Origin of the sequence: Aliivibrio logei, from assembly GCF_001691055.1 — a bacterium.
GTDB classification, from domain to species: domain Bacteria; phylum Pseudomonadota; class Gammaproteobacteria; order Enterobacterales; family Vibrionaceae; genus Aliivibrio; species Aliivibrio salmonicida.
Map to the genome: position 1 here is coordinate 115,343 of NZ_MAJU01000029.1, position 57,671 is coordinate 173,013.

Below are 57,671 nucleotides of genomic sequence, written 5' to 3' on the forward strand. Positions count from 1 at the left end.
TTCGATGTGAAATAGAATGAGGCTGATGAGACTGACAGTGATGAACTTGAGCAAACCACTGTTCATAAGGAGTAAACATGGCTTTTGCTCGCTCACCACGAGTACGGCCTAAATTAAGCTCACCAATTAAGAAATAAGCCATTACACCAATAACGGGAAGGATATAAATAACCATTAACCAAGCAAGAGAGACGCCTACAGGCCTTGGTTTAAAGACGACACGAATCGTTACCCCGGCGACTAAAAGCCAATACAAGATAAAGCTAACGATAGTGAGTGCTTGGTAGAACTTATCCATTCGTGATTTCATATATATAGAGAGAATATGTATTAATATCAGGACTTGAGGCAAAAGAGTAGGTAAAGGGGATAAAAATTCGAAATAAGAGAGGTTTGATTGTTTTGTAAACAGGTTATAACAAAAATAGAGAGTTTTGTTATAAAAATAAAAAGCAGCGCTTTCAATTTTATTCTTAAACTGGTTTACTTGCCACTATTCTAATAATTTTAATACATACGGTATGTAAAATATAATTTACAACCTGTAATTTCTCAAGCACAGATGGAATAAACATGGATAGTAATGCTTCAAGAGGTCAGTTTACCTCAAAATTAGGTTTTATTATGGCAGCTGCAGGTTCAGCTGTTGGTTTAGGTAATGTATGGGGTTTTCCTACAAAAGCTGCCAGTAACGGTGGCGCTGCTTTTTTATTAATGTACCTTTTAATGGTTTTCCTATTGGCTTTCCCTATGTTAGTCGCAGAGCTAACTATTGGTCGTCATGGGCAATCTAACCCTATTGCTTCTCTAAAGAAAATTTGGACTAAAAATAAGCTCGCCGCTGGAGTGTTTGGTTTTATTGCCATGCTGGCCGCTTCTATGATTTTAAGTTTTTATTCTATTCTTGCTGGTTGGTTAATGGGCTTTGCTGCTGCTCCTATTTTAGAAATCATAGGCCTACAAAGTGTTGCTGATTGGTTAGTGAATTTTGGTGACAGTCGTAATGTGGTATTAACGATTCTATTTTCTGTATTTACTATTTATGTTGTTCAGAAAGGTGTTGCTGATGGTATTGAAAAGTGGTCAACACGTTTAATGCCAATGCTATTTATATTATTCGGGATCATGATTGCTTATATCTTTACTCAAGATGGTGCAATGGAAGGCCTTAAAATGTATCTAGTGCCTGACTTCTCTCACATCAATAGTGATTTGTTAGTCGATGCTATGGGGCAGGCCTTTTTCTCTCTATCATTAGGTGTTGGCTCAATGATGGTATACGGTTCATATTTAAAGAAAGATGTGAATATTCCTAAAACGGCAGCTCAAGTAGCGGCTATTGATACCGGTGTTGCTTTTGCCGCAGGTCTTCTTATCCTTCCTGCGATGTTTGTTGCTAAAAATAATGGCGTTGAGATATTTAATGAAGCGGGTCAATTGATCAGCTCTGGTGACCTTGTCTTTGCTGTGTTACCTGCGATGTTTGAAACGATGGGGGGAATGGGTGTTGTTTTAGGTACGGCTTTCTTTGTACTCATGGTAATTGCTGCATTAACGTCTTCGATCTCACTGCTTGAAGTTCCTGTTTCTTGTGCGCAAGAGGAGTTAAAAACGGACAGAACAAAAGCAACGTGGCTTATTGGCGGAGCGATTCTTGTTCTAAGCTTATTTATTGTTTTTAATTTTGGCACATTGTTTGGATTGATTGCCGACATCTCTACGGTTTATATGCAACCGCTGCTAGGGGTTGTTTGGGCTATCATTGTTGGTTGGATTTGGAACCGTAATAAGGTATTAGAAGAGATCAAACAGGGTAACCCTGAGATTGCACAAGGACTATTCTGGAAAATTTGGCCTTGGTATGTGCGAGTAGTATGTCCTGTCGCTATTCTTGTTGTATTTATGGTTTCTATTCTTTAAATATAAAAAGTAAAAATAAAAACGCCGCATTTAAATAAATGCGGCGTTTTTTATGTGTTTATTATCTTTCAACAAGAGCCATTGAGCTTAAATTATTCAATTTCACCATCAATGTAATACCATTTGCCATTTTCTTTAAGAAAACGAGAGTGCTCTTTTAGTTGATGAAGTTGATTGTTTTCTGAGTATGTTGCTTTAAAAGAAACGAAACCCTCATAAGGACTCATTGTTGATAAGTGACTTGATAGTACTTTTAGCTTTCGCCACTCTAATTCTGTGGATTCGAGAATACCGTCTCTAAATTCTTCTGCATGACAAGAGGGATGGTAGGTATCAATAATGTACTGAACAAGTTGTTTAACATGAGCTGAGTAACGTGAACGCATTAGTAGTTCGGGTGTTTTTGCTCGTTCATGTTGATTATGAATAGGTTCACAACAAACTGAATAATTTTTTTTAGTGCCACAAGGGCAATGGTTGCTTTTAGACATTATTACACTCGTTTAGTGGGCTAAATCATCAACCCATTCAGCGGATTCATTATAACAAGCTGAGAATTCTTGTTCAGTGATATGCAGATCAGAACAACATTTAGCGACAATGTCCCAATCGGCTTTTTCGTAGCTCTCTATCGCAAGGATAAGAGATCCAAGAGGGCCTTTTCTTAATGTTAGGGCGTGTTTTATTTCATCTGAAATAGGGAGATGTTGGATCAATACTTCTAAGGGTTGATCTAACAATGGCTCTAATAACGAAAATAAACCGACTAAAAAGGCTTGGCTTGGTTCTAAGTTGATTTTTGTTTTATTAACGATCAATTCGCACAATTTAGCGCGATGGATCGACAATGTATAAAGAGATTGAGGCTTATGTTGGGTTGCATGAGCGACAGCAACCAAAGATACGAATTGACGTAATTTGGTTTCACCAAGATATACTAAAGCTTGCTTGAATGACGTGATAGGCTTGTCTATTACTGATGATGAGTTGACAAATCTCAGCAATTTATAAGATAACGAAACATCTTGAGCAATGTGTTTTTCAACCGCCACAAAATTAACAGTAGGAGCAGATATTTCTTGGTACAACTGTATTATTGACAGTTGATTGGGTTGAATCGCACGTTGTTGCAACATTTCAGGTTTACTAAAGAAATATCCCTGAAAATACGTAAAACCAGCTTCTTTTGCTTGCTCGAACTCTTCGTATGTTTCTACTTTTTCAGCCAAAAATACAATGTTGTATTTGGCACAGTGGCGTATAAATAGTTTTGCTTTTAGAACCGGAGTTACACGCATATCAAACTTTATGATGTCGATATAAGGTAAAAAAGGTGTCCATTGAGGGCTTGGCTCAAAATCGTCTAAAGCAAGCTTATACCCTCGTTCGGATAGCGTTTTAATCGCTTCAAGCAATTCGGGGGTAGGAATGCAATCTTCAAGAATTTCAATAACGAGGTTGCTAGCATTAAATAACGTAGGTACTAAGTTTAATAAACTTTGCTGTGGAAAGTTTACAAAACCTAATTTGTCATTGGTCGCATTACAATGGGAACTTAAAAAATGGTCTGATAATAGACGACTCGTTGCTTCTTCAGCTTCTACTGCAGGAAATGTATTTTTAGGCCCGTCTCTAAATAAGAGTTCATACCCAATCGTGTTCTTTTTTAGGTCTAAAATAGGTTGACGAGCAACGTATGAATACATGAGTTCTTTTCTCTACAGCATACTGGAACAATGAGTTTTAATGATAATCGTATTTACACAAAAAAACTATGTCTCAATAATGATTAAGCACCAAATGAACGCTTATAACTGTGAGTTATTTAAAGCTTTTATTTAAAAGTGTAAATGTATTGTCTTTATAGGTAAGTATTGAGCCTTGTGTGTACCAATCTCCAAGCACAATTCTTGTCATTTGATTATCATTTACTGTGAAAACATGAGTGTCTGGACGATGAGTATGACCATGAATTAATAGGTTGACGCCTTCTTCATGCATGACTCTTTCGACTTCACTTTGGGTGACATCCATTATTGATAATGTTTTATGCTGTTTTTTTTCTTTTATTTTATCTTGTACATTTTTGACAATACGCTGGCGAATAAATAACGGGATACGATTGAAAACCCACTGTAGCCACGGTTGATGAACTTTAGCTCTGAATTCTTGATATTTAACGTCGTCAATGCAAAGCGTGTCACCATGCATGATCAGCACTTTTTTTCCATCAACATCAATTACGGTATGATCGGCAAGTAAGGTGATGCCGGTTTCTTTACAGAATCGTTTATTTAATAAAAAGTCACGGTTTCCTTGGATGAAAAAACAATGGACACCTTGGTTGGTTAATGTCGTAAAGGCATTTTTAATTAATGAACTAAATGAAGAGTTATCATCATCACCAATCCAAAATTCGAAGAGATCACCTAAGACATACAGCTCTTTAGCGTGTACGGCTTCATTCTCCATAAAATCAAGAAAGCAGGTTGTGATTTCAGGGCGAGTAGGGCAGAGGTGCAGATCGGAGATAAATAGGATAGTCATAAGTCACATTGTAGTAGATAAAATGCCAGCGATTAACGCTGGCATAAAAAGAACAATTATTCTGTAATTGTTGTACCAGTGATGAATACTTCTTCAACAGGTACATCTTGGTGTACGTAACCGTAGTTACCAGTTGCAACACCTTTGATTTTGTTTACTACGTCCATGCCGTCAACAACTTCAGCAAATACACAGTAACCCCAACCATCTACAGACTCTGATTTAAAGTCTAAGAATTTGTTGTCATTAACGTTGATGAAGAACTGAGAACTTGCAGAATGCGGTTCCATAGTACGAGCCATCGCTAATGTGCCTACTTTATTGTTTAGGCCATTGTTTGCTTCATTTTTGATTGTTGCGCGGCTTGTTTTTTCTTCAAGACCAGCAGTCATGCCGCCGCCTTGAACCATAAAGCCATCAATTACACGGTGGAAAAGTGTGTTGTCGTAGAAACCATCTTGACAGTATTGTAGGAAGTTAGCACAAGTTACTGGTGCTTTGTCTTCATGAAGTTTAACTGTAATGTCACCAAAAGAAGTGTGAAGGATGATCATGGAATTACCTTTGTAATTGTATTTAAATAGAATTTTATTTTACCTAAGATTAAGTCGGATCTACAGGGAATTTTCTTGCTATCATTACTTATTATAGGTTTAATAGCCTTTATATATCCTTAAAACAAATAACGAGTAAAAAAAGAACATGTTGAAAATATATAATTCCCTAACACGCCAAAAAGAAGAATTTAAACCAATTACCGAAGGTAAAGTCGGTATGTATGTGTGTGGGGTTACGATTTACGATTTGTGTCATATTGGCCATGGTCGTACTTTTGTATCTTTTGATGTGATTTCTCGTTACTTACGTTTTTTAGGCTACGATCTTACATTTGTTCGTAACATCACTGATATTGACGATAAAATCATTAAACGTGCTGCTGAAAACAACGAAAGCTGTGAAGCACTAACTGAACGTTTGATCGCAGAAATGCATGCGGATTTTGATGCTTTGAAAATGAAACGTCCAGACGTTGAACCACGAGCGACTGAATACATTACGGAAATTGTAGAATTAGTTGAGCGCTTAATTGAACGTGGCTTTGCATACGTTGCTTCAAATGGCGATGTAATGTTTGAAGTAAAGAAATTTGATGAATATGGTCGTCTTTCTCGTCAAGATCTTGAACAGCTTCAAGCGGGCTCTCGTGTGACTCTTGAAGAAACAAGTGTTAAGCGCAGTGGAATGGATTTTGTTTTATGGAAAATGTCTAAACCAGGTGAGCCTACATGGGAATCCCCTTGGGGTCCCGGTCGTCCCGGTTGGCACATTGAATGTTCTGCGATGAACTCTTCTATTCTAGGTAATCATTTTGATATACATGGTGGGGGTTCTGATCTTATGTTCCCACATCATGAGAATGAAATTGCTCAATCATGTTGTGCGCATGACGCTAAGTACGTAAATACTTGGATGCACAGTGGTATGGTGATGATTGATCGTGAAAAGATGTCTAAGTCATTAGGCAACTTCTTTACTATCCGTGACGTATTAGCGCATTACGATTCAGAAACGGTTCGTTACTTTTTAATGTCTGGTCATTACCGTAGTCAATTGAACTACAGCGAAGAGAATTTAAATCAAGCTCGTTCTTCATTAGAGCGTCTATATACTTCGTTACGTGGCCTTGATTTAACGGTGACACCTGCGGGTGGTGAAACGTTTGTTACTCGTTTCTCTACGGCAATGAATGATGATTTCAATACACCAGAAGCTTATTCAGTGTTGTTTGAAATGGCGCGTGAAGTAAACCGTTTAAAAACCGAAAATATCGAAGCCGCATCGAAACTTGGTGCATTAATGCGTGAATTGGCTGAGGTATTAGGTTTATTGTCACAAGAACCAGAAGCTTTCTTACAAGGTGATAGCGGCAGTGATAATGAAGTGGCTGAAATAGAAGCATTGATCAAAGCGCGTAACGATGCTCGTGCAGCAAAAGATTGGTCAGCAGCCGATGCCGCTCGTGATGCCATCGCAGCGTTAAATATTGTATTAGAAGATGGCCCAGAAGGAACAACTTGGCGTCGTAAATAATATAAACCGTTTTATGTAAAGGGCTGGTCTTTCCAGCCTTTTTTATTACCAAATTTTTAAACTTTAATAGAGGACACATTTGTGGCTCAAATGTACTTTTATTACTCGGCAATGAATGCGGGTAAATCAACAACACTTCTTCAATCGTCTTTTAATTACCAAGAACGAGGAATGAATCCTGCGATTTTTACTGCGGCTATTGATGATCGTTATGGTGTAGGAAAAGTGAGTTCTCGTATTGGCTTAGATGCCGATGCGCATTTATTTAATACCGATATGGATATGTTTGAAACGATTAAAACACTTCATGAAGCAAAAAAAATACATTGTGTATTAATCGATGAGTGCCAGTTTTTAACGAAAGAACAAGTTTACCAATTAACAGAAGTCGTCGATAAATTGCATATCCCAGCATTATGTTATGGGTTACGTACTGACTTTTTAGGTGAGCTATTTGAAGGCAGTAAATATTTATTATCATGGGCTGATAAATTGGTTGAGTTAAAAACCATTTGTCATTGTGGTCGTAAAGCGAACATGGTTATTCGTACTGATGAGCATGGTGTTGCTATTGCTGATGGTGATCAAGTTGCTATTGGTGGTAATGAATTATATGTATCCGTTTGCCGAAGCCATTATAAAGAAGCACTAGGTAAGTAATTATACTTAGTTCTAATTGATAAAAAGTAAGGCCAAATTCAAAGTCATGAATTTGGCCTTTTTTATATTGATTATAATAAGTTGGTATTAGTTACAAGCAGAGATACCTACTTCTTTCCATACTCCCCAATCACCAGAGGTCGATGGATCATCACCTTGAGTCCACCATTTCGCTTCCCATACTTTACCTGAGTTAGAAACTTGGTCACCACCATTATAAACAACGGATGCATCCCATGCATTATCACAAGTTACAGGCGGGTCTCCTGCATCTTTTAGCACAGTAACACTTACTGTTGCTGTATTTGATGCTTGTCCGTCATTTGCTGTGACAGAGAATGATAGTGGAGTATCTACCGTATAAGAATCAGCAATAAAGGTGACTGTAGACCCTGTAACCGTTGCATCGATTCCTGATGGAACTGCCCACGTAAACGTTAGAGGGTCACTTTCTGCATCAGTAGAAGAAGAGGCATCTAGCGTTACTAGATCCCCTTTATTAACCGAACTTGGTGCAATAATTACGGCTACTGGTGGGGTATTAACCGGCTCAGTTCCTTTAACCGTTACGACTACAGAGACTGAATCAGAAGCTGTTGCGCCTTTATCATCCGTTACCGTTAAGGTGAATTGAAGAGTTTCCGATTGAATAAAACCATCAGTTACAAAACTAGCATTAACCGTATTGTGATTACTTAACGCTACCGCTGGTCCAGATATTTGAGTCCAAGCATAAGATGCGATTGTTCCATCACTGTCTGATGATAATGAACCATCAAGTTGAGCTGTTGCTGGAGTGGTTACCGCAATATCGACACCAGCATTAGCAATTGGTTTTTTATTCGCAGGAGGGGTTACCGTTCCACCAGCAAGGCCTTCTTGCATTGCATTAAGAATATCACCGTTATCAGCATCTATCTCCCATGCGAATAAACCCCCTAAACCTAAAGAGCGAACGTATTCCCCTTTTGCTAATACAGATTGTTTATTATCATAGGTAATTAGATCGCCATTACTTGGGTCATAAGCAAAAGCTGCTTGTGCGGCATCATCGTAACCTACTTCTACGCCTGCTTTATTTACGTAATTAGTGACGACATCTTTGTAATCAATAACGCCAGCTTCCCAAGAACCCGCAACTTTACCATTACCAACGCCTGTCATTGGGTTTGTTGGATCAGTCATGCTTTCACGTGTCACGCCAGTCCAACCACGAGCATACATACCAGCACCAACAACCAGTTTCTTAGCATCAACACCTTGCGCTAGCAGTAAATCGATAGCATTAGAAATGGTATAAGCTGGGCCTTTTCTAGGTTCGCCTTTATCGTCTAATCCTGTGCCATCACATTCACCTTGTGACATATGTGAGCCACAGTAAACCGCAGTTTGATGTCCAACGACGTTATTCCAGCCACCGAAGAAATCATAAGTCATGGCAAAAATGTAGTCCATGTATTGAGAGGCTGCTGCATAATCAACATCTTCAATTTTATCGTAACCAGCACCAATCGCAGACGTTAGTTCATAAGTTTTTCCTGTTTCAGCACTTAACTCATCAAGCATAGCTCTCAGCTCTTGCATTAAAGCAACATAAGCTGGGCCGTCATTTACAGGGTCACCACCGGTCGAACTTGCACCGTCACCACCTGGGAATTCCCAGTCAATATCAACGCCGTCGTAGAATTTCCATGTTTTAAGGAATTTCTTAACCGAAGTGACGAAAATGTCACGTTTAGATTTATCAACAAAGTCATAGAAAGGGTCTGATAAAGTCCAACCGCCAATAGAAGGAACAATTTTCAGGTCTGGATAGCGTTGTTTAAGAGCCATCATTTGACCATAGGTTCCTTTATATGGCGTGCTATGTACATGACCGGATTGTGGCTGCGGCATTTGAACGGCTGCCCATGGGTCATGGATAACAACTTCATAATCAGGAGTGCCAGCACACGCACGATTTAGAGCCGCTAAACTGTTTCCGTTTTCGATTTCACCTAAAGAGGGATTAGGACCACAAATAGGAATAAAGCCATAAAGAATATGAGTTAGATTTTGTGCCGGTATTTGGTCTACGGCAAATTTACGACCGTAAACGCCCCATTCAACAAAGTAAGCACCAGAGACCATACCTTCAGGGGTTGTGTAATTACCATTTGCAGGATCGATGTTCATTGGTAATGGATCTAAATGACTGCCATCAGTATCTGCGACAACAATGTCTTTTGGCGCACTTGTACTACATTCTTCTACTGCACCTGTGCCGTTACACAGCTGAACCGTCATTGAGTATTGGCCGCCTTGTCTGACTTGAAGGACGGTAGAGGCTTTTTGAGAGGCAGTAGCAGAGATAGATTCTTCATGGACGATTTGTCCATTCAATAAGACTTTCCATGTTTCAGCGGATTCACCTGACCAGCGATCCCAAGTAACAGGAACTTCAGCAAACTCTTTAACGGTAACGAGATTTTTATAAGAAGTGGCCGCTTGGTCTACATCGATGATTGAAAAATCCGTTTCCATCCAAGAAATAATGGCTTGGCCAGGAACGGCTGCATACGTAGGGGCAGAGAGGGCAAGAGTGATTGCCGCAGTGCAAAACCCAAGTTTAGTTTTAAACATAAAGTAACATCCTTGATTAAATTATCCACAAATGGATACAAATATCTGCTGTAAAGAACAGCATTACCCCCAGTGTTACTGAAGTTTTTGATAGTTCAATTCGACTTTCTGAGTTTTGCAGCAAACTAAAACAATATTGAAAGTTGTATGAAATGGGGCCGAATGAATTTCATAGTGACGCGAATTTTTATATATCGAATATTGATTTATAAAATATAGAGTGGTATTCGCGTAGTAACTAAAGCTAATAAAAGCTAATTTTATTCTTTTTTATGTGGCTATATGTTTACTTTTTGTGTGGTTAATTGGAGTTAAACTCTAATTTTTTATTAAAAAACAGTTGAATAGATAATTAATGCTCGCTTATTTAGTTTTTGTATATCAAGTAATCAATTGCTCTTCCTTTATTGGAGTTTTATTCTGCTAATTGTGATGATATTAAAAGTTATCGGGCATTTTGTGACAAAAATGTGGCAAATTACTTCGATGATTGATAATGTTGCCCACGATTCTTCGAAGGATTTTATGTTTTTTAGACGTATTTAACGTTTTTTAGAACATTAAAATGATTGGCAAATCGCTTTGTCCGAAGATTGTCATGGATGCAAAAAAATGTATTGGAGTTAATGCATGTATAAAAATAAAATTACACAAGCAATTTTGCTTGGTGGCCTGTCACTGACACTTATTGGCTGTGGAGATAAAACCGCAGAGCAACCAGTAAAAGAAACAAAACCTGCTGAAAAAGCAGTATCAACTGATTCTGTTTATGCCGACGTTCAAGAATTGACTCGTGGTAATGGAACAGAAGTAGCAACTCTTGATCCTCATAAATCTCAAGGTGTACCTGAGTCTCACGTTATTCGTGATTTACTTGAAGGTCTTGTTAATCAAGATGCGGCAGGTAATACCATTCCTGGAGTCGCAGAGAGTTGGGAAACGACCGATAATAAAAAATTCACTTTCCATTTACGTAAAGACGCTAAGTGGTCAAATGGTGCTCCTGTCACTGCGGATGATTTTGTATACAGCTTCCAACGTGCAGTTGATCCAGCAACGGCTTCTCCATACTCTTGGTATATGGAATATACTAAGATGGCGAATGCAAAAGACATCGTTGCAGGTAAAAAAGACAAAAGTGAGCTAGGTGTTAAAGCGATTGATGCAAATACATTAGAAGTTCAACTTGATACTGCCGTTCCTTATTTTGTGATGATGATGGGGCATACAACAATGATGCCTGTTCATAAAGCCACAATCGAAGAGTTTGGTGACCAGTGGACCAAACCGGGTAATTTCGTTGGTAACGGTGCATTTGTTGTAAATAAATGGGTTGTGAACGAACGTTTAGAATTAACTCGTAACGAGCAATATTGGGATAATGCCGATACAAAACTGACGAAAGTGACGTTCTTACCGATTGAAAATCAAGTCTCAGAAATGAACCGTTTTCTTTCTGGTGAACTCGACTTTACTAATGAATTACCGGTTGAACACTTTAAGCGCTTGAAAAAAGAAGAGCCAGAATCAGTGTCGGTAGTGGGTAGTCTATGTACTTACTATTATTCATTTAATACGAAAAAAGCACCCTTTGATGATGTTCGAGTTCGTAAAGCGATTTCTTACGCGATTGACCGCCCAATTATATCTGACATTATTTTAGGTCAAGGCCAAAAACCTGCGTATTTCCTAACACCAGAGATCACCGCAGGCTTTAATCCTGAGCTACCAGCTTACGGTAAAATGACTCAAGATGAACGTAATGCTGAAGCAAAACGTCTATTAGCTGAAGCTGGATTTGGTCCAGAAAATCCACTTAAATTTACTCTTCTATACAATACGTCAGAAAACCATAAGAAAATTGCAGTCGCTGCAGGTTCTATGTGGAAGAAGACTCTTGGCTTAGAAGTTGTTTTAGAAAACCAAGAATGGAAAACCTATCTAGATTCAAAAGACCAAGGTCAATTTGAAGTAGCGCGTGCTGGCTGGTGTGGTGATTACAATGAAGCCTCTGCCTTCTTAACATTAATGGTTAGTAAGAATACAACTGGCGGTCAACATTACGGAAGTGCTGAGTATGATGCGTTAATTGAAAAAGCATTGGCTTCAACGTCTGAAGAAGAACGCACTGCAATTTATCTAGAAGCTGAAAAATTACTAGCGAAAGATATGCCAATTGCTCCTATCTATCAGTATGTAAAATCTCGTCTATTATCTCCACAAGTAGGTGGCTTCCCTGTTGAAAATGCGGAAGAAAAAATCTACTCGAAAGACCTATACATAAAAGCTAAATAAATTTAGCAAATAAAAACTATAAGTATAAGCCACTGCATACAGTAAATGTATGTAGTGGTTAGATCCATCTTTTAATTATTTTTGTCACAGACACTGGAAGTATGAATTATGTTTCAATTCATTATCAAACGGATACTTGAAGCAATTCCAACAATGTTGGTATTGATCACTATCTCATTTTTTTTAATGAGATTTGCTCCCGGCAACCCATTTTCTACAGAACGTCCACTTCCTCCAGAAGTAATGGCGAACATCAACGCCAAATATGGTTTGGACAAGCCCGTCTTTGAGCAATATACAACTTATCTTGGTAATATTATTCAAGGTGATTTTGGTCCATCATTTAAATATCAAGATTACACCGTAAATGAACTGGTTGAGGCAGCATTGCCTGTATCGGCTAAGATCGGCTTTTTTGCTTTTATTTTTACGGTGGTGTTTGGTGTATCAATTGGTACTTTAGCGGCATTGAAGCAAAATACTTGGCTTGATTACAGTATTATGTCCACCGCGATGATTGGGGTGGTGATGCCTTCCTTTGTATTAGCCCCCGCACTAATTTATTTATTCTCTATTGAACTCGGTTGGTTCCCAGCAGGGGGGTGGCATGATGGTTCGTTTAAATACATGTTATTGCCTATTCTCGGTATGTCATTCTTATATATAGCGACGTTTGCTCGTATTACTCGCGGCAGTATGATTGAAACATTAAACAGTAATTTTATCCGTACCGCTCGTGCGAAAGGATTGAGCTACCGTTACATTGTGTTAAAGCATGCACTTAAACCAGCATTGCTTCCCGTGGTTTCTTATATGGGACCTGCATTTGTCGGTATTATTACAGGCTCAGTGGTTATTGAAACTATTTTTGGTTTGCCGGGTATTGGTAAGTTGTTTGTGAATGCTGCGTTTAACCGTGATTATTCACTAGTAATGGGGATCACTATTTTGATTGGTTTCCTATTCATTCTGTTCAACGCCATCGTTGATGTATTACTAGCAATAATTGACCCGAAAATTCGTTATTAACAGGGGAACGGACGCATGTTAACGAAAAAAGAAAATTTAGAAGCGATCGCCAATTTCTCTGAAAACCTAGAAATTGAAGGTCGTAGTTTATGGCAGGATGCCCGTTTACGCTTTATGAGAAATAAAGCTGCAATGATCAGCCTATGTGTATTAACCGTAATGACACTTTCCGTTGTCTTTTTACCGATGTTTAGCCAGTACGCTTATGATGATACGGATTGGTATGCATTGCACGAAGCACCAAGCCTTACGCATCTTTTTGGCACCGATAGTTTAGGGCGTGACCTTTTTGTTCGTACCTTGGTTGGTGGTCGAATCTCCTTGATGGTGGGTATTTTAGGGGCACTGGTAGCGGTAGTTATCGGTACGCTTTATGGCGCAACCTCTGGTTTTGTCGGTGGTAAAGTTGACCGAGTTATGATGCGTTTTATTGAGATCCTATACGCGGTTCCATTCATGTTCTTAGTTATTGTACTAGTGACGTTTTTTGGTCGAAATATTATCCTGATCTTTGTTGCGATCGGTGCCATTGCTTGGCTTGATATGGCACGTATAGTTCGTGGACAAACATTGAGTTTACGAAGTAAAGAGTTCATTGAAGCGGCACATGTTTGTGGTGTGAGTAAGTGGGGAATTATTACTCGTCATATCGTGCCTAATGTACTGGGTATTGTTGCGGTATATTCAACGTTACTTATCCCAAGCATGATCTTAACTGAATCATTCCTATCTTTCCTTGGCTTAGGGGTACAAGAGCCAATGACGAGTTGGGGGGCTTTACTCCAAGAAGGCTCTCAAACCATGGAAGTGGCTATTTGGCAGCTCATTTTCCCTGCGTTATTTATGGTTGTTACCTTGTTCTGTTTTAACTATGTAGGTGATGGTTTACGTGATGCGTTGGATCCAAAAGACAGATAATCCTCTGTATGGACAGCTAATTATTTAACGGATTTAAGCAGGAAAGAATTATGAGTTTATTAGATGTAAAAGATCTGCGTGTCGAGTTTACAACTCAAGATGGCAATGTCACCGCAGTAAATGATTTAAATTTTTCACTAGAGCAAGGTGAGACATTAGGCATTGTTGGCGAATCTGGTTCGGGTAAATCTCAAACTGTTTTCGCATTAATGGGTCTATTAGCAAAAAACGGTATTATTACGGGCAGTGCTAAATTTGAAGGTAAAGAAGTCTTAAATTTACCAGAACATGAATTGAATAAAATTCGTGCAGAACAAATGGCAATGATTTTCCAAGACCCGATGACATCATTAAATCCTTACATGAAAGTCAGTGCCCAGCTAATGGAAGTATTAATGCTTCACAAAGGCATGGGAAAAGCAGAGGCATTTGAAGAATCAGTTCGAATGTTAGAAGCGGTTAAAATCCCTGAAGCTCGTAAGCGTATAACGATGTACCCACATGAGTTCTCAGGCGGTATGCGTCAACGAGTAATGATTGCAATGGCCTTATTATGCCGACCAAAATTATTGATTGCAGATGAGCCAACAACGGCTTTGGATGTCACGATTCAAGCTCAAATCATGCAGTTGTTGAATGAGTTGAAAAGTGAATTTAATACGGCAATTATCATGATTACTCATGACTTAGGTGTTGTTGCTGGTTCTTGTGACAAAGTATTAGTGATGTATGCTGGGCGTACGATGGAGTACGGTACCGTTAATGAAATATTTTACGAACCAAGTCATCCATATGCGGAAGGCTTGCTAAAAGCGATCCCTCGTTTAGATCAAGTTGGCGATATACTACCAACGATTCCTGGTAATCCACCTAACTTACTGCGTTTACCTACTGGCTGCCCTTATCAAGAGCGCTGCCATCGTGTTATGGACCGTTGTAAGCAAGAAGCGCCGATTCTTCTGCCATTTGGTGATGGTCGCTTACGTGCTTGTTTTTCTGATCAGGGGACGTGGTAATGTCAGCAGATAAAAAACTTCTTTTGGAAGTTAAAAACTTAAAAGTTCATTTTAGTATTGCATCTAAATCAGTGTGGCCATGGGCAAAACCAGCCAACTTAAAAGCGGTTGATGGGGTGAATGTTCGTTTGTATGAAGGTGAGACTCTAGGTGTTGTTGGTGAGTCTGGTTGTGGTAAATCTACTTTTGCTCGAGCGATTATTGGCTTAGTTGAAGCTACCGAGGGTGAAGTTCTTTGGCTTGGTCAAGACTTGACGAAGTTGGATGATGAGCCTTTACGCCAAAAACGAAAAGAGATTCAAATGATCTTCCAGGATCCGCTGGCGTCTTTGAATCCTAGAATGACTGTTGGCGATATCATTGCTGAACCTCTGCAAACGTTTTATCCTAAACTTACGAAAGAAGAGGTGAAGGATCGAGTAAAAGAGATGATGATGAAGGTTGGTTTGTTACCAAACGTCATTAACCGTTATCCACATGAATTCTCTGGTGGTCAATGTCAGCGCATCGGAATTGCACGAGCCTTGATACTTAAACCAAAAATGATCATCTGTGATGAGCCAGTATCGGCGCTTGATGTTTCTATTCAAGCTCAAGTTGTTAACTTACTTAGAGAGTTACAAAAAGAATTAGGTTTAAGCTTAGTTTTTATTGCTCATGACCTTTCTGTGGTTAAGCACATTTCTGATCGTGTACTTGTTATGTATTTAGGTAACGAAGTTGAGTTAGGTGAATCTGATGCCTTGTTTAGCGATCCTAAACACCCGTACACAAAAGCATTAATGTCAGCGGTACCAATTCCAGATCCTAAACTTGAAAGAGCAAAGGTGATTGATATGCTAGAAGGGGATCTTCCTTCTCCAATCAATCCGCCATCAGGGTGTGTGTTTAGAACGCGTTGCCCACAAGCAACGGAAATATGTGCACAAACAAAACCTGAGCTTAAAGGTACTGATGTTCATGCTGTCTCTTGTTTAGCGGTAACTAGCTAAGTTTTCTATATAAAGTAATTCAGCCTGTGACAGGCTTAAGCGCGATAATTTTTTATATCGCGCTTTTTTTATACCTAAAATCCAAATGTTTAAATTTCGTTAAATATTATTAGCAAACTGTCGATAAAGAAAGGTAAGTATTTTAATTAGCTATTCTAGTTAAAAAATAAATAGATTTTAATGAACTCATATATAGAAGGATATTGTATGCAGTCACTTTCTCTTCAGTGGAAAATAACCATCGCGGCAGCCATTGGGCTTATTACCCTTGCTTCTTCGCTCATTAGTTTTTCCATTTACTCCTCGATTGAAAATCAAGTGGTTGTTCAAAAGCAGACGTCAGATTCTGTTATTAAGCAAACTCAAACGCTATTAATGGCAGAAGCAAAAAATCAATCAAAACAAATTCAAACTTACTTAGATGAAGCGATTTATCGAGCTGAAATGCTTGCTGAAAGTGCGCTGTTTTTTCAACAAAGTGCAGAAGATACCTTTATGGACAGTGGTGACTTACGTCAGTCTTTAAGTGACATGATGAAGAGACCAGTACAGAAATACCCTAATATTTATGGTGCATACAGCGTATATCAACCAGATATGTTAGATGGGGAAGATTTTAATTATCATGATGCAGGTTATGCGAGTTCAAATAAAATAGGGCGCTTTGCTCCTTATTGGTTTAAATCAGCAACCAAAGAAGCTGAAATGCGTGTCTTTACAGAAAAAGAGCTGAGTAACACAGAAAGAGATGGAAGCGGAGATGCGTCGAATTACTGGTTTACGTGTAGTTTAAAAGAAAGCCGTTTGTGCATTATTGATCCTTATTATTATGAAAATGATGGGGTTACTACACTTATCAGTTCTATTACCACTCCTTTGATAAAAGAAGGACAAACAATAGGAATTATTGGTATTGACCTTGATATAGGTCGTCTTTCTGACCTAGTCACTCAAGCTGATAACGCTATTTTCAATGGTGATGGTGCGATTTATGTCGTCAATGGAAAAGGCAAACTCATATTATCAGATCAGAAAAACACCTCTTTTGGTCAATTTTTAGATTCTCATAATAATACATTATCAATGGTACCTTCGTGGGTCTCTGCTGGAAACTCACAATTAATATGGTCTGATAATAAAGATAAGTTGTTTGTGTTCGTGCCTATTAATTTAAAAACACAGCGTTGGGGAGTCATTATTGAAGTCGATAGAGAAACGGTGTTTGCAGATGTCAATAAATTAGACCGTTTACTTATTGAACATGGGAATGAATCTTTATTAATGCAAGGAATGGTTGGTTTAGTCTTAACCGTTTTAGTGTTAACTGCTTTATGGTTTGCCACGAAACAGATTGTAAAACCTATTTCATTAGTGGCTTTACGTTTAAAAGATATCGCTTCTGGTGAAGGGGATTTAACCCAACGCTTGGCTGTACAAAGTAAAGATGAAGTAGGGCAATTGGCACATTGGTTTAATGCTTTTTTAGAAAAACTTCAATTAACAATTAAAGATGTGGCTCAAAGCAGTGATGAATTATCGAATGTAGCTGCGCGATCAAGTTCTATTGCGAGCCAATCTAAAGAAGGCAGCGATGTTCAATTTCGAGAAGTCGATATGGTTGCTACTGCGGTGGAAGAGTTAACACAAACGGCGAGCTTAGTGGTTGATCATTCAACACTCGCCGCTGATGCTGCAAAGCAAGCAGAATCAGCGTCTAATGAAGGAAAAGAATTAATATTGACGACTGAGTCCGTTATTCAATCTTTAGTCAGTAATATGGAAAAAGCGGTCCCTGTTGCTCAGGAATTAGAGTGTAATAGCACAAATATAACCGCCATATTATCGGTTATTGAGGGAATATCTGAACAGACTAACTTACTTGCATTGAATGCGGCGATTGAAGCGGCGAGAGCGGGTGAGCAAGGAAGAGGATTTGCTGTTGTGGCTGATGAAGTTCGTCAGTTAGCAAGACGTACCGGAGATTCTGTGGATGAAATTCGCACCGTGATTGAGAAGTTACAATCAGGAACTAAATCGGTTGTAACTGCAATCACAGAGGGGAATACAATTGCACTGGATGGCGCATCGACGATTAAATTGTCGGTAGAAAGTCTGCAACAAATCAGTGCGGCTGTTGTGACAATACAGGACATGAACATGCAAATTGTGAGAGCCGCAGAAGAGCAGCAAGCCGTTTCTAATGAAGTGAATCAAAGTGTCAGTAATATCCGAGATTCAAGCCATAAGATGTTAGAACAAGCCAATTCTGGTGAAGCGGTAGGTTTAGAGCTTTCATCGTTATCAACGCAACAAAAACAATTGATGTCCCAATTTAAAGTTTAACTGTCGAAACGGTGTAAATAAAAAACGCCCATGGGATGAAACCTATGGGCGTTATTATTTAATCCGTACAATTCATTGTAATTGTATTGATTATATGACTGTTTATTCTTCGTCTTCGTCTGATTCTACGAACCAATAACCTGTGTTGACAAATTGCAGCAGGTTAGCCACTGAGTGTGGATCTTGCAGTAAGTTCTCAATATCAAGTAGTGTAAATTCTGATGATTCACATAAAGCAATCACATCCTTTTTTACTGTTAGTGGGAACACATAGCTCTCACCATCAATATAAAGTGTCATGTTGTCTTCACATGCTTCTTCTTCATGATAGAAAGCACGAACACCGGCCACTTTAATCAGAGCTTGACCTGATTGTAGATAAGCCAATAACTCTTCTGTTGTCCACTTCTCAGTATCAGGCAAAATGTTCAAGTGATGGCGAGAGTTACTTAAATACTCTCCCATAAATTGCTTAAGGCTCTGTTCATCCGACAACGCATTTAGCATCATGGCTTTTAAATCTTCAAAACTTTGTGTGGTGATCTCTGTGCCATGTGTTTGCGCTTTAAGATCTGGATTATGGTAATGCACATCATTTTTTTCATTTTCAATAATGAAATCCGCAAAATTACTCACTAGCTCTTGTTCTTTTGGAGAGCGGAAGCCGGCAGAGTAACTCATTGATGGTTCTAGTGCATAGCCATCGTGTGGAAAGCCTGGTGGAATATAAAGAATATCACCCGGTTCTAAGATTTGATCAATGATCGGATCAAAACCTGTAATTTGCTTTAATGCACCATGACGATGTTCTTCTTCGTATTCGCCGATATCACCCACACGCCAATGACGCTTACCTTGGCCTTGAATAATAAAAACATCATATTGATCAATGTGCGGGCCTACGCCACCATCGGGTACTGAATAGCTGATCATTACATCATCAAATAACCAATTTGGCATTTGTTTAAATGGTTTAAACAACTCAGCTGCACCTTCATGCCAATGGTTAGCGGCTTGAACGATAATAGACCAGTTAGTTTCGCCCAGTGTATCAAATAGTTCTTCAGTTAATGGGCCGTGTTCTGCTTTCCATTCGCCATTTAAGTTAGAAACAAAGCGTGAGTCCACTTCGTTTTCTAGTGTTAAACCTGCTAATTCTTCAGGTGTGACTGGATCTTGAAAGTTCTCAAAACCACCTTTGATGATGACGGGTTTTTTCTGCCAATATTCCGAGAGAAATTCTTGTAGTGAAAAGCTTAATTGATACATTATTTATTCCAATAAAAATGCCCGTCGTCGGGCATTTTGTATAAATTTAGGGATGAGCGACGATCAGTATCTAACGTTATCGTGGTATTGGCTTAGGATAGCAACCATTTTTTCCATTGTCTCTTTTGAAGGAGGATTAACACCATCAAGCGGATATTTTAAACCCATGGCTTCCCATTTATGAGCACCAAGTTGGTGGTATGGAAGTAATTCTACTTTCTCTATGTTATCCATATCTTTAATGAAATCACCTAGCATGTGTGCTGATTCTTCATCATCAGTGTAGCCAGGAACAATTACGTAACGGATCCATGTTTTTTTACCGATCTTATGCAGGTAGCGAGCAAAGTCCAATGTTCGTCTATTTGATACACCAATAAAATCGTGGTGGATTTCATCTTTCATGTGCTTAATATCAAGCATAACAAGATCAGAAGCAGCAAGAACTTCATCAACGACATCAGTATGCTTACGAATATAGCCATTGGTATCTAAACACGTGTGCATGCCTTCGGCTTGTGCTGCTTGAAAGAAATCACGTACGAATTCTGGTTGAAGCATGGCTTCACCACCAGAACAGGTAATGCCGCCACCTGACGCTTTCATAAAGTGACGGTAGCTTTTGGCTTCTTCGATTAATTCAGTCACAGAGACTTCTTTGCCTTCATGGGTATCCCAAGTATCGCGATTATGGCAATACATACAACGCATTAAGCAGCCTTGTAAAAAAATGATAAAGCGAATACCAGGACCATCAACGGTACCACAAGATTCAAAAGAGTGAATACGACCTACAGACATGACGACATTTCTCCGAACTATAATTATGAGGTCATTTTATTACACTTTCGGATAATTAAGTAGGGCAAACCACAGAGAAATTAGGGGATTTAAGAGGGGATTTGTGGAAATAAAAAAGCCCCACCAAATGGCAGGGCTTAAATATGACTTACTTAGTACTGAATTATAGAGTCGCAGTGAAAGTACGAGCGATTACATCAGCTTGTTGCTCTGTCGTTAGAGAGTTAAAACGCACAGCATAACCCGATACACGGATAGTCAGTTGTGGGTAGTTCTCTGGGTGCTTAACTGCGTCTTCTAGAGTTTCACGGTTAAGAACGTTAACGTTAAGGTGTTGACCACCTTCTACGTTAGCTTCATGGTGGAAGTAACCATCCATTAGGCCAGCAAGGTTAGAACGACGGTTGTCATCGTCTTTACCTAGTGCGTTAGGTACGATAGAGAATGTGTAAGAGATACCATCTTGAGCATCAGCAAACGGTAGTTTACCTACTGATGTAAGTGATGCTACAGCACCTTTCTCATCACGGCCGTGCATTGGGTTAGCACCAGGAGCAAAAGGAGCACCTGCTTGACGACCATCTGGTGTGTTACCAGTTTTCTTACCGTATACAACGTTAGATGTAATAGTAAGGATAGATTGAGTAGGGATAGCATTACGGTACATAGTAAGCTTGCGGATTTTACCCATGAACGTAGAAACTAGTTCACATGCGATATCATCAACGCGAGCGTCGTTGTTACCAAATTTAGGGTAATCACCTTCGATATCGAAATCGATAGCAATGCCGTTTTCGTCACGAATTGGTTTAACTGTTGCGTATTTGATTGCAGATAGTGAATCGGCTGCAACAGATAGACCAGCAATACCACACGCCATTGTACGACGAACGTCACGGTCATGAAGAGCCATTAGAGACGCTTCGTAGCTGTATTTGTCGTGCATGTAGTGGATAGAGTTCAATGCTGTAACGTATTGAGTTGCTAACCAATCCATGAAGTGATCTAGGCGATCCATTACTTTAGCGTAATCAAGAACTTCATCTGTCATTGGTGCTTCTTTAGGACCAATTTGGATTTTCAGTTTCTCATCAACGCCGCCGTTGATAGAGTAAAGCATTGTTTTCGCAAGGTTAGCACGAGCACCGAAGAACTGCATTTGCTTACCAACGATCATTGGAGATACACAACAAGCGATTGCGTAATCATCAGAACCTAGGTCAGGACGCATTAGGTCATCATTTTCGTACTGGATAGAAGATGTATCGATAGATACCTTCGCACAGAAACGTTTGAAGCCTACAGGCAGTTGCTCAGACCAAAGAACAGTGATGTTTGGCTCTGGAGAAGGACCCATTGTGTATAGGCTGTTTAGGAAACGGAAGTTAGTACGTGTAACTAGTGTACGACCGTCAAGACCCATACCACCCATAGATTCTGTTGCCCAGATTGGGTCACCAGAGAACAATTCATCGTATTCAGGAGTACGTAGGAAACGAACCATACGTAGCTTCATTACGAAGTGATCGATCATTTCTTGAGCTAGTTCTTCCGTTAGAAGACCTGCTTCGATATCACGTTGGATGTAGATGTCTAGGAAAGTCGAAGTACGACCTAGAGACATTGCAGCACCGTTTTGAGATTTAACAGCAGCTAGGTAACCGAAGTAAGTCCACTGAATTGCTTCTTGAGCAGTTGTAGCAGGACCTGAGATATCACAGCCGTATTTAGCTGCCATCACTTTGATTTGACCTAGAGCGCGGTGTTGCTCAGCAATTTCTTCACGAAGTTGCATTGTTGCTGTTAGGTCTTCGCCTTTTTCAAAACGTTCTTGTAAAGATGCGAATTGAGCCAGTTTGTCTGTGATAAGGAAATCAATACCGTAAAGTGCAACACGACGGTAATCACCAATGATACGACCACGGCCGTAAGCATCAGGAAGACCTGTTAGAACACCTGATTTACGACAGTTTAGAATGTCTTTAGTGTAGATATCGAAAACACCAGCATTGTGTGTTTTGCGGTATTCAGAATAGATTTTTGAAACCATAGGATCAAGAACGCGATCGTATGCTTTACAAGAACCTTCTACCATACGTACACCACCATTAGGGATGATTGCACGTTTTAGAGGAGCATCAGTTTGAAGACCAACGATTGTTTCTAGGTCTTGGTTGATGTAGCCCGCATCGTGAGATGTGATGGTAGAGATAAGAGAAGTATCAAAATCAACAGGCGCATGAGTTGCGTTTTCCTGCTTGATGCCTTCCATTACTTTAGCCCAAAGCTTGTTAGTTGCTTCAGTACCTTCAGAAACTAAGAATTCTTCATCACCTTCATAAGGTGCATAGTTCTTTTGGATGAAATCGCGAACGTTAACTTCGTTTTGCCACTCACCGTCTGCAAAACCTGTCCAAGCTTTAGCAAATTGCTCTGCCATGATATACCTACCTTTTTAGTAGAAAAAATACGTACTATTTTCAGTGGTGTAATGAATAGACCACAACCCGTATGGGCAAATAGTACACTCTATATTTAATAACAATATGGATGGTTATAAAAACGAGTCTATAAGCATTCATATTGCGACTAACGTTTCGATTTTTCAATCATAGCTTAAACTTTTTTTGTAAACCTTAAACTAAATCAATAAATCTTCAATTTTTTTAATAAAGTTTGGGTAGCGGTTGACGCTACCCAAGAAGTATTATACTGACGCTTACTTATTAAAGTAAAGAAGGGATGCCGTACTGGGTTTCAAGCATTCCTATAACATCTATTGTGATGAAATAAACAACAATCACAATAGACTCAGTCATTGATCTCTGTATTAAGAATTAATGACGAGCGTCTGGTTTTAAATAAATATTCCAATAAGTAATACCGACTAAAAGTCCGCCACCAAGAATATTACCAATGGTGACTGGAATTAAATTATTTACTACAAAATTACTTATTGTCAAATCAGCAAATGCTGATGGGTCAACATTGATTACTGTCCAGAACTCAGGACTAGCAAAAGCATGAATTGCGATGCCTAGTGGAACCATAAACATGTTTGCAATACTGTGCTCAAAGCCTGCCGCAACAAACATTGCAACTGGTAATAGCATCACAAGTACTTTATCAGAGTTACTACGACAAGAGAAAGTCATCCAAGTCGCTAAACAAACCATCAGATTACACAATGTACCTAAAGCAACGGCTTGGCCAAAAGTATGATGAATTTTATGTTGGGCTACCTTCATCGCTGTAAGGCCCCATTGTCCATTATCCAGTAAATGCATTTTAGCAAACCAAATCATTGCAACAAAAAACATAGCACCAATGAAGTTACCAAAATACACAATGCACCAGTTTTTTAATAATTGGCTCGTTGTGATTTTATTACTTGCTCTTGCAACCGTTGTTAATACAGATGATGTAAATAATTCACCACCACAAATAACAACAAGAATAAGTCCTAAGCTAAAGGCAAGACCGCCAACCAGTTTAACCATGCCCCAAGGTGCATCGCCAGCACCCGTTGTTACGGTAATATAGAATACAAAGGCGATAGAAATAAATACACCAGCAGTTATTGCAAGGTAAAAAGATTGGAAAGGGGCTTTAGTGGCTTTATAAGTACCAACATCTTCGGCTTTTTTAGCCATATCTGGTGGAACGATAGCATCGAATTGGTTGTATTCTTTTTTCACGAGCAGATGTCCTTTGTAATGATATGAAATATAAAACCATTTAGTTTTAGGGTCTGTTTATCATTATACGAATATAATTTATTTGTGACATAAATTTTGAGCATGGAGAAATCGTTAATCAATTAACGTTAGCGAGGTCACAGTATGCTTTTATATGTCGTCACAAATCACGATACATTTATTACCTGAATTGCAAAAATAGGTAATGATTTGTCTTGTATTTAACTAACGATTGAAGCTTATCAGATATGTTTCAAAGGTGATTGATCTCGATCATTTTATGTTATTTAGTGAAATAAAATGACAGTTTCCTGTGTTTTTTTCTGTGATTAGATAAAAAGCTGTAATTTAATTTCATTAAAATCAAATTATAGTAATCGATTTGAAGGTTCTAATTTTTATAATTAAGTGTTTCACGTGTCATATTTAGTTGATGATTTGTTGCTACTTTGGTTGCTCGGTGTTATGTTTTGTTTGTATTAAAGATCTCAATATAATAACAATACTGACAAATTAGGAGTTATGGCGCATGAAGGATGTTGTCGCGCTAGAAGTGAAAGATTTACATAAGCACTTTGGGCAAAATGAAGTATTAAAAGGGATATCACTGGAAGCCAACAAAGGTGACGTCATCTCTATTATTGGCTCATCTGGCTCAGGTAAAAGTACCTTCCTACGTTGTATTAATTTATTAGAAACACCGACCAAAGGCGAAATTTGGGTTAATGGTGAATTGATTGAGATGAAGAATAACCGCCTTGGTGAATCCATCCCAGTTAACGAAAAACAAGTCCAACGAATTCGCTCACGCCTCGCTATGGTATTTCAAGGATTTAACCTTTGGTCTCATATGACGGTTTTACAAAATGTAATAGAGGCACCAATACATGTTCTTGGTGTACCAAAAGCAGAAGCGATTGAGAAAGCAGAACAAATTTTAAAGCAAGTTGGGTTATATGAGCGTCGCGATTATTACCCAGGACATCTATCTGGTGGCCAACAACAACGTGCAGCCATTGCTCGAGCACTCGCCGTTGATCCTGAAGTCATGTTATTTGATGAACCAACCTCAGCCTTAGATCCTGAATTGGTTGGTGAGGTTTTAGGCGTAATGCGTGACTTGGCAGAAGAAGGACGAACCATGTTAGTTGTCACTCATGAAATGGCTTTTGCTCGTGATGTATCAAATCATGTCATGTTTTTACATCAAGGTTTGGTCGAAGAGCAGGGGGATCCAAAGAAACTCTTTACTGAACCAGAATCCGAACGATTACAGCAATTTATTTCGTCAATATACTGATTGGTTTATTGATGTTTTAAGCAATACCGAAATAACGCAGTGTATTAAATCAATAAAAATGAAGTTAGTTACAGGAGCAAGGAAATGAAGAAGTGGTTATTAGCAGCAATTGTTGCATCTACAGCCGTTACTGGCGCAGCTCAAGCAAAAGAATGGAAGCAAATTCGATTTGGTATTGAAGGGGCATATCCTCCATTTAGTTGGACTGAACCATCAGGTGAACTGAAAGGGTTTGATGTCGATATCGCTAACGCACTATGTAAAGAGATGGAAGCTCGTTGTAAGATCGTTGCTCAAGATTGGGATGGTATTATCCCATCACTATTGGCTCGTAAATATGATGCGATTATTGCAGCAATGTCTATTACAGAAGAGCGCAAGAAAAAAATCGATTTCACTGAGAAATACGCACTGATCCCGAATAAATTTGTTGCTAAAAAAGGCACAGAATTAGTCATGACTAAAGAAGGTCTAAAAGGGGTAACCGTTGGTGTTCAACGCGCGACAACACACGATAAATATTTGACAGACAACTTTGGTTCTGGTGTTGAGCTTAAGCGTTATGGCTCATTTGATGAAGCATATCTAGATCTTAAAGCGGGTCGTATTGATACTGTTCTTGGTGATGCATCAGCATTAGAAGAAGGGTTACTAAACAAACCTGGCGGTAAAGAATACGAATTTGTTGGTCCTTCGCTAACGGATCCAAAATGGTTTGGTGATGGGTTTGGTATCGCAACTCGCAAACAAGATAAAGATTTAACAAAACAATTGAATGCCGCAATTGATTCACTTCGTGAAAAAGGTGTTTATCAAGAAATTGCAGCAAAATACTTCAACTATGATGTATATGGTGAATAAGTACAAAAAGTACTAATTCATATGAAAGAGGCCGTAATCTATAGCCTCTTTCAATTTTCTAATAGTTAAAGCGAAAGCTTGGAAGCAGTATGTTAGATTTGCAAGGATATGAGTCCTCGATTTTAGATGGGGCATTAGTTACGTTACAAGTCGCACTGCTATCACTCATTTTAGCCGTGTTTTTAGGGATGTTAGGTGCGTTAGCTAAATTAGCGCCGTATCGCTGGGCTCGATCTATTGCGACAGTCTACACTACCGTTGTTCGTGGTATTCCTGATCTTGTCTTAATGATGTTGCTATTTTTTGGCGGACAGATGCTATTGAATAATGGCCTGTATGAGTCAAATGAATGGATCAACGAATGGATGACAAGTTCAGACCCAAATCATGAATGGGTTGCCTACCTTCCTGATTATATAGAAATTAGTCCATTTATTGCTGGTGTTCTCACGATAGGTTTCATTTTTGGTGCTTATATGGCAGAGACGTTTCGTGGGGCGATTATGGCTGTTGACCGAGGCGAAATGGAAGCAGCCAAAGCCTATGGTATGAGTGGTCCAATGGCCTTCCGTCGTATTTTGTTTCCACAGATGATTAGGCATGCGTTACCGGGTTTTGGTAATAACTGGTTAGTGTTATTAAAAACGACTGCTTTAGTTTCAATCATTGGATTAGAAGACATGGTTCGTGTTAGTTCTATGGCAGCTGGTACAACCAAAATGCCGTTTACTTTTTATATGACCGTTGCTTGTATTTTCTTATTATTCACTGCCGTGTCGACTGGTGCTTTAAAACTGGTTGAGCGTAAATTTAGTATTCATACGAGGTAAGCATGGATTTTTCAATTATTATTGAGAGCCTACCCGTTTATTTGGATGGCCTTTGGACTACTGTTTGGTTAGTCGCTTTATCTCTTATTATTGGGTTGTGCATTGCCGTCCCTACCGCGATTGCTAGAAACAGCAATAATCCATTAATTTGGGTTCCTGCGTGGGCCTATATTTATTTCTTTCGCGGTACACCATTACTGATCCAACTGTATTTGATTTATTACGGAATGGATCAATTTTATCCCGTGAAAGACACAGTATGGGAACATGCTTCATTTTGTGCTTTGGTTGCTTTTGCATTAAATACAGGCGCTTATACTTCGGAGATCGTTCGAGGCTCTATTAATGGCTTACCTCAAGGTGAAATTGAAGCGGCAAAAGCGTATGGCATGAGTCAATTTCAAACTTATAAACGCATTATTTTACCGAGTGCATTACGCAGAGCGTTGCCTGCATACAGTAATGAAGTAATTTTCATGTTACATGGTTCTGCGATTGCGGGCATTGTAACTTTGATGGATTTGACTGGCGCAGCACGATTAGTGAATTCTCGTTACTACGCACCTTTTGAATCATATATTGCGGCAGGTTTGTTTTACATGTGTCTAACGTTCATTATTATTTTTGTATTTAAACAGTTAGAGACACGAATGCTTAGATTTATGAGACCACTAAGTTAATTGTATTTTAAGTTATAATCAAAAAGAGCACAGAACTGTGCTCTTTTTGTTTTAATGTAGTATAGCCAGATTATACTCTTTGAGGAGGTCGTTATGGGCTTATCACTTTTATTGGTAAGGCTAGTGAAATTCGTACTGATTTGTGCATTATTTTTGAGTGTTTTTGATTTCATTGAATATGGTGAAATTATTTGGTACCAACGCTGGTTATAGTCGTAATGATAAGAAAAGAGCACTTTTTATGTGCTCTTTTTTGATCCTATAACCACTGATTAGCATTAACGCTATACCGCGACATCTAAGTATAGATTCACACCGGTAAGCTCACTGATCTCTTCTAAATAGTTTTTTAAATGAGGAGGGAAGTCCAATCCTTTTACTACTGTCAGATTACGCAGGAATGGGAAAAAATTGATGTCATCCCAAGTGATCTTATTTCCTTTCTCTGAAGGTAAAGTGATGAAGTTAACATCAACCAATAAAGGTGTTAATTCATTAATAAACTTATCGCTTTGGGCAAAAGCATCGTCAAAACTCATCCCAATAAACGCTTCTTTTTTGTCCGTAAACCAAGTAACGGCTTCAGGACGTTCGAACTCTGGTAAATCAAATTTAGTCCAACGAGGAAAGGTCAATTTATTAAATAAAGGACGAACGTTACTTAACCATTCTGAAATATCATCAGCACAAGTACCTTGTTCAATGACCGGGTAATGGTCGTTTTCGTCGAGGTATTTTGCAATATCAAGGCTTTCAGCCATGTAGGTGCCGTCGTCTTTCTCTAAAATAGGTACCATATTTGCTCCTACCATTTCGATACGCGTATCGACATCATCATTTTGAAGGTAAGTAAATTCAACAGGAAGATTTTTTATTCCTGCGACCATTTTTGCTTTCATGCAAAACGGACAGTGATCAAAGATGAATAATTTCATTGTATTTCCTCAATAATACTCGTTTAAATAAGCGATGGTTCTATAACCAAAATCATTAAATAGGGATCGAATGAATATTTTGGGCTAGCTTATTTTTACTCGTAACAGCAACGCAATAAAAAAGCTCCCCCTTAAAAAGGTGAGAGCTTAATACTATTTAAAAGTAGACCAGATTGGTGCGTGGTCAGACGGTTTTTCAATTGCACGTAATTCGTAGTCAATACCCGCTTCAGTACACTTACCTGCTAATGAGGGGGTAGCCATTACAACATCAATACGAAGGCCACGATTATCAACAAAGCCTTTTGAACGATAATCAAACCAAGAGAATTGATCGGTTACTTCAGGATGAAGATTGCGGAAAGTATCTTCAAATCCCCAATCTTTTAGCGCTTGTAGCCATTCACGCTCTTCAGGTTGGAAAGAACATTTCCCAGTTCTCAACCAACGTTTTGCGTTGGGCTCGCCAATACCGATATCTGCATCTATTGGGCTAATATTAATATCACCCATAATGATCAATTCTTCATCATTAGTATGATGAGTATTCAGATGAATCATTAAATCTTTATAAAATTGACGTTTATATGGAAATTTAGTTTCGTGCTTAATGCTATCACCTTGTGGGAAATAGCCATTCATCACGGTTACTTTTGAGCCATCATCGCGTTCATGTGTTGTCATGATCATGCGTTTTTGATGCTCTTCAGTATCGGTATCAAACCCATATTGAACAGAAATTGGTTCTTTTTTACAAAGCATTGCCACGCCGTAGTGCGCTTTTTGGCCGTGGAAATACACGTTATAACCCATGGCTTCAACGGCTTCGACTGGAAACATGTCGTTATGTACTTTGATCTCTTGAAGACCAATAACATCAGGGTTGTGTTTATCAATGATAGCTTGTAATTGATGAAGACGAGCACGAAGGCCATTTATATTGAAGCTAATTACTTTCATAGTGGTTAAAGTCCTTGTTTTTCTTATGATCCTAGTTGAGCGAGGATCTTTTAATACAATGATATTACCACTAATTTACGATAAAGTTTAATTCATTAACCGGGCTGTCGGTTGGCAAGTTTCACAACGCCATGTGCATTTTTGTTGCCCTAATCCTGCTTTGATCCACGCCATTGTTACACTTGTGGAAGGAGAACAAAACGCTTCTTTATTACATAAACTGCATGTTTTCCATTGTGAAGGTTGTTCTTGATTTTTTTGTACTTCTGCAATGTGCATTTCAATGGTCTCTATGTATACCAACGGCATTAATTGGCTTGAGAATCTAATTAATGGGGCGGTAATATGAAATATATTATTAACTGTATATTTATACAGTTCTTTTGGCAAGGCTAAAAAGAGGAGAATATGATTTATTTTCTTAACAGGCACAAAAAAAGCCAATTCATTTCTGAATTGGCTTTTCGATCTCTTACGAGATAAATAATGGTGGGGGGGGACGGATTCGAACCATCGAAGCTTACGCGGCAGATTTACAGTCTGCTCCCTTTGGCCACTCGGGAACCCCCCCAACGGGGATTTTTATACTTAACTGACTCGTTTCCCAACGGAGCAATCAAGTTATCTTAATCGTTAATTCAAACAATCAAGAAGAATAATGGTGGGGGGGGACGGATTCGAACCATCGAAGCTTACGCGGCAGATTTACAGTCTGCTCCCTTTGGCCACTCGGGAACCCCCCCAACGGGGATTTTTATACTTAATTAACTCGTTTCCCAACGGAGTAATCAAGTTATCTTAATCGTTAATTCAAACAATCAAGAAGAATAATGGTGGAGGGGGACGGATTCGAACCATCGAAGCTTACGCGGCAGATTTACAGTCTGCTCCCTTTGGCCACTCGGGAACCCCTCCAACGGGGATTTTTATACTTAATTAACTCGTTTCCCAACGGAGTAATCAAGTTATCCTAATCGTTAATTCAAACAATTAAGAAAAATATGGTGGGGGGGGACGGATTCGAACCATCGAAGCTTACGCGGCAGATTTACAGTCTGCTCCCTTTGGCCACTCGGGAACCCCCCCAACGAGAGATTTTTATACTTAACAAGAGTTTTCCCAACGACCTTGCCAAGTTCGGAGCGAATAATAGCAAACTTCGTTTTTCTGTAAAGCACTTTTATGTGTTTTTTGATTTGAATGCTGACTTTTTCGTCATAAAGGGTTAAAAATCACCATTTATGAACTAAATGAGTGAATAGTAGATAGATTGAAGTGATTGTTTTTACAGTTTATTGCGTCATCTTTACATTCATTGACGAACAAATGCCTTTTCACTTGGTAAACTATGTTCACTAACTGAATTCCATAATTAAAATAAGTCACAGTATGAATCAAACAAAGTCTATCGCCCTTGCCGTTTTATTAGCATGTACTTTTTCTACATCTTCTTATGCTAAAAGACCAACCAGTAATGAATCTGTTGCTGTTGTTGCTGAAGAAGTAGCAACTCATGAGATATCTCAGTCTTTATCGTTAATTGGAAAGCTTGAAGCCGCAGAATCCGTCATTATTTCACCTGAAGTTTCAGGAAAAGTCGATCGTATTGCGATTAAGGCCAATCAAACGGTGAAAAAAGGTCAGCTATTGATTCAGTTAAATGATGATAAAGCAAAAGCGGTAATAAAAGAGGCTCAAGCGTATTTACATGATGAACAACGTAAATTAAAAGAGTTTCAGCGTTTGTCGAAAAAGAATGCGATTACTCAAACTGAGATTGATGGGCAAAAAGCCAGTGTAAATATTGCACAGGCACGTTTAGAAGCCGCAAATGCTGAATTACGTGACTTACATATCTCAGCGCCTTTTGCTGGAACGGTTGGTTTTATTGATTTTAGCTTAGGTAAAATGGTCAGTGTTGGTAGTGAATTACTTACATTGGACAACCTTTCTTTAATGCAATTGGATTTACAAGTGCCTGAGCGTTATTTATCAATGCTATCAACAGGGATGAAAGTCGACGCTAAGAGCCAAGCATGGGGAGATCTTGAGTTCTCTGGTGAAGTGGTTGGTATTGATTCTCGTATAAATGCAGAAACACTTAATTTACGCATTCGAATTGATTTTCCTAATAAAGAACTAAAAATGAAGCCGGGTATGTTAATGGCCGCAACGTTGGATTTTCCTGCGATCAATGCACCGATTATTCCTGTTCAAGCACTTGAGTATTCAGGTACAAAACGTTATGTGTATGTCATTGGTGATGATAATAAAGTGATTCGTACGGAAGTGATTTTAGGTGCTCGTGTAGAAAACCGAGTGGTTATTGAAAAAGGTTTGGATATAGGCCAAGACATTGTTGTTCAAGGTCTTGTCAATATGCGTGATGGTGTAACGGTTAAAATGATCTCAACAGATGCTGAGACGATAAAAGCTGAGGTTCAATAATGTGGTTATCTGATACGTCAGTAAAAAGGCCGGTAGTTGCCATTGTTCTAAGTTTGTTGTTGTGTGTGTTTGGTGCGGTGTCTTTTAGCAAGTTAGCCGTACGTGAAATGCCAGATATTGAAAGTCCAGTCGTGTCGGTTAGTACGACTTATGATGGCGCTTCTGCGACCATTATGGAAAACCAAATTACCTCAGTATTGGAAGATCAATTATCCGGTATTAGTGGCATTGATGAGATCGAATCAACGACTCGAAATGGCATGTCACGTATTACGATTACGTTTGATTTAGGGTATGACTTAAATACAGGCGTGAGTGATGTCCGTGATGCCGTTGCTCGAGCTCAAAGTGGATTACCTGATGAAGCAGATGACCCGATTGTATTTAAAAATAATGGCAGTGGTGAAGCATCGGTTTATATTAATTTAAGTTCAAGCGTAATGGATCGAACTGAATTAACGGATTATACCGAGCGTGTGCTGATTGACCGTTTTAGTTTAATTAATGGCGTCAGTTCGGTTGATATCTCGGGTGGTTTGTACAAGGTTATGTACGTTAAACTAAAACCCGCGCTTATGGCTGGACGTGGTGTTATTGCTTCAGATATTACTGCCGCGCTTCGTTCTGAAAATATTGAAAGTCCCGGGGGGGAAGTTCGAAATGATGCCATCGTAATGTCGGTTCGAACTGAGCGTCTTTATAACAAAGCGGATGATTTTAACTATCTTGTTGTAAAAACGGCGAGTGATGGTACGCCTATTTATTTAAAAGACGTGGCTGATGTTTATATTGGTGCAGAGAACGAAAACTCGACGTTTAAAAGTGACGGTATTGTCAATGTAAGTATGGGCATTGTTCCTCAATCTGATGCGAACCCGCTAGAAATGGCAACGCTAGTTCATGAGGAAGTCGAAAAGATCCAACAGTTTTTACCTGAGGGGACTCGATTAGCGATTGATTATGATTCTACCGTATTTATCGAACGGTCGATCTCAGAAGTATATAGCACGCTCTTTATTACGGGCGGCTTGGTTATTTTGGTTCTTTATATCTTTATTGGGCAAGCTCGTGCCACGTTGATCCCTGCGGTTACTGTGCCTGTTTCTTTAATCTCTTCTTTTATTGCCGCCTACTATTTTGGATTTTCGATTAACTTAATCACCTTGATGGCGTTAATTTTATCCATCGGTTTGGTGGTTGATGATGCCATTGTTGTTGTTGAGAACATATTCCATCATTTAGAAAAGGGAGAATCGCCACTGCTTGCTGCATACAAAGGCACAAGAGAAGTTGGTTTTGCTGTTATTGCAACGACGTTAGTGTTAGTGATGGTGTTCTTACCCATTTCTTTTATGGAAGGAATGGTGGGGTTATTGTTTACTGAATTTTCAGTCTTACTGGCTATGTCGGTGTTGTTCTCCTCGTTAATCGCATTGACGCTAACCCCTGTTCTAGGAAGTAAGATTTTAAAAGCGAATGTAAAACCAAATCGTTTTAATATTTTCGTTGATAAGATGTTTGCCTCTTTAGAGCGTGGTTATCGAAAGTCTGTCACTAAAGCGGTTGCATGGCGTCTACTTGCTCCTGTGGTTATTCTTGCGTGTATTGGCGGTAGTTACGGCTTAATGCAGCAAGTACCATCACAATTGACTCCACAAGAAGATCGCGGTGTGTTGTTTGCGTTTGTACGTGGTGCTGATGCAACCAGTTATAACCGCATGAGTGCGAACATGGATATTGTTGAAGAGCGATTGATGCCTCTACTAGGCAAAGGGTTCTTGAAATCATTTAGTGTTCAATCACCGGCTTTTGGTGGTAATGCAGGGGATCAGACGGGCTTTGTTATCATGATCTTAGAAGATTGGGCGGATCGAGATCTGACGGCCCAAGAAGGACTCGGTGTCATTAAAAAAGCACTGGCTGATATTCCTGATGCGCGCGTATTTCCAATGATGCCAGGTTTCCGTGGTGGTTCAAGTGAACCGGTTCAATTTGTACTTGGTGGTTCTGATTATAAAGAGTTACAACAATGGGGTGAGATATTAAAAGCGGAAGCAAATAATAGCCCATTAATGGAAGGTGCTGATATTAACTATTCTGAAAAAACGCCTGAATTGGTTGTTTCGGTTGATCGTGATCGCGCCTCAGAATTAGGTATTAAGATTTCAGACATCTCAGATACGCTTGAAATCATGTTAGGCGGTAAGAGTGAAACAACCTTTATTGAGCGTGGTGAAGAATACGATGTGTATTTACGTGGCGATGAAAATAACTTCAATAATGCGGCCGATCTTAGTCAAATTTACATGAGAACCTCCAGTGGTGAATTGGTTACCTTAGATACGGTTACCAAGATAAACGAAGTCGCCTCAGCGATCCGTTTGTCTCACACCAATAAGCAAAAGTCGATTACGTTAACAGCAAACTTAAAAGATGGAGCAACATTAGGTGATGCATTGGATTATTTAGATGCGAAAGCCATAGAAATGTTACCAAGTGATATTTCAGTTGCTTATACGGGGGAATCAAAAGACTTTAAAGAGAATCAATCCAGTATTTTAGTTGTTTTTGGCTTGGCGCTATTGGTTGCTTATCTTGTTCTTGCCGCTCAGTTTGAAAGCTTTATTAACCCAATGGTCGTTATGTTTACCGTACCTATGGGGGTATTTGGTGGCTTTTTAGGCTTAGTGGTTATGGGACAAGGTTTAAATATTTACAGTCAAATTGGTATGATCATGTTGATAGGCATGGTGACTAAGAACGGTATTTTGATTGTTGAATTTGCCAACCAACTTCGTGATAAAGGCGTTGAGCTAGAGCAAGCAATTGTTGATGCTTCTGCTCGTCGTTTACGCCCTATTTTAATGACGGCGTTTACAACACTAGCTGGTGCTATACCGTTAATTATGTCAACAGGGGCAGGCTATGAAAGCCGAGTTGCTGTAGGTACGGTTATCTTCTTTGGTATGGCTTTTGCCACCTTGGTGACGTTATTTGTTATTCCTGCGATGTATCGATTGATCTCAGGTAAAACACATTCCCCAGGTCATGTCGAAGAGTTGTTGAATAGAGAATTAGATCACGACATCAAAGGACGAATATCACACTAAGTACATAGATGTGATTGATATAAAAAACCGCAAAGTAATACGATTACTTTGCGGTTTTTTTATGCATGAATAAAGCAAACATCAGTATTAAATTTTTGACTCTAAGTCAGCCATTACTGATTCTTTATTTGCTAAATAGTCGTCTAAACCATTTTTGCGCAAGTCACATGATGGGCAATCACCACAGCCATCACCAATAACGCCGTTATAGCAGGTTAATGTTTGATTACGAACATAATCTAACTTGCCGTACTTATCGGCTAATGCCCATGTTTCCGCTTTATTTAGCCACATTAAAGGAGTATCGATTTTTAATTTACGATCCATTCCTAATACAAGAGATTGATTAATCGATTTTACAAATTCATCTCGACAATCAGGGTAACCAGAAAAGTCAGTTTCACATACGCCCGTGATAACGCTTTCTGCACCTAATTGGTATGCATAAATACCAGCAAGAGTTAAAAATAAAATATTACGACCAGGAACAAATGAATTCGGTAAACCATTCTCTTGCAGTTCATGAGAAACCGGTATGTTATCGCGAGTTAACGAACTGACGGCCAATTCATTTAATAAACCCACATCCATGACTTTGTGAGAGGTTGCCCCTAAGTCTAAAGCGACAGATTTAGCTACTTCAATTTCTTGATTATGACGTTGGCCATAATCAAAAGTAATACAATGAACATGATCATAATGGGTAAGTGCTTGAATTAAACAAGTGGTCGAATCTTGACCGCCACTAAAAACAACAATAGCTGTAGACATAGGTCATTAACTCCAAGTTTTGTAATTAGTGAGCATAGTAAGGAAGAATAGATAAAAAAGCCATCACGTTAATGATGGCTTTGATAATGGGGTTTACTCGTAGGGTTACAGCTGACCTGTGTGTTCGAAGTTTTTTAACTGAGCGAGATAAGGTGTTAGGTCGCCAATATGTTTAGCTACCCATTCATCGTTATAGTATGTATCCAAATAACGGTCACCACTGTCACACAATAAAGTCACAATAGATCCTTTTTCACCACGTTGCTCCATTTCACAAGCCAATTGTAATGCGCCATGTAAATTGGTTCCTGTTGAAGCCCCTGCTTTTCTGCCTAGAATGCCTTCTAGCCAACGTGCTGTTGCAACACTTGCTGCGTCAGGAATGGTGCGCATTTCATCAATGACGCCTGGAATAAAGCTAGGTTCCACTCGCGGACGCCCAATTCCTTCAATTTTACTTCCACATTCTAATGTTAGATCTTTATTGCCTGTTTTATAGAAATCATGGAATACCGAATTTTCAGGATCAACCACGCACAATTTCGTGTGGTATTTTTGATATCGAATGAAGCGACCAATGGTTGCTGACGTTCCGCCAGTCCCTGGATTCATTACGATCCATGTTGGTTCAGGGTGATCTTCTAATTTCATTTGACTGAATATACTGTCAGCGATGTTATTGTTGCCACGCCAATCCGTTGCTCGCTCTGCGTAAGTAAATTGATCCATATAATGACCATCTAACTCTTGCGCTAAACGGCGAGATTCTGCATAAATTTCATCAGAACGTTCGACAAAATGCGTTTTACCGCCATAGAACTGAATCATTTCTATTTTTTTACTCGCGGTACAGCGAGGCACGACAGCAATAAAAGGAAGACCTAAAAGACGTGCGAAATAGGCTTCAGATACCGCAGTACTGCCTGATGAGGATTCAATAATCGGGGTGTTAGGGCCAATCCATCCATTTGAGATGGCATAAAGGAAAAGAGATCGGGCTAAGCGATGCTTAAGTGACCCTGTTGGATGCGTACTTTCATCCTTTAGGTAAACATCAATACCATTAAGCATTGGCAAATCAAGCTTAATGAGATGGGTATCCGCAGAGCGTTGGTAGTCCGCTTCTATTTTACGAATAGCGTTATTAATCCAGTTATGATCTGTACACATAATTCTTTTCCTTAAATATGGACGATGTGAATAATGTACCTCTGTTACTTGAGAAAAACTTTGCTATATTTACTGTATATTAGCAGTTAAAGAGAAATTAATTCTACAGGTGGGAATGAATGGGAAAACATGAACTAGATAAAGTGGATATTACCTTACTTTCTTTACTACAAAAAGACAGTACGATTTCTCTGAGTGAACTTGCTGAAGCGGTAAACTTAACGACAACCCCTTGTTGGAAGCGATTAAAGCGCTTAGAAGAGGGTGGGGTTATTGAGAAAAAAGTGGCCTTGTTAAATCCTGAGAAATTGGGACTGAGCTTTAATGCGTTTGTATTAATAAAAACATCAAATCATTCGCATGAATGGTATTCAAAATTTGTTGATACGGTGTCTGACTTTCCCGAGGTCATGGAGTTTTATCGTATGGCTGGTGAATATGATTATATGATGAAAGTTTTAGCTGAAGACATGAAAGCTTTCGATAGCTTCTATAAGAAATTGGTTAATAGTGTGGATGGTATATCCAATGTAACCAGTACCTTCGCTATGGAACCATTGAAATACACAACTGAATTACCTCTGTAATAAAAGTGAGATCAAAAATGCGTAAGAGCAATTGATGCGCCTTACGCGTTTTTAAACAGATTAAGTACTTATTTGTTTTTCATTCTCATTAAGCCTTCTTGCATTGCAGATGCCACAAGTTCGCCTTTTTGGTTGAATATCTCGCCACGGACTAAGCCACGAGAGCCGCTGGCGTTGGTACTTTCAATTGAGTAAAGCAACCATTCATCCATTTTGAATGGGCGGTGGAACCACATTGAATGATCAATGGTTGCCACTTGGAAATTCGGAGTGAGCAAGCTGACTTCGTGCGGGTGAAGTGCCGTCGTTAAGAATCCCCAATCAGACGCATAAGCCAATATATATTGATGGATCAACTGGATATCAGGTAAATCACCATTGGCTTTGATCCATAAATGTTGTGTTGGCGCTGCTTTTTTAGGGGCTAATGGATTTATGATATTTACTGGGCGAACTTCGATCGGTTTTTCGCTGCAGAATATTTTTTGTATTTGAGGTGGAAGTACGTGCTTAATTGCTTCTGCAAGTTGAGTTTCAGAGGCGAAGTTTTCAGGGCCCGCAATTTCTGGCATTTTTGATTGATGTTCAAATCCAGGTTCATCACCATGATAAGACGCCGTTAAGTAGAAAATAGGGCGACCATTTTGAATAGCTTTCACTCGACGAGTGCTGAAACTTCTGCCATCTCGTAGGTTTTCTACATCGTAGATGATGGCTTTTTCAGGATCACCAGGATAAAGGAAATAGCTGTGAAAAGAATGCACCGTTCTGGCGTTATCAACGGTATAGCGAGCGGCCGATAAAGCCTGTCCAATGACTTGACCACCATATACTTGAGGTAAGCCTAGGTTCTCGCTTTGCCCTCTAAATAGCCCTTGTTCGAGTTGTTCTAATTGCAACAGGGTTAATAATTCATTAAGTGGTTTGTTCATCAAGAATGCCTTTTTAATTCTAACGTTATCGCTCTATTGTGAAATAGATTCAGCTTGAGTTCAATAAGTTAAATAGGGTGTTAATAAGAGGAGGATCAACATCAAGGTTGTGTTATGAAATCTTATACTGAGTCAGCGTTTTGTCAAAGATGAAGTAAGGAGGAAGACAGCGTCGATTATTGGGTTTATATTTGTTGTCAGTCGAATGGAATTGTACATTTAGAACATCGACACACATTTATAATTAAAAGAGAGTAAAACAATGAAAAAGTCATTATTAATTGCTTTGTCAGTGGTTACAAGTGTTGCTATGGTTGGTTGTAATTCAACAGAAAAAACAGCGAAAGCGCCTGTTGCTTCTGAAGTGGCTGTTCAAGTTGAAACTGCTCAGGTAGAAGAGCCTCAAGCGGTAGTTACACAGACAGTAACGGGTTCAGTTGGCTATCGTGAGCGTATTGCATTGCCACCAACGGCTGTTATTACCGTAACTCTGGCGGATGTATCTTTAGCTGATGCACCATCGAAAACGATTTCTGAGCAAACATTTAAAGCGGCTGACAAATCATCGCCATTTAATTACGCTCTGGATTTCAAAACAGCAGATATTAAAGCGAATCACCGTTATTCAGTACGAGCAACGATTATGGTTGATGGTAAATTACGTTTCACAACGGATACCAATTATGCGGTGATTACTGACCAAGAAAAAACAATGACTCAAGACCTATTGCTAAAAGGTGTTCGTCAGTAAGTCGTCATTATAAATGATATGAAGTAATAATGTGCTTTAGATTAGCGCATTATTACTTTCTTAAAATGTTCAATTCTACCGTCGTCTTTAATGCTAATCCCTTCCTCTTCTAATTTCGCTTTTTGTACGAAAAAACGTTCTCCAGTCAATGATATTTTTCCTTGTGAATTGATCACTCGATACCAAGCCAGTTTTGTATCGTTAGGCAGTTTTGCGAGTAATTTACCTACCTGTCTTGAATGGTTTGGGTATCCTGCAAGTTTGGCAAGTTGCCCATAGGTTATCACTCGTCCTTTTGGGACATGAAGAAGATTCGTGTAAATACTTTGAGCAAAGTCATTCATTGACGTAACAACCTTTTAATTAAAGTGAGGTGAATCAGTGATAAAACCCTATATTGCCGCTAAACTAAAACGATAACAAGGTTAACACCCTTAAGCTAAACCATGGAGGGGAAGCGATGTTTTTGTTTGTATTGAATATTTTGTTAAGTTTGGTTCTTGTTGTTGTTGGTGTATTGGCTTTTGGGGTCAGTGGTGGCGATTTACCATTATTAGCCTTAGCGATCCCTATTTTATGGTTGTTGCCACAAGGGGGAGTTGCTACTTGGATTTTAATTGCTGGTTTGTCTCTATTTGGTTTAACATTAAGCTATCAGCCTCTTCCTTTGTCTATTTCTGTTTGGACTTTGTTTCCGCTTCTTATCGTTATCTTTTCTCATCGTAAAAGTATTCACTTGATTGTTTTTGTTGCGTCAGTGGTTATTGCTATGGAAGCGGGGATCATGGCGTTGCAGTATGAAGGCAAATTACTAGGAAGTGCGTGGGCGACGTTGACTCAAATTATTAGTGTAGTGTTAGTTTGGGTTGCCGCGAGAAGTTGGAAACCGGTGAATAAGAACGCATGGTGGCCGATAGTCCTTGTTATTCCTTTGTGGATTGGTGGTTTGCAGCATGCTGCACTTGTCGCATTATCGATCACTGGATTGATTGTTTGTTTACAAAGTGTGGGGCGTTCAAAATACCACAGTTGGTTATCAATGCTTTCTTGGGTATTGCCAGTGCTGGGTTTTGCAACATTAATTATTTCACCGCAATTTGAAGTACCCAATTCGATAATGGTGTCGTGGGTGATGATTCTTTTGATCGGTTGGGTTACGGATTTCATGCTTCAAGTCGATGAAGAAGAAACGCCAGATTAAGTGGCTTTAATCTTATTTATTAGTGTTCTTTATGTAACTAAAGGCTTTTTGAGTGCTTTTAGTTACATAATAGGTAATGGTTATTTTAGGGCTTGAGTAATGGTATTTACATTGTGCTGCATTAGTTTTATATAGCTTGTTGCTGGCTCATCGGGACCTGAAAGTGCATCTGAATACAGCTTTCCACCAATGTGAGCGTGTGTTTCGTTACTTATTTGTTCGATCATTCTATTATCAGTAATATTTTCGATAAAGACGGCTTGGATATCGTCCTTTCTTATTTGTCGAATTATGGTTGCAACATCCGCAGCGCTGGCTTCCGATTCGGTACTTGTTCCTTGAGGTGCATAGAACGTGACATTGTAATCGCGAGAAAAATAACCAAATGCATCATGAGGTGTGATTATGGTTCTTTTGGATTGTGGTATTTTATCCAATTCTTGATGAATGGTGATCTCTAGCTTATCCAGTTTTTGTAAATAATTATCTGCATTTTTCTTATAATCATCGCTGTTTTTAGGGTCCGCGTTGATTAATCCCGCTTCTATATTTTTAACGTAAATTTTCACATTTCTAACACTGTTCCATGCGTGTGGGTCGTAGTTTCCATGCTGATGATCAGTTTCATGATGATGATCTTCCTCCTCCCTTGTTAACGGCGTTATTCCATTTGATGCAATGATTTCGATTCCTTTAAAATTGGAGGATTCGATTAAACGAGGCATCCAACCTTCAAATCCCAAGCCATTCATAATAACTAATTTCGCCTGTGAAATTTCTTTTGCATCAATAGGGGTTGGTTGATAAACATGGGCATCCCCATTGGCTTTGACTAGATTAGTTATCGCAATATGGTCTCCTCCTATTTGAGATACGATATCGCCTAAAATAGAAAAGCTAGTGATCACTGGCATTTGCTCTGACGCGATGGCTGAGTGGCTAAGCCCTAGAGTGAGGGCTAATACTGGAATTGTGAACAATGTGTTAGACATGTTTTTTCCCTGTTTGTAATTTGAGTACGTGAGTAGAAATAAAGCCGCTTTGTGAACCGAAGAATAAAGAGAGCAAATAAAACACTCCCATAACGAGAACGATGGCGGGACTAGTGGCAAAACTGAAGTAATAAGAAAGAATTAAGCCGAGGTAACAACTTAATGCGGCAATAATGAAAGCAATGAGTAACATTGATCGTAATTGTTTGGACCAAAATTGAGCAATAGTGGCCGGCAATACCATCAGTCCTACCGCCATTAAGGTTCCTAATGCATGAAATCCGGCAACAAGATTTAAGACCAGTAAAAATAAAAAACTGAAATGAGCAACACTACTTAAACGACTTATGGTTTTAAAAAAAGCGGGATCAACACATTCAAGGACGATAGGGCGATAGAGAATCGCAAGAATACACAATGTGACGCTGGCAATGATCGTGATTAAAATCAGCGCATCGTTATTAAGAGCAAGTGTCGAACCAAAAAGAACGTGGAGTAGATCTAAATTACTGCCTTTAGACGAAATAATAATAACGCCTAACGCGAGTGACATTAGATAAAAGGCTGCCATGCTGGAGTCTTCTCCAATTTTCGTATGGCGAGCGACTAGACCTGATAATCCGGCAACAATACACCCTGCAACTACCCCTCCAATCGTCATAGCAGTAACCGATACACCTGAAATAAGAAAACCGATAGCGGCTCCAGGAAGAATAGCGTGAGACATTGCATCTCCGGTGAGGCTCATTTTTCTTAATGTAAGAAATACCCCGATAGGCGTAGCGCTTAAACTAAGAACAACACAGCCCCATAATGCGCGTTGCATAAACGAAAACTCGATAAAAGGGTTAATTAAAAAGTGATATGACGTCATTATTCGATTACCCCACAACCATGTTGATAGCCGGCCTTAGAGAGCCAAGTGGGCTGAAGAACATCACTTGTGCTACCTGCTTTAATTAATGTAGTGGCCATTAATATGGATTTATCAAAATAGTGCTGAACAAGAGAAAGATCATGAACGACTGCAATGATGGTTTTACCTTGTTTCTGGCAGTCACGAAGAACCTGCATTAAATCGAAAACGGTTTGGCTATCAATGGCGGTAAAGGGTTCATCAAGCAGTAATATTGACGCATCTTGCATTAGCATTCTTGCAAATAACATACGCTGAAATTGTCCTCCAGATAATTCACTTATTTGTCGTTTCTCCATTCCTATTAGCTTTACGGTTCTAAGTGCTTCATGCAGGCGAGTATGTTCTTTGTGAGAAAAATGACGCCAGAAACTGGTTCGTAACCAAGCACCCGCTGAAATAAATTCTTCTACTGAAATTGGGAAGTTACGTTCTATTTGATGTGATTGCGGTAGATAAGCCATTATTTTTTTGTGTTCTTTTGGGAGACTAATAGAGCCAGAAACTGGTTTTATTTGGCGCATAATCGATTTTAATAACGTCGATTTACCTGCGCCGTTTGGACCAATAATAGCGACGAAATCTTGTGGCTGAATATCGACAGAAACAGAATCAAGTGCGAGATTATCATTGTAATAGACCGTTAAAGAGTCAATTTTAATCATTATTTTTTCTCTACAACAACGAAATTAAGACAAAGTAACATATTGATATTATGAATATAACGATCGTTAATCGTTGAATAGCACTGGAAAATAGCCACGATTTATTTTGTGATTTTGGAACTCTTTTTTTCATTTTAAGGCCATGAGCGAATAAGTGTTCTGTTGCTTTTAATGTTATGTTATAACATAACATTAATGCAAGCCTTCATTTATATTAAACGTAATAAGAGAGGGTAATACGAGGTATTAGATTTAATGGATAGCCGAGAGAGTAAAGTAAATAAATCAGAAAAAAATGAAAGTAATAAAATTCCTAAGTGGGCAAAAACGATCTTGATAGCCGCAGCGTTTTTTCCTTGTATTGTGTTTGCTCATCCTCATTCTTGGGTTGATATGACAACAACAATTGAAGGCACCGAAAATACAATTACTGGTTTAGCAATGAATTGGACGTTTGATGCAATGACATCTGCGTATGCTCTTGATGGGGAGGATTTATCTTCTGAAAATAGAGTAGAAACGATGAGGAAATTGGCTGATTCAATGATAAATAATGTTTCAGGTTCACACTATTACACCTATTTTGATGAGAATAAAACACCGATAAAATTTACACTGCATCAACATGGGCGATTAACTCAAAAGAAAGGGAAACTAACGCTTTCTTTTGATTTACGCTTGGGTAAACCTCAAAAAATCACATCATCGTCACTTAACTTAAGGGTTTTTGAGCCAAGTTTTTACGTTGATATGGCATGGAAAAATGAGACATCAATTACGCTTTCGAAAGCATTATCTCAACAATGTAGGGTTGAAATCATAACCCCTCACCCAACCGCAAAACAGATGGCTTACGCGATGTCATTGCCTCAAGATGCCGCCCCTGATAATGCGTTGGGGCAACTTTTTACACAACGTGCGGTTGTTCATTGCAAAGTAGGTATGAATCCAAAAGGTGAAGTGAGTGAATAAAATGATAAGTTCAAAAATGTCCAAACAGGCAATGAAACCGGTTATCAATATCTTAGTTTTTATTACGGTAAGTATTATTGCTCTGGATGTTTTATGGCAGGAGTGGCCTTCTTTGGTGATAACAAGTATTAATATGCAACGAGATATTTATGCTGAATTAAGTGATCTTCTTTATGAAGCAAAGGCTGATAATGTAGCTTCAGGGGTCATGTTAATTGGCTTAAGTTTTTTATATGGGATGTTTCATTCATTAGGTCCCGGACATGGAAAGATGATCGTAACGACTTATCTGGTCACTCATCCAACAAAGGTGAACACCAGTTTACTTTTAACCTTATTATCCTCAATGGTGCAGGCGCTTGTCGCGGTTACTTTAGTCTCTGTGCTTCTGGTTTTATTTAAAGCGTCAATGCATGAAGTCAATGCGCAAGCAGACCAATTCATTAGATTGAGTTTTTATATTGTGTTGATTCTTGGTGGCTTAATTGTGATTCGATCATTAAGGCAATTATGGCGTTCTTTGAACAACCCAAAAGAAGGGGGATTTAAAATAAAAGGGGCAGTGAGGATCAGGCCGTCTTCTTTATTGAGCAATCAAAATATAAATAATACCGCGGTCTCTTCTTGTTCATGCGGTCATAAACATTTTGCTACTGCAGATGAAATGAACCGTGCTTCTTCTGTGAGAGAATACATCGGTATTATTATTAGCATCGGCATGCGGCCTTGTACTGGGGCTATAATGGTCTTACTTTTTGCTAATATGATTAATATTTATTGGCTTGGGGTGATAAGTGCTTTTGTTATGGCGATAGGCACTGCACTGACAACATCAACGATCGCTGTGATGACGATTACTGGAAAGAAAGTCGTGCAGCGTTATTTAAAAGTAGCGAGTAAAAGTGCACCACGTGTAACTCGGGCTCATTCACTGTTGCAGCTAAGTGGGGGGATTGTCTTAATGATTTTTGGATTGCTGTTACTTAACTCTCAAGTGCTTGGGATGTCGCCAATATTTAAGGTGTAATGGGAATGAAAGAGGCCGAATTATCAGCCTCTTTTATTGTACCCACTTACTGTTTTATCGCGGTCACATTTTCATTGTTACACGTATTTTTATCTGTATTTTCAATGATGCTTTCTGCGTTTTGGGTTAAATCATCATAATGGCAAGATTGATCTCGTCCTCTTCCTTTTGCTTCATAAAGAGCAATATCAGCCAATTTAGTTAAGTCATCGGCTTGCAGGCCATTCGCAGGGTAAGTTGAGATACCAATAGAGACGCTTAACTTGCCAAGAGATAAATCTTTGATGGCTAGATGTAAATCACTGACTGATCGACATAAGCTGTTAGCAACCTTGATTGCCGCTTCAGCATTGGTATTGGGTAAGATAATCGCGAGTTCTTCGCCACCAAGACGACAAATCGTATCTTCTCCACGCATGGTACTAAGCAGTAAGGAACCAATGGTTTTCAGCACGTAATCACCAGCGTCATGCCCGTAATTATCATTAAATCGTTTAAAATGGTCTAAATCGAGCATTAATAACGACATTTCTTGTTTGTGTCGATTAGATCGCATCAATTCTTGATTAATGGTTTCTTCGTAATAACGGCGATTATATAGCCCTGTTAATGGGTCACTGATTGCTTGTTCTCGAAGCTTTTCTTGTAAGTTGAGATTAGCAAGTGCAAGGCCCAAATGTTCTGCGACTGTAAATGCCAGTTTTTGAGTTTTTTCTTCAATGTCTTTATTTGGACCAAGATAAAGATGCATCATTCCTATTGTATTACCATGAGCAATCAATGGGATACATAGGGTTTGATCTGTACCGGTGGCCGCCATATGTGAACAAGGAAGTGTGGTGTATTTATCATTAGCCAGGTGGAATTTGCCTTTTCGTAATGCCCAGCACTCTTCAGGAGCATAGGTTTTACTTCCTGGCCATGAGCCACCCCAATCCAATTTAACTAATAATTGATTGCGTGATGAGCGGATGAGCGAAACAACGCCATTTACGTCGCCTAAAATACGAGGAAGAATATCTTCAACCACCATTTGAGCTTCAGTAATTGAATTACAAGCAGCAAGCATGTTGGCAAGGCGATGAAGCAATTCAATTTCTTGCGTGCTCTGTTCGATGCGTTCTTCTTGTTGGTCTTGCTCATTCTTAACTTGTTGATGAATCAGTTTGTTACTTAACAAAGAAGAGCCAATAACCAATACAATGTTAATTCCCATCAAAACAATGAGAATATTCATTAACTCTTCAACCATGGCATCTATTCGAGTTAATGGTGTTGCCGCGCGAAGAATGTAAGTTTGTCCTTGGTATTCAAATGATTTCGCTGAATAGAGTAAATTTTTAAAGCGAGAGGTACTAAAACGAGTCGTTGTGCCGTACGAACCATCTTTGGCATCAATAACTTCTTGTCGATTTAAATGGTTTTCAAGTGCTAACACTGAGGCTAAAGAAATATCGCTATCCGCAATTGGAGTACCGTCTTCTTTTATTAGAGTAATGTGGTCTTCTTTTGCTACTTCAACTTGTGTTTTGAAATAGATATCGAGCTGAACAGGATCATCAAAAGAGATTTGGTCTTCATTAATTTCTTTGATGGTTCTTGTGATTTCATTTGATAATCCCCCTTCAACTTTCTTTTCTAGCCAATCCGAAAGTGTTGAATTAAAAACGAAAAGCCCAATAAACATAGAAATAACCATGCTAATTATCGGGAAGTATAGCCATTTTTTACTGATGGTATTTTTTTTCATTGGACTGCCAAAAATTAATCGTCTGTTGTTCTGTTTGATGTAAATGCAAGAGTATCTGATGCTCATTAAATTTAATAGTGTTATTTGTTAGTAACGTATTAGATAAATTGACATTATACTTTTGTAAAGCAAGATACAGACCAGAGTTTTAATTTTGGTAGTGGTTTAGCGTTGTTGATACTCGATATATTAATTTTGTTTAAATAATGGAAGGTAAATCGTAATTTTAGCACCGCCTAAATGTGATCTCGAAATGTTGAGTTTTCCGCGATAACTATGAATGACTTCTTGTACGATATTAAGACCGAGTCCTGTCCCTTTTACCGATTCATCCAGTCGTATACCTCTTTTTAGTACTTCTTTGAATTTATTTTCGGGAATACCAAGGCCATCATCTTCAATATTTATTTCAACAAAATCATCCACAATATTAGCCGTGATACGAATAATTGATGTCGCCCATTTGTACCCGTTTTCAAGTAGGTTTCCTAAAATTTCATCTAAATCCGTTTGTTCAACATTGACTAAAAGATCGTAGTCTATTTCGTTAATAACGAGAATAGAGTGTTGGCTGTACAGTTTATCAAAGGCAATAGACATGCTATCAATACGCTTAGAGGGAGAGCTATTGGCTGATAGAATGTGTTTTGAGCCAGCCATACGTGCTCGATTTAAGTGGTAATCAATATGATGTTGTAAGTCATATAACGCGGGCTCAAAGTGTTTCTTTTTTTCTTCTGGCAGTGTTTCTGTTTCATTTTTTAAAATGGACAATGGTGTTTTTAAAGCATGAGAAAGATTTCCTGCATGATGACGAGCACGATCTAATAATTCTTGATAGTGGAAAACGAGTGCATTGAGATCAGTCACGAGTGGTTGGATCTCGTTAGGGTAATATTGCTTTAAAGCGTTTTGTTCTCCATCACGAAGTTTTTGCAACTCGGTTTGCAGCTTAGATAAAGGCTTTAAAGACCATTTTACCTGAAAACTGATTAAGGTAAATACGCCAATAAATAAGAGGCTTAATAATAGCCATATTCGTTGCATTACCTGCTCAATGGTTGAAGACAGTGGGGCTTTATCAATGCCAACAATGATGGAGACCGGGCCTTTTACATCAAATAAAGAAATTGATTTTTTAATCGTGATCAGTTCTTCATTATTAGGTCCAAGGTAATGGTGTTTTTTTTCTTGTAAGGAACTGTCCCATAAAGAGCGAGATCGTAAGGTTTGCTTTTTACTTTCGGCATACCAATAGAGTCCACTGTAGGGACGCTTAAATCGAGGATCAGATAATTGACCGGACTGAACTAATTTTCCGTTACTGTCGACTTCTAAATTCGCAATGATTTCATCCATTGAATGACTGAGTGTCTTTTTTATATCTGTGGTTAAGTAGTCATTTATTAAATAAGGGATCAATAATCCAGCACTGACAAGCATCAGGCTTAACCATAAGGTAGTCGTTAACAATAAGCGATTTTTTAAACTTAAATGCTTGAAGTTACTTTTGTTATTCGGCATTAAGTTGGTACCCAAGTCCACGCACTGTTTTTATTACGGAAGGCGATAATTTTCTTCGAATTCGTCCAATAAACACTTCAATAGTATTTGAATCGCGATCAAAATCTTGTTTGTAGATATGTTCGACTAATTCCGTTCGAGAAATGACTTTTTCTTTGTTATGCATAAAGTAAGCAACAACTTTATATTCTAATGCGGTTAATTCGATAGTTTCACCACACCAAACAATTTTAGAAGAACACGTATCTAAGCTTAAATTACCGATTTTTAATACTGAAGAGGCACTGCCTGAAGCGCGACGAAGTTGAACGCGTAAGCGGGCGATTAACTCTGGTAATTCAAAGGGTTTCGTTAAGTAATCGTCAGCCCCTGCATTAAGGCCATCAATGCGTTGAGTTAACGTATCACGAGCACTTAAAATAATGACAGGAATATTGACTGATTCATCTCTTAAGCCTTTAAGTACCGTCAACCCATCCAATTTAGGTAAACCTAGATCGAGAACAATGGCATCCCAAGATTCTGACGTTGCACGGTATAATGCATCAATACCATCTTGAGAAAGCTCTGGTGTCCAGTTGTTTGCTTCGAGAGCGTCAATAATTTGTTGACCTAAACGTTGGTCATCTTCAACAACTAAAATTTTCATATTATTATTTTATAACCTTTTGTAGATGACGGCCTTTAAGCTCTAGCATTTGAAGAGAAGACGCGTTGTATTCAACTTTTATGATCTGATTTTCGTAGATAAGTTTTAGTTCATAAGTCCATTCATCATCGTCTTCTTCTAACTCAACTTTTATGATTCTGCCATAAAGGTCTTGGTTTACTGTCTGATAAAGAGCAGAGAAAGGCTTAATAAGGCCTTGTTCTACAGCCATGATAATTTCATCACGGTCTTCATCAAACTCAATGGTTGTATTGAGAGGGAGGGTAATATCTTGAACTGCGGGAATTGCATGATCTTGAGCAAAGCTCAATGGCGATAAACACATTGAGAGGCTAAATATAAGTATAGCTAATGGCTGACGAGTAAACATAAATACGCACTCTAAAAATTAAACTACAGGCAGTATAAATTATTAAACATGAACGTAAAATGAATCCTGCAGGTAATCAGTGAGAGAAGGAATAAGAGATAGAATAATGTCTATCTCTTATTCGCAATTTTAAGAGGTGCGTTTTTTCTGAACATAACTAATAATAAATTTTGCAACGATTGGAAATAAACCAAGAAGAGCAAGAGAGCCGAGTATATTTGGTGATATTAACCCTGATAGTGAGGTTATTTCAGCTAATTGAGTTCCGGCATTTAAAAATACCATGGTTCCGGGCAGCATGCCTAATTGACTAAATAAGTAAAACCGAGCGGCGGTTAGTTTTGTTAATCCCATGACTAAATTAATAAGAAAGAATGGAAATATAGGAATTAAACGAAGAGTCAGTAAGTAAAAAGCGCCATCTTTTTCAATACCTTGATTGATGGAAATTAATTTGTCCCCAAATTTACGATCAACCCATTCTCTTAATAAATAACGGCTGCTTAGGAAGGCAATAGTAGCACCAATGGAACTGGCAAAAGAAACCAATAATAAGCTCCACCAAAAACCAAATAAGGCCGCACCAAGCAATGTGACTACTGCGGCGCCTGGTATTGATAATGCAGTGACGGTAATGTAACCAAAGAAATAAAGGGTGCTATAAAAGAAAAGGTTTTCTTGGATGTCACTTTGAAGGGCTTGATGGTATGCCTTAGCCTGCTCTAGAGTAAATAGATGACCAAAGTTAAAAAAGATAACAGCAAAGGCTGTAAGAAGAGTGATTAATAAGAGTAATTTTTTATTCATAATTCATTTCCTAGCCTTATGTTGTCTTTAATTTATACAGGTAAAGACAACATAAGAGTAGGGCGAATGTAAAATAAATGTAGGAAAATGTATTTAAAGTTGTTTTCTTAATTCATTTCTAATATCAGTAGAGATAACAGACCAGTGAGTACCTTTAATCGCTCCTTCAAGCGACCACAGTAATTCGTCACTAACAGAACTTGAATGAGTCTGTTGAATCGCTTTATAAGCGTTTACAGATCCCGTCTCCATTAGTTCTTTTACGGTCGTTATTCCTGCTTTTTTCAGCATTCTCTCTGTCGCTAATCTTAGATTGGGTAAATCCTTAATTCGAGAGGGACCTGCTGTTTTTTGTTTTTCTTTGTCTTTTTTAGCAACATCTAAAGCAACAACAGCTTGAATTAGGATTGAATCAGGTTCATCCCAACATTCAGGTGAAATAGCAAAATATTTAGTTACCACGGGGAAACCACGTTTTTTATAAACGTAAGGTTCAAAACCTTGGTCTTTAAATAAATTAATAGTGTTATCGCTTGCTCGCAAATGCAGTCTGTCCTGAACAACAAGTGCAAACATTGTGTCATCAATAAAAACACCAAAGCCGCCAAACATGGAGCGTGAAGTGATTTTCCCTAGAGAGGAAAGTAATCGAAGTGAATCTTTTAGTATTGGTTTATCCATTGCAATAATTCTCGGTTAGTAAGTCTATGTCACTAAACAACTGAGCCCGAGGAAATAGTAGCAAGTTCAAAACCACACATTGTTATTTCTAAGTAAAAATTAACAATGTGTAGATATAAATACCTGCCATCGGCAACCCCGCTACCTTATATAAATACGTAGGCCGGAAGCTTTGCGTCCTGAGCTTTCGCACAGTTTGCCCTGTTCGTGACAGTTAAGATGATATAGTAATCAATAAAATGAAATGTTGTCCACTTGTAAGTTATGTGACATTGGTTCAGAAAATAAGGATGATTTTCTGTTATGCCAGTTCAAGTTTTAAATAAATAAATATTTTTTCACTTGCATATTTATGATTAATGCATCACTCATTGTTACAGTTTATGGACACTTTTCCGAGTTACCACTTCTGGATGCATTTCAAAAATGCGTCTTTCATGGTGCTTATCTTTGATTCGTTCCAACAATATTTCAACGGCGGTCTTACCAACGCGACGTTTAGGTTGGTGAATCGTCGTCAATGGTGGAGAGAAATATGCAGAAAGTTCAATGTTATCGTAACCAATGATTGAGATATCTTCAGGTACACGTAAGCCAGTTTGTTGAATTTTGCTGATAGCCGCTAATGCCATAATGTCGTTAAAACAAAATAATGCAGTTGGTTTATCTTCCATCTGTAGCATTTTTTCAACAGATTTAGAGGCAGAAGAACACTCAAAATCACCTTCAAATATCCAATCTGGATTTGACGTTAAATTTGCTTCAGATAAAGCTCTGTAGAAACCATGAATTCGTTCTTTACAGGTTGCTTTATCAAGCTGACCGGTAACACAGCCAATTTTTGTGTGTCCATTTTCAATCAGGTGTTTTGTTGCTAAATAACCACCTTCTTCAGAATTATCAATAATTTTGTCGGTATGAGGGCTATCTGGACCCCAGTCCATGATTACCATTGGTAATTCTGTGTTTTTTTCAAGTTGTGCTAATAACTGTTCATTTAGATCAGAACACATAACTAATAAGCCATCGACACGTTTTTCTGCCAGCATACGAAGGTAGTGCTTTTGTTTATCTAGATCACCTTCGGTATTACACATAAATAATGTGTAACCTTGCTTGTAACAGTAGTTCTCAACACCGTGCATCATTTCGGCAAAAAATGGATTAAAAGACTGGGTAACTAGCATGCCGATAGTTCGAGTTGTGTTGCACTTTAAACTACGAGCAACGGCACTCGGTGCATAGTTTAGTTCTTCAACGGCTTCCCATACTCGTTTTTGAGTTGCTTCTGCAACAAATCGAGTTTTGTTAATTACATGAGAAACGGTGGTTGTCGAAACAGAAGCAAGTTTCGCAACGTCTTTAATGGTAGCCATATTAAAAGCCTTAATTTATTAAGGGGCTATTTATGTTCCAACAATAGTGTCAAAGTCTCTCTTTATTTTTTAATAAAGATTGTTGGAAGGTAAATAGGCCCTGTGAGTATATTACCAATAGTAGATTAGAGAATAATCTAGGTGGTATAAATGAAAAAAACCGCGATAAATGCGGTTTTCATTGATATTCAAATTTTATCGTTTGCGTTCACATTTTATCTATAAAGCGTAGCGCAAACAATTGCTGATTTAATAAATTTTAATAGTCGTTTTGATATATATCACACTATTGTTAACTTATCTTACCAGTTGTACATGCTTTTGTTATTCGCCCGCTAGGAATTTTACATCCAATTCTAAGAACGTAACAAGGAAGTGAGTAACGGCAGCATAGAAGCCAAATGTATCTCGTTCAGAACAAAGTTGGTTAAAACGTGGCGCCCAAGATAATAACTGCTCGTTAATAAATTGCAGTTGTGCGGCCATGAATTGCTCGAATTCTGGTTCCGTTGTTTGCTGATTCGTCATGACAATTAGATTGCCTAAGAAATCTAACTCAATAGCAATGTGATCTGCAGGTTCATTGAATTCAGCTTTTTGAGTGATGTTGTATTTTTCTAATAAATCACGCATATCTTGTGCCGGTTTCGCATTAAGAAGGCGTGATTTATCTAAATACATTGAAGCATAAGGAAGCGCACTGTTCTTATCAGAGCCTAAGAACGCTTCACAGAAGTCAGCCGATAGTTCAAGCTGTGCATCTTCGCGTGTTTGTAATTCATTCAATTTTGTTACAATTGAAGAAATAGAGTCGGTTAGCTCTGGAGTTTCAGAAAGGTTCGTTAAAAAGGTACGAATCTCAAAACTGTTATACTGCTCTAATTGCTCTTTAGTTAGCTCGTGTGCAAATAGGCTAGATAACCACCAATAAATTTCAGCACGTTGTTCATTAAATGCATTTAGTTCGTTCATGTAAAATAAGCTCCAAAAAATTGACTAAATAATTGTACGGCATAAGTGTGAAAAGGAATAGCACCTATCATTAACAGGGTGTATAAAGATATTAGCAAAGATTAATACGCGACAAGATTTGTTCTGAATCAAATAATATACAGAAATATCAATTGAGAATTGGCATTATTACAATATATGAATAGAATGTAATAAGAACCATCCTAATAACCATAAAAAAAAGAGAAAATTATGAGCTATCACATTTTAGTTGTTGAAGACGAAGTGGTAACTCGCTCTAAGCTTGTAGGCTATTTTGAAGCCGAGGGATATCAAGTGAGCGAGGCTGAAACGGGCGCAGAAATGCGAACTGTTTTGGCTGAACAAAAAGTTGATTTAATTATGCTTGATATAAACCTACCAGGAGAGGATGGTTTATTATTGGCGCGTGAATTACGCAGCCAGTCTAATATTGGTATTATTTTAGTTACAGGACGAACTGATAGTATTGACCGCATCGTAGGTTTAGAGATGGGTGCGGATGATTACGTAACAAAACCTGTGGAGTTACGTGAGCTTTTAGTCCGAGTTAAAAATCTATTTTGGCGTATGTCATTAGCAAATGAACCCGTAGAATTAGATGAATCAAATTTAATTCGTTTCGGGGAGTGGACGTTTGATATTCAACGTCGTGCTTTATCGAACAATGGTGAGCCAGTTAAGTTAACGAAAGCCGAATATGAGCTATTAGTTGCTTTGTCGTCTTATCCGAACACGGTATTATCACGTGAACGTATTTTAAATATGATCAGCCACCGTGTTGATGCGCCAAATGACAGAACGATTGACGTTTTGATCAGGCGAATGCGTGCCAAAATGGAAGTGGATCCAAAAAATCCTCAAATATTTGTTACTGTTCATGGTGAAGGGTACATGTTTGCTGGTGATTGATTTTAGTTTAATCATCGATAAAAAAGATAATGTTAAAGCCGCTCTTATTTGAGCGGCTTTTTTATACCTATAATGCAATCGTTATAATTAATCGTGAACTCATTGTAAATACTGATTTAATTGTTGTTATGTAGTAGGATTCGAAAAAAGTGCACATGCACTTTGTCTATTCATATAATAAAAATAGGTTCAGAATGAAACAATATTTTAAGATGGCAATAATTGCTACGGCATTGTCTAGTGTGGTTGGTTGTCAAAGTACGAATAATACGGAGACTTCGGTAGCTGTAGAAAAAAACAGAGCCGTATCATCAGTATCAACATTTGATGTATTACAAAAACAATACACTTTAGACAAAGCAACGTTTGATTCTGTTGAGCAGTTTAGACTCTACTCTGAGCCAACTTACAACATAATGACCGAATCATGGGATGATGCTAAAGAGATTTATTTAGAGGTAGAAAAAGAACCAGGATTAATTAATGAAGAATATTCGATGTTTTCTTCTGGATCTTATGCCGCTAAATACAGCGAATACATAACGAAAGCAGATGCAGAGCTTGGTAAGCTTAAAGGGTATAAAGAGCAAGCCGATGTTGTTCTTTCCGATGCGATATCACAAATGGATTACATGACCTCTATTGATGTAAATGCTTATTATCCTGCTGAGTTTGCATCTCTAAATTCGCAATATAAAATGTTATTTATTACGGTGATTGAAGACGATATTGCAGAAGCTCAAACTGAGCAAGCTTCTTTTTTAACGAATGCAAAAGCGATTGAAATAGATACAACGTTAAAGATTTATGTTTATCCTCTTGAAAAAGAATTTAATCAACTCTCTCAAAAAGGTTTTAAAACCATCGCGCCTATTAGTTACGGCCAAGCGAAAGCCGAATTAGATAAAACTCAGAAAGCAGTTCAAGCGAATAACCGCGATGAAGCGCTAATTAGCAGTGCTGTAAATCGTACTGTTTTTCAATTAGATCATCTTAAAAATATGGCGGCTGAAGTAAAATTATTGCAGGCGGTTAAAAATGGTCAATTTGAACAGCCAGTATTAGAGTTTGAAAATAAATTATTATCAATATCTCTGGCGATTAACGGGAGCGATTACCGTGATCAACCATTAAGAACTCAAACAACGTCTATTCTAGATTCGGTGCAGCAAATGCACGAAGCAAATAATACCGTTGTGTTAGAGAAGAAAATACAAGAACTCAGTGCACAAATTAAAAGCCAAGCGCTTACCATTGAGAACCAAACTGAAGACCGTTCTGGTGTGCAAAAACAAGTGTTAGTACTAACGCAGCAATTAGAGCGTAACGATAATTTAATTAAAAACCTAAATGATGTGATTGCATCGTTTAAAGAGAAAGAACAAGCGACTGAAAAAGTGGCCGAAGAGAAGGCGGAGCTTCCTGTTGTTGAGTCTGAAAAAACGGCGATTATTGCCGATGAAGTGAAGGCGAAAAGTACGGAAGAGGCGGCAGTGGTTCCTGTCGTAACAAAGCCAAAAACTCAAGAAGCAGCAGTTAAAGCCCCTGTTGCTGTGAAAACCGTAAATGAAGAGACAACGAATGAAGGCGTGATTGTTTCTGAATAAGTGGTTAAATAATCATTAGTCATTATAATTAAGCGTTCTAAACTACGGTCTAGAGCGCTTTTTTTATTTATTTTTTAAAGTTTCTGATACACTCCGGCTGTTCATTTTTTTGAGGTACACCATGACATCACCAGAACCTAAACTAACTCGTTTAAACAAATACATTAGTGATACGGGTTATTGCTCACGAAGAGAAGCTGATAAATTGATTGATCAGCAGCGAATTACTATTAATGGCAACGTTCCTGAAATGGGTACAAAAGTAGCTGAAGGTGATGATGTTCTGGTTGATGGAAAACCATTGAAAGCAAAGCAAGAACGTATCTATATTGCATTCAATAAGCCAGTCGGTATTACCTGTACAAGCGAACGTCATGTCGAAGGTAATATTATTGATTATATTAACCACGAACAGCGTATTTTCCCTATTGGTCGATTGGACAAGCCGTCTGATGGTTTGATTTTCTTAACCAGTGATGGAGATATCGTTAATAAGATTCTTCGTGCGGGTAATGCGCATGAAAAAGAATATGTCGTTCGTGTTGATAAACCTATTACTGATGATTTTCTAGCACAAATGGCGGCGGGTGTTCCTATTTTAGATACCGTAACGCTACCTTGTCAGGTTAAACAAGAATCACGCTTTGTTTTCCGAATTACGTTAACGCAGGGTTTAAATCGTCAAATTCGTCGTATGTGTGAATACTTAGATTATGAAGTGTTTAAACTTAAACGCGTTCGAATTATGAATATTGACTTAGGCACACTTGCGTCTGGTGAATGGCGTTATTTAACGGCTTCAGAGATGGAACAAATCAATAATATGATTGGTACATCAAGTAAGACAGAAGAAGCGTCACGTAAAGTGAAAGAAGTTGATGGGAAAATTAGAACCATCAAAAAGGCAAGTTCTGGACGTAATCATCATTCGAATAATACATTTAGTCAAAAACGCCGTGAAGAATCGAAAGATCGTGGTTTTGGTAAATCGTACTCTCAACGAAGAGATGAGGGTAAAGATCAAGATAAACCGCAGTCTACTATTAAAGTATGGCGAGCAAAATAAGTTTGCTTTCATGATCTTAGGGTGAATAATGTACGGATTGATGACAAAGTATTCAAACGAAATAAAAAACACAATTTTTGTTTGACTCTTTTTTTAAATCGGTTACATTAAGCCCCGTAAGAGAGATGGCGCCTTGGCAGAGTGGTTATGCAGCGGATTGCAAATCCGTGTACCTCGGTTCGATTCCGGGAGGCGCCTCCATTTCTTAATACAGAATTAAAAGTTATTGCTTAGGCGATAATTACAGATGGTGTCAGCCTCTCTATTTATAGAGAACATGGTTAGAAGCATCGCATTAAATTGCGTGCCCTGGTGGTGGAATTGGTAGACACAAGGGATTTAAAATCCCTCGGCGTTCGCGCTGTGCCGGTTCAAGTCCGGCCCGGGGCACCATCTTTTAAGAAGGCTTATCAGAAATGATAAGCCTTTTTTCTTGCCTGTAATTCCACATTGATTTTATTCAATATATCCGTGGTTTGGTATTACAGCCGTCTAGATGTAAATATTTCCAAACCGCTTGAGTTACTGTATAATTCGCGCCTCATTATTAATCTCATTTTTGCTTCAAGGCGAACATTATGAACCTTTCTGCTAAAACTGTCGTCGTTA

52 protein-coding genes, 6 tRNA genes and 1 riboswitch (2 of these 59 running past the window's edge) are annotated in these 57,671 nt (G+C 38.5%); of the genes, 26 read left to right on the top strand and 32 right to left on the bottom strand.

The genetic code is table 11. The features are described from left to right. A protein-coding gene (gene cls, locus A6E04_RS18590) for a cardiolipin synthase (RefSeq protein ID WP_017022198.1) crosses the window boundary here: on the bottom strand, positions 1-298 show its 5' portion. Its footprint begins 1,157 nt before the window's first position; only the first 298 of its 1,455 coding nucleotides appear in the window; the start codon lies at positions 296-298; its stop codon lies off the left edge, out of view. A gap of 275 nt (positions 299-573) precedes the next feature. On the opposite strand from cls, the gene A6E04_RS18595 reads away from it, so the two are divergent. Next, the gene (locus tag A6E04_RS18595; protein WP_065612065.1) at positions 574-1,920 is read left to right on the top strand and encodes a sodium-dependent transporter; all 1,347 of its coding nucleotides are present in this window, start codon (positions 574-576) and stop codon (positions 1,918-1,920) included. 92 nt (positions 1,921-2,012) lie between these two features. Here A6E04_RS18595 and A6E04_RS18600 read toward each other — a convergent pair whose 3' ends face one another. The 4 genes from A6E04_RS18600 to A6E04_RS18615 all read right to left on the bottom strand — a co-directional run bounded on the left by A6E04_RS18600 (position 2,013) and on the right by A6E04_RS18615 (position 5,021). Beyond that, the gene (locus tag A6E04_RS18600) at positions 2,013-2,411 is read right to left on the bottom strand and encodes a YchJ family protein (protein ID WP_065612066.1); all 399 of its coding nucleotides are present in this window, start codon (positions 2,409-2,411) and stop codon (positions 2,013-2,015) included. A gap of 12 nt (positions 2,412-2,423) precedes the next feature. After that, the gene (locus tag A6E04_RS18605; protein WP_017022201.1) at positions 2,424-3,626 is read right to left on the bottom strand and encodes an EAL and HDOD domain-containing protein; all 1,203 of its coding nucleotides are present in this window, start codon (positions 3,624-3,626) and stop codon (positions 2,424-2,426) included. A gap of 115 nt (positions 3,627-3,741) precedes the next feature. Continuing rightward, complete coding sequence (lpxH, locus tag A6E04_RS18610; protein ID WP_023603528.1) at positions 3,742-4,467, bottom strand: UDP-2,3-diacylglucosamine diphosphatase; 726 nt, start codon at positions 4,465-4,467, stop codon at positions 3,742-3,744. 56 nt (positions 4,468-4,523) lie between these two features. Next, positions 4,524-5,021 carry a peptidylprolyl isomerase gene (locus tag A6E04_RS18615; RefSeq protein WP_012550506.1) on the bottom strand — a complete coding sequence of 166 codons (498 nt, stop codon included), beginning with the start codon at positions 5,019-5,021 and terminating at the stop codon, positions 4,524-4,526. Between the two features lie 148 nt (positions 5,022-5,169). Here A6E04_RS18615 and cysS point away from each other — a divergent pair, with 148 nt between their 5' ends. Then, complete coding sequence (gene cysS, locus A6E04_RS18620) at positions 5,170-6,558, top strand: cysteine--tRNA ligase (RefSeq protein WP_017022203.1); 1,389 nt, start codon at positions 5,170-5,172, stop codon at positions 6,556-6,558. Between the two features lie 81 nt (positions 6,559-6,639). Next, positions 6,640-7,218: a thymidine kinase gene (locus tag A6E04_RS18625; RefSeq protein WP_017022204.1), complete on the top strand. Its 579-nt coding sequence runs from the start codon at positions 6,640-6,642 to the stop codon at positions 7,216-7,218. A gap of 87 nt (positions 7,219-7,305) precedes the next feature. Here the strand turns inward: A6E04_RS18625 and A6E04_RS18630 are convergent, their stop codons facing one another. Next, on the bottom strand, positions 7,306-9,840 hold the full coding sequence (locus A6E04_RS18630) for a glycosyl hydrolase family 18 protein (protein WP_065612067.1): 2,535 nt from the start codon (positions 9,838-9,840) through the stop codon (positions 7,306-7,308). 630 nt (positions 9,841-10,470) lie between these two features. Between A6E04_RS18630 and A6E04_RS18635 the strand changes: the two genes are divergently transcribed. The 6 genes from A6E04_RS18635 to A6E04_RS18660 all read left to right on the top strand — a co-directional run bounded on the left by A6E04_RS18635 (position 10,471) and on the right by A6E04_RS18660 (position 18,433). Beyond that, entirely contained in the window at positions 10,471-12,135 is a 1,665-nt protein-coding gene (locus tag A6E04_RS18635; RefSeq protein ID WP_065612068.1) for an ABC transporter substrate-binding protein, read from the top strand. 108 nt (positions 12,136-12,243) lie between these two features. Further along, entirely contained in the window at positions 12,244-13,164 is a 921-nt protein-coding gene (gene oppB, locus A6E04_RS18640; protein WP_017022207.1) for an oligopeptide ABC transporter permease OppB, read from the top strand. Positions 13,165-13,179: 15 nt separating this feature from the next. Next, positions 13,180-14,082 carry an oligopeptide ABC transporter permease OppC gene (gene oppC / locus A6E04_RS18645; protein ID WP_017022208.1) on the top strand — a complete coding sequence of 301 codons (903 nt, stop codon included), beginning with the start codon at positions 13,180-13,182 and terminating at the stop codon, positions 14,080-14,082. A 50-nt stretch (positions 14,083-14,132) separates the two neighbouring features. Beyond that, positions 14,133-15,098: an ABC transporter ATP-binding protein gene (oppD, locus tag A6E04_RS18650; RefSeq protein WP_017022209.1), complete on the top strand. Its 966-nt coding sequence runs from the start codon at positions 14,133-14,135 to the stop codon at positions 15,096-15,098. Continuing rightward, on the top strand, positions 15,098-16,090 hold the full coding sequence (gene oppF, locus A6E04_RS18655; protein WP_017022210.1) for a murein tripeptide/oligopeptide ABC transporter ATP binding protein OppF: 993 nt from the start codon (positions 15,098-15,100) through the stop codon (positions 16,088-16,090). The genes oppD and oppF overlap by 1 nt, the downstream gene beginning before the upstream one ends. Positions 16,091-16,297: 207 nt before the next feature. After that, on the top strand, positions 16,298-18,433 hold the full coding sequence (locus tag A6E04_RS18660) for a methyl-accepting chemotaxis protein (RefSeq protein WP_065612069.1): 2,136 nt from the start codon (positions 16,298-16,300) through the stop codon (positions 18,431-18,433). A gap of 102 nt (positions 18,434-18,535) precedes the next feature. Here the strand turns inward: A6E04_RS18660 and A6E04_RS18665 are convergent, their stop codons facing one another. The 4 genes from A6E04_RS18665 to focA form a co-directional block, all read right to left on the bottom strand. Then, a complete protein-coding gene (locus A6E04_RS18665; protein WP_065612070.1) occupies positions 18,536-19,702 on the bottom strand; it encodes a cupin domain-containing protein in 1,167 nt (388 codons plus the stop codon). A gap of 63 nt (positions 19,703-19,765) precedes the next feature. Then, positions 19,766-20,503, bottom strand: coding sequence for a pyruvate formate lyase 1-activating protein (gene pflA, locus A6E04_RS18670; RefSeq protein ID WP_012550515.1), 738 nt, complete (start codon positions 20,501-20,503; stop codon positions 19,766-19,768). Positions 20,504-20,666: 163 nt separating this feature from the next. Then, positions 20,667-22,943 (bottom strand): formate C-acetyltransferase, encoded by a 2,277-nt coding sequence (gene pflB / locus A6E04_RS18675; protein WP_012550516.1) that lies wholly within the window; start codon positions 22,941-22,943, stop codon positions 20,667-20,669. A 397-nt stretch (positions 22,944-23,340) separates the two neighbouring features. Next, positions 23,341-24,156 carry a formate transporter FocA gene (focA, locus tag A6E04_RS18680; RefSeq protein ID WP_051108265.1) on the bottom strand — a complete coding sequence of 272 codons (816 nt, stop codon included), beginning with the start codon at positions 24,154-24,156 and terminating at the stop codon, positions 23,341-23,343. Positions 24,157-24,730: 574 nt separating this feature from the next. On the opposite strand from focA, the gene A6E04_RS18685 reads away from it, so the two are divergent. The 4 genes from A6E04_RS18685 (at position 24,731) to A6E04_RS18700 (ending at position 27,872) form a co-directional block, all read left to right on the top strand. After that, positions 24,731-25,501, top strand: a complete 771-nt coding sequence (locus tag A6E04_RS18685; protein ID WP_017022215.1) for an ABC transporter ATP-binding protein — start codon at positions 24,731-24,733, stop codon at positions 25,499-25,501. A gap of 84 nt (positions 25,502-25,585) precedes the next feature. Beyond that, a complete protein-coding gene (locus A6E04_RS18690; protein WP_012550519.1) occupies positions 25,586-26,362 on the top strand; it encodes an ABC transporter substrate-binding protein in 777 nt (258 codons plus the stop codon). Between the two features lie 89 nt (positions 26,363-26,451). Continuing rightward, the gene (locus A6E04_RS18695; RefSeq protein WP_012550520.1) at positions 26,452-27,192 is read left to right on the top strand and encodes an ABC transporter permease; all 741 of its coding nucleotides are present in this window, start codon (positions 26,452-26,454) and stop codon (positions 27,190-27,192) included. Positions 27,193-27,194: 2 nt separating this feature from the next. Then, positions 27,195-27,872: an ABC transporter permease gene (locus A6E04_RS18700; protein WP_012550521.1), complete on the top strand. Its 678-nt coding sequence runs from the start codon at positions 27,195-27,197 to the stop codon at positions 27,870-27,872. Between the two features lie 284 nt (positions 27,873-28,156). Here the strand turns inward: A6E04_RS18700 and grxB are convergent, their stop codons facing one another. The 7 genes from grxB to A6E04_RS18735 all read right to left on the bottom strand — a co-directional run bounded on the left by grxB (position 28,157) and on the right by A6E04_RS18735 (position 30,853). Then, a complete protein-coding gene (grxB, locus tag A6E04_RS18705; protein WP_017022218.1) occupies positions 28,157-28,807 on the bottom strand; it encodes a glutaredoxin 2 in 651 nt (216 codons plus the stop codon). A 153-nt stretch (positions 28,808-28,960) separates the two neighbouring features. Beyond that, positions 28,961-29,767 (bottom strand): exodeoxyribonuclease III, encoded by an 807-nt coding sequence (gene xthA, locus A6E04_RS18710; RefSeq protein ID WP_012550523.1) that lies wholly within the window; start codon positions 29,765-29,767, stop codon positions 28,961-28,963. Positions 29,768-29,854: 87 nt separating this feature from the next. After that, on the bottom strand, positions 29,855-30,076 hold the full coding sequence (locus A6E04_RS18715; RefSeq protein ID WP_244886296.1) for a hypothetical protein: 222 nt from the start codon (positions 30,074-30,076) through the stop codon (positions 29,855-29,857). 178 nt (positions 30,077-30,254) lie between these two features. Continuing rightward, a tRNA-Tyr gene (locus tag A6E04_RS18720) sits at positions 30,255-30,338 on the bottom strand. A gap of 88 nt (positions 30,339-30,426) precedes the next feature. Continuing rightward, positions 30,427-30,510 (bottom strand) — tRNA-Tyr (locus A6E04_RS18725). A gap of 88 nt (positions 30,511-30,598) precedes the next feature. Then, positions 30,599-30,682: transfer RNA gene (locus A6E04_RS18730), tRNA-Tyr, on the bottom strand. An 87-nt stretch (positions 30,683-30,769) separates the two neighbouring features. Continuing rightward, positions 30,770-30,853, bottom strand: a tRNA-Tyr gene (locus A6E04_RS18735). A 303-nt stretch (positions 30,854-31,156) separates the two neighbouring features. On the opposite strand from A6E04_RS18735, the gene A6E04_RS18740 reads away from it, so the two are divergent. Both A6E04_RS18740 and vexH read left to right on the top strand, forming a co-directional pair. Next, a complete protein-coding gene (locus A6E04_RS18740) occupies positions 31,157-32,215 on the top strand; it encodes an efflux RND transporter periplasmic adaptor subunit (protein WP_065612071.1) in 1,059 nt (352 codons plus the stop codon). Then, positions 32,215-35,325, top strand: a complete 3,111-nt coding sequence (gene vexH, locus A6E04_RS18745) for a vibriobactin export RND transporter permease subunit VexH (protein WP_023603514.1) — start codon at positions 32,215-32,217, stop codon at positions 35,323-35,325. The genes A6E04_RS18740 and vexH overlap by 1 nt, the downstream gene beginning before the upstream one ends. An 87-nt stretch (positions 35,326-35,412) precedes the next feature. Here vexH and queC read toward each other — a convergent pair whose 3' ends face one another. After that, positions 35,413-36,096, bottom strand: a complete 684-nt coding sequence (gene queC, locus A6E04_RS18750; RefSeq protein ID WP_012550525.1) for a 7-cyano-7-deazaguanine synthase QueC — start codon at positions 36,094-36,096, stop codon at positions 35,413-35,415. 105 nt (positions 36,097-36,201) lie between these two features. Next, positions 36,202-37,266, bottom strand: a complete 1,065-nt coding sequence (locus A6E04_RS18755) for a PLP-dependent cysteine synthase family protein (RefSeq protein WP_065612072.1) — start codon at positions 37,264-37,266, stop codon at positions 36,202-36,204. Positions 37,267-37,385: 119 nt separating this feature from the next. Between A6E04_RS18755 and A6E04_RS18760 the strand changes: the two genes are divergently transcribed. Further along, the gene (locus A6E04_RS18760) at positions 37,386-37,853 is read left to right on the top strand and encodes an Lrp/AsnC family transcriptional regulator (RefSeq protein WP_065612073.1); all 468 of its coding nucleotides are present in this window, start codon (positions 37,386-37,388) and stop codon (positions 37,851-37,853) included. Positions 37,854-37,921: 68 nt separating this feature from the next. Here A6E04_RS18760 and tesB read toward each other — a convergent pair whose 3' ends face one another. Continuing rightward, the gene (tesB, locus tag A6E04_RS18765) at positions 37,922-38,785 is read right to left on the bottom strand and encodes an acyl-CoA thioesterase II (RefSeq protein ID WP_023603512.1); all 864 of its coding nucleotides are present in this window, start codon (positions 38,783-38,785) and stop codon (positions 37,922-37,924) included. Between the two features lie 262 nt (positions 38,786-39,047). On the opposite strand from tesB, the gene A6E04_RS18770 reads away from it, so the two are divergent. Continuing rightward, positions 39,048-39,536, top strand: coding sequence for a YbaY family lipoprotein (locus A6E04_RS18770; protein WP_017021005.1), 489 nt, complete (start codon positions 39,048-39,050; stop codon positions 39,534-39,536). 41 nt (positions 39,537-39,577) lie between these two features. Here the strand turns inward: A6E04_RS18770 and A6E04_RS18775 are convergent, their stop codons facing one another. Continuing rightward, a complete protein-coding gene (locus A6E04_RS18775) occupies positions 39,578-39,880 on the bottom strand; it encodes an MGMT family protein (RefSeq protein WP_017021004.1) in 303 nt (100 codons plus the stop codon). A 116-nt stretch (positions 39,881-39,996) separates the two neighbouring features. On the opposite strand from A6E04_RS18775, the gene A6E04_RS18780 reads away from it, so the two are divergent. Beyond that, the gene (locus tag A6E04_RS18780; protein WP_017021003.1) at positions 39,997-40,737 is read left to right on the top strand and encodes a VP0952 family biofilm-associated protein; all 741 of its coding nucleotides are present in this window, start codon (positions 39,997-39,999) and stop codon (positions 40,735-40,737) included. A gap of 80 nt (positions 40,738-40,817) precedes the next feature. On the opposite strand, the gene A6E04_RS18785 is transcribed toward A6E04_RS18780, so the two are convergent. Genes A6E04_RS18785 through A6E04_RS18795 form a run of 3 tightly spaced genes read right to left on the bottom strand, consistent with a single transcriptional unit; the run spans position 40,818 to position 43,310 of the window. Next, a complete protein-coding gene (locus tag A6E04_RS18785) occupies positions 40,818-41,729 on the bottom strand; it encodes a metal ABC transporter substrate-binding protein (RefSeq protein WP_017021002.1) in 912 nt (303 codons plus the stop codon). Then, entirely contained in the window at positions 41,722-42,603 is an 882-nt protein-coding gene (locus A6E04_RS18790; RefSeq protein ID WP_065612074.1) for a metal ABC transporter permease, read from the bottom strand. Before A6E04_RS18790 ends, A6E04_RS18785 begins: the two co-directional genes overlap by 8 nt. Then, positions 42,603-43,310 carry a metal ABC transporter ATP-binding protein gene (locus A6E04_RS18795; RefSeq protein WP_017021000.1) on the bottom strand — a complete coding sequence of 236 codons (708 nt, stop codon included), beginning with the start codon at positions 43,308-43,310 and terminating at the stop codon, positions 42,603-42,605. The genes A6E04_RS18790 and A6E04_RS18795 overlap by 1 nt, the downstream gene beginning before the upstream one ends. A 255-nt stretch (positions 43,311-43,565) precedes the next feature. Here A6E04_RS18795 and A6E04_RS18800 point away from each other — a divergent pair, with 255 nt between their 5' ends. Continuing rightward, positions 43,566-44,282 carry a DUF1007 family protein gene (locus A6E04_RS18800; RefSeq protein WP_065612075.1) on the top strand — a complete coding sequence of 239 codons (717 nt, stop codon included), beginning with the start codon at positions 43,566-43,568 and terminating at the stop codon, positions 44,280-44,282. 1 nt (position 44,283) lies between these two features. Beyond that, on the top strand, positions 44,284-45,309 hold the full coding sequence (locus tag A6E04_RS18805) for a nickel/cobalt transporter (RefSeq protein ID WP_065612102.1): 1,026 nt from the start codon (positions 44,284-44,286) through the stop codon (positions 45,307-45,309). A gap of 46 nt (positions 45,310-45,355) precedes the next feature. Here A6E04_RS18805 and A6E04_RS18810 read toward each other — a convergent pair whose 3' ends face one another. The 8 genes from A6E04_RS18810 to torD all read right to left on the bottom strand — a co-directional run bounded on the left by A6E04_RS18810 (position 45,356) and on the right by torD (position 53,459). Further along, on the bottom strand, positions 45,356-47,059 hold the full coding sequence (locus A6E04_RS18810) for a sensor domain-containing diguanylate cyclase (protein ID WP_217491218.1): 1,704 nt from the start codon (positions 47,057-47,059) through the stop codon (positions 45,356-45,358). 189 nt (positions 47,060-47,248) lie between these two features. After that, positions 47,249-48,583, bottom strand: coding sequence for an ATP-binding protein (locus A6E04_RS18815; protein WP_017020997.1), 1,335 nt, complete (start codon positions 48,581-48,583; stop codon positions 47,249-47,251). Beyond that, positions 48,573-49,232 (bottom strand): response regulator transcription factor, encoded by a 660-nt coding sequence (locus A6E04_RS18820; protein ID WP_017020996.1) that lies wholly within the window; start codon positions 49,230-49,232, stop codon positions 48,573-48,575. Before A6E04_RS18820 ends, A6E04_RS18815 begins: the two co-directional genes overlap by 11 nt. Before the next feature lie 4 nt (positions 49,233-49,236). After that, positions 49,237-49,623, bottom strand: a complete 387-nt coding sequence (locus tag A6E04_RS18825) for a PepSY domain-containing protein (protein ID WP_017020995.1) — start codon at positions 49,621-49,623, stop codon at positions 49,237-49,239. A gap of 129 nt (positions 49,624-49,752) precedes the next feature. Beyond that, positions 49,753-50,430 (bottom strand): TVP38/TMEM64 family protein, encoded by a 678-nt coding sequence (locus A6E04_RS18830; RefSeq protein WP_065612076.1) that lies wholly within the window; start codon positions 50,428-50,430, stop codon positions 49,753-49,755. Between the two features lie 93 nt (positions 50,431-50,523). Continuing rightward, positions 50,524-51,111 (bottom strand): TfoX/Sxy family DNA transformation protein, encoded by a 588-nt coding sequence (locus A6E04_RS18835; protein ID WP_017020993.1) that lies wholly within the window; start codon positions 51,109-51,111, stop codon positions 50,524-50,526. Positions 51,112-51,239: 128 nt separating this feature from the next. After that, a riboswitch (cyclic di-GMP riboswitch) is annotated at positions 51,240-51,322 on the bottom strand. 163 nt (positions 51,323-51,485) lie between these two features. After that, complete coding sequence (purR, locus tag A6E04_RS18840) at positions 51,486-52,487, bottom strand: HTH-type transcriptional repressor PurR (RefSeq protein ID WP_012550543.1); 1,002 nt, start codon at positions 52,485-52,487, stop codon at positions 51,486-51,488. A gap of 324 nt (positions 52,488-52,811) precedes the next feature. Continuing rightward, on the bottom strand, positions 52,812-53,459 hold the full coding sequence (torD, locus tag A6E04_RS18845; protein ID WP_012550544.1) for a molecular chaperone TorD: 648 nt from the start codon (positions 53,457-53,459) through the stop codon (positions 52,812-52,814). Between the two features lie 231 nt (positions 53,460-53,690). Here torD and torR point away from each other — a divergent pair, with 231 nt between their 5' ends. From torR to A6E04_RS18875, 6 genes are all read left to right on the top strand, one after another. Next, positions 53,691-54,389, top strand: coding sequence for a two-component system response regulator TorR (torR, locus tag A6E04_RS18850; protein ID WP_017020992.1), 699 nt, complete (start codon positions 53,691-53,693; stop codon positions 54,387-54,389). 194 nt (positions 54,390-54,583) lie between these two features. Next, positions 54,584-55,996: a hypothetical protein gene (locus A6E04_RS18855; protein ID WP_065612077.1), complete on the top strand. Its 1,413-nt coding sequence runs from the start codon at positions 54,584-54,586 to the stop codon at positions 55,994-55,996. 121 nt (positions 55,997-56,117) lie between these two features. Next, on the top strand, positions 56,118-57,062 hold the full coding sequence (rluF, locus tag A6E04_RS18860; protein ID WP_012550547.1) for a 23S rRNA pseudouridine(2604) synthase RluF: 945 nt from the start codon (positions 56,118-56,120) through the stop codon (positions 57,060-57,062). 127 nt (positions 57,063-57,189) lie between these two features. Beyond that, positions 57,190-57,263: transfer RNA gene (locus tag A6E04_RS18865), tRNA-Cys, on the top strand. A gap of 105 nt (positions 57,264-57,368) precedes the next feature. Beyond that, a tRNA-Leu gene (locus tag A6E04_RS18870) sits at positions 57,369-57,455 on the top strand. Between the two features lie 185 nt (positions 57,456-57,640). Then, positions 57,641-57,671, top strand: partial view of an ECF-type riboflavin transporter substrate-binding protein gene (locus A6E04_RS18875; RefSeq protein WP_017023593.1) — the start only. It continues 521 nt past the right edge of the window; 31 of the gene's 552 nt are visible here — the first part of the coding sequence; its start codon is at positions 57,641-57,643; the stop codon falls past the right edge of the window.

Excerpts from the sequence above, each read along its gene's own strand:
- A6E04_RS18595 (WP_065612065.1), top strand. The coding sequence starts at position 574 with ATGGATAGTAATGCTTCAAGAGGTCAGTTTACCTCAAAATTAGGTTTT.
- A6E04_RS18600 (WP_065612066.1), bottom strand. The coding sequence starts at position 2,411 with ATGTCTAAAAGCAACCATTGCCCTTGTGGCACTAAAAAAAATTATTCA.
- A6E04_RS18605 (WP_017022201.1), bottom strand. The coding sequence starts at position 3,626 with ATGTATTCATACGTTGCTCGTCAACCTATTTTAGACCTAAAAAAGAAC.
- lpxH (WP_023603528.1), bottom strand. The coding sequence starts at position 4,467 with ATGACTATCCTATTTATCTCCGATCTGCACCTCTGCCCTACTCGCCCT.
- A6E04_RS18615 (WP_012550506.1), bottom strand. The coding sequence starts at position 5,021 with ATGATCATCCTTCACACTTCTTTTGGTGACATTACAGTTAAACTTCAT.
- cysS (WP_017022203.1), top strand. The coding sequence starts at position 5,170 with ATGTTGAAAATATATAATTCCCTAACACGCCAAAAAGAAGAATTTAAA.
- A6E04_RS18630 (WP_065612067.1), bottom strand. The coding sequence starts at position 9,840 with ATGTTTAAAACTAAACTTGGGTTTTGCACTGCGGCAATCACTCTTGCC.
- A6E04_RS18635 (WP_065612068.1), top strand. The coding sequence starts at position 10,471 with ATGTATAAAAATAAAATTACACAAGCAATTTTGCTTGGTGGCCTGTCA.
- oppB (WP_017022207.1), top strand. The coding sequence starts at position 12,244 with ATGTTTCAATTCATTATCAAACGGATACTTGAAGCAATTCCAACAATG.
- oppC (WP_017022208.1), top strand. The coding sequence starts at position 13,180 with ATGTTAACGAAAAAAGAAAATTTAGAAGCGATCGCCAATTTCTCTGAA.
- oppD (WP_017022209.1), top strand. The coding sequence starts at position 14,133 with ATGAGTTTATTAGATGTAAAAGATCTGCGTGTCGAGTTTACAACTCAA.
- oppF (WP_017022210.1), top strand. The coding sequence starts at position 15,098 with ATGTCAGCAGATAAAAAACTTCTTTTGGAAGTTAAAAACTTAAAAGTT.
- A6E04_RS18660 (WP_065612069.1), top strand. The coding sequence starts at position 16,298 with ATGCAGTCACTTTCTCTTCAGTGGAAAATAACCATCGCGGCAGCCATT.
- A6E04_RS18665 (WP_065612070.1), bottom strand. The coding sequence starts at position 19,702 with ATGTATCAATTAAGCTTTTCACTACAAGAATTTCTCTCGGAATATTGG.
- pflA (WP_012550515.1), bottom strand. The coding sequence starts at position 20,503 with ATGTCTGTAGGTCGTATTCACTCTTTTGAATCTTGTGGTACCGTTGAT.
- pflB (WP_012550516.1), bottom strand. The coding sequence starts at position 22,943 with ATGGCAGAGCAATTTGCTAAAGCTTGGACAGGTTTTGCAGACGGTGAG.
- focA (WP_051108265.1), bottom strand. The coding sequence starts at position 24,156 with ATGGCTAAAAAAGCCGAAGATGTTGGTACTTATAAAGCCACTAAAGCC.
- A6E04_RS18685 (WP_017022215.1), top strand. The coding sequence starts at position 24,731 with ATGAAGGATGTTGTCGCGCTAGAAGTGAAAGATTTACATAAGCACTTT.
- A6E04_RS18690 (WP_012550519.1), top strand. The coding sequence starts at position 25,586 with ATGAAGAAGTGGTTATTAGCAGCAATTGTTGCATCTACAGCCGTTACT.
- A6E04_RS18695 (WP_012550520.1), top strand. The coding sequence starts at position 26,452 with ATGTTAGATTTGCAAGGATATGAGTCCTCGATTTTAGATGGGGCATTA.
- A6E04_RS18700 (WP_012550521.1), top strand. The coding sequence starts at position 27,195 with ATGGATTTTTCAATTATTATTGAGAGCCTACCCGTTTATTTGGATGGC.
- grxB (WP_017022218.1), bottom strand. The coding sequence starts at position 28,807 with ATGAAATTATTCATCTTTGATCACTGTCCGTTTTGCATGAAAGCAAAA.
- xthA (WP_012550523.1), bottom strand. The coding sequence starts at position 29,767 with ATGAAAGTAATTAGCTTCAATATAAATGGCCTTCGTGCTCGTCTTCAT.
- A6E04_RS18715 (WP_244886296.1), bottom strand. The coding sequence starts at position 30,076 with ATGCCGTTGGTATACATAGAGACCATTGAAATGCACATTGCAGAAGTA.
- A6E04_RS18740 (WP_065612071.1), top strand. The coding sequence starts at position 31,157 with ATGAATCAAACAAAGTCTATCGCCCTTGCCGTTTTATTAGCATGTACT.
- vexH (WP_023603514.1), top strand. The coding sequence starts at position 32,215 with ATGTGGTTATCTGATACGTCAGTAAAAAGGCCGGTAGTTGCCATTGTT.
- queC (WP_012550525.1), bottom strand. The coding sequence starts at position 36,096 with ATGTCTACAGCTATTGTTGTTTTTAGTGGCGGTCAAGATTCGACCACT.
- A6E04_RS18755 (WP_065612072.1), bottom strand. The coding sequence starts at position 37,266 with ATGTGTACAGATCATAACTGGATTAATAACGCTATTCGTAAAATAGAA.
- A6E04_RS18760 (WP_065612073.1), top strand. The coding sequence starts at position 37,386 with ATGGGAAAACATGAACTAGATAAAGTGGATATTACCTTACTTTCTTTA.
- tesB (WP_023603512.1), bottom strand. The coding sequence starts at position 38,785 with ATGAACAAACCACTTAATGAATTATTAACCCTGTTGCAATTAGAACAA.
- A6E04_RS18770 (WP_017021005.1), top strand. The coding sequence starts at position 39,048 with ATGAAAAAGTCATTATTAATTGCTTTGTCAGTGGTTACAAGTGTTGCT.
- A6E04_RS18775 (WP_017021004.1), bottom strand. The coding sequence starts at position 39,880 with ATGAATGACTTTGCTCAAAGTATTTACACGAATCTTCTTCATGTCCCA.
- A6E04_RS18780 (WP_017021003.1), top strand. The coding sequence starts at position 39,997 with ATGTTTTTGTTTGTATTGAATATTTTGTTAAGTTTGGTTCTTGTTGTT.
- A6E04_RS18785 (WP_017021002.1), bottom strand. The coding sequence starts at position 41,729 with ATGTCTAACACATTGTTCACAATTCCAGTATTAGCCCTCACTCTAGGG.
- A6E04_RS18790 (WP_065612074.1), bottom strand. The coding sequence starts at position 42,603 with ATGACGTCATATCACTTTTTAATTAACCCTTTTATCGAGTTTTCGTTT.
- A6E04_RS18795 (WP_017021000.1), bottom strand. The coding sequence starts at position 43,310 with ATGATTAAAATTGACTCTTTAACGGTCTATTACAATGATAATCTCGCA.
- A6E04_RS18800 (WP_065612075.1), top strand. The coding sequence starts at position 43,566 with ATGGATAGCCGAGAGAGTAAAGTAAATAAATCAGAAAAAAATGAAAGT.
- A6E04_RS18805 (WP_065612102.1), top strand. The coding sequence starts at position 44,284 with ATGATAAGTTCAAAAATGTCCAAACAGGCAATGAAACCGGTTATCAAT.
- A6E04_RS18810 (WP_217491218.1), bottom strand. The coding sequence starts at position 47,059 with ATGAAAAAAAATACCATCAGTAAAAAATGGCTATACTTCCCGATAATT.
- A6E04_RS18815 (WP_017020997.1), bottom strand. The coding sequence starts at position 48,583 with ATGCCGAATAACAAAAGTAACTTCAAGCATTTAAGTTTAAAAAATCGC.
- A6E04_RS18820 (WP_017020996.1), bottom strand. The coding sequence starts at position 49,232 with ATGAAAATTTTAGTTGTTGAAGATGACCAACGTTTAGGTCAACAAATT.
- A6E04_RS18825 (WP_017020995.1), bottom strand. The coding sequence starts at position 49,623 with ATGTTTACTCGTCAGCCATTAGCTATACTTATATTTAGCCTCTCAATG.
- A6E04_RS18830 (WP_065612076.1), bottom strand. The coding sequence starts at position 50,430 with ATGAATAAAAAATTACTCTTATTAATCACTCTTCTTACAGCCTTTGCT.
- A6E04_RS18835 (WP_017020993.1), bottom strand. The coding sequence starts at position 51,111 with ATGGATAAACCAATACTAAAAGATTCACTTCGATTACTTTCCTCTCTA.
- purR (WP_012550543.1), bottom strand. The coding sequence starts at position 52,487 with ATGGCTACCATTAAAGACGTTGCGAAACTTGCTTCTGTTTCGACAACC.
- torD (WP_012550544.1), bottom strand. The coding sequence starts at position 53,459 with ATGAACGAACTAAATGCATTTAATGAACAACGTGCTGAAATTTATTGG.
- torR (WP_017020992.1), top strand. The coding sequence starts at position 53,691 with ATGAGCTATCACATTTTAGTTGTTGAAGACGAAGTGGTAACTCGCTCT.
- A6E04_RS18855 (WP_065612077.1), top strand. The coding sequence starts at position 54,584 with ATGAAACAATATTTTAAGATGGCAATAATTGCTACGGCATTGTCTAGT.
- rluF (WP_012550547.1), top strand. The coding sequence starts at position 56,118 with ATGACATCACCAGAACCTAAACTAACTCGTTTAAACAAATACATTAGT.